The sequence below is a fragment of the Superficieibacter sp. BNK-5 genome, from assembly GCF_047456055.1.
GTDB lineage: Bacteria > Pseudomonadota > Gammaproteobacteria > Enterobacterales > Enterobacteriaceae > Superficieibacter.
In genome coordinates this window covers 4,534,281-4,591,951 of record NZ_CP179893.1, presented here as the reverse complement: position 1 = coordinate 4,591,951, position 57,671 = coordinate 4,534,281, and the positions used below count along the sequence as shown (strand labels likewise).

45 protein-coding genes (1 of these 45 only partly in view) are annotated in these 57,671 nt (G+C 55.3%); 28 read left to right on the top strand and 17 right to left on the bottom strand.

The genetic code is table 11. From position 1 onward, the window contains the following. Positions 1–119: 119 nt before the first annotated feature. On the bottom strand, positions 120–719 hold the full coding sequence (gene yfbR, locus ACMGGS_RS21950) for a 5'-deoxynucleotidase (protein WP_176920342.1): 600 nt from the start codon (positions 717–719) through the stop codon (positions 120–122). 87 nt (positions 720–806) lie between these two features. Beyond that, positions 807–2,024, bottom strand: a complete 1,218-nt coding sequence (gene alaA, locus ACMGGS_RS21945) for an alanine transaminase AlaA (protein ID WP_414164367.1) — start codon at positions 2,022–2,024, stop codon at positions 807–809. Positions 2,025–2,954: 930 nt separating this feature from the next. Here alaA and ACMGGS_RS21940 point away from each other — a divergent pair. From ACMGGS_RS21940 to nuoN, 14 genes are all read left to right on the top strand, one after another. Beyond that, positions 2,955–3,893, top strand: coding sequence for a LysR family transcriptional regulator (locus tag ACMGGS_RS21940; protein ID WP_414164366.1), 939 nt, complete (start codon positions 2,955–2,957; stop codon positions 3,891–3,893). Positions 3,894–4,520: 627 nt separating this feature from the next. Beyond that, positions 4,521–4,955 (top strand): NADH-quinone oxidoreductase subunit NuoA, encoded by a 435-nt coding sequence (gene nuoA, locus ACMGGS_RS21935; RefSeq protein ID WP_103674371.1) that lies wholly within the window; start codon positions 4,521–4,523, stop codon positions 4,953–4,955. A gap of 21 nt (positions 4,956–4,976) precedes the next feature. Further along, positions 4,977–5,651, top strand: a complete 675-nt coding sequence (gene nuoB, locus ACMGGS_RS21930; protein WP_002913178.1) for an NADH-quinone oxidoreductase subunit NuoB — start codon at positions 4,977–4,979, stop codon at positions 5,649–5,651. Positions 5,652–5,739: 88 nt separating this feature from the next. Then, positions 5,740–7,542: an NADH-quinone oxidoreductase subunit C/D gene (nuoC, locus tag ACMGGS_RS21925; RefSeq protein ID WP_414164365.1), complete on the top strand. Its 1,803-nt coding sequence runs from the start codon at positions 5,740–5,742 to the stop codon at positions 7,540–7,542. A 2-nt stretch (positions 7,543–7,544) separates the two neighbouring features. Continuing rightward, positions 7,545–8,045 carry an NADH-quinone oxidoreductase subunit NuoE gene (gene nuoE / locus ACMGGS_RS21920; RefSeq protein ID WP_103674369.1) on the top strand — a complete coding sequence of 167 codons (501 nt, stop codon included), beginning with the start codon at positions 7,545–7,547 and terminating at the stop codon, positions 8,043–8,045. After that, positions 8,042–9,379 carry an NADH-quinone oxidoreductase subunit NuoF gene (gene nuoF / locus ACMGGS_RS21915; RefSeq protein WP_414164364.1) on the top strand — a complete coding sequence of 446 codons (1,338 nt, stop codon included), beginning with the start codon at positions 8,042–8,044 and terminating at the stop codon, positions 9,377–9,379. The genes nuoE and nuoF overlap by 4 nt, the downstream gene beginning before the upstream one ends. Positions 9,380–9,409: 30 nt before the next feature. After that, positions 9,410–12,136: an NADH-quinone oxidoreductase subunit NuoG gene (nuoG, locus tag ACMGGS_RS21910; protein WP_414164363.1), complete on the top strand. Its 2,727-nt coding sequence runs from the start codon at positions 9,410–9,412 to the stop codon at positions 12,134–12,136. Then, entirely contained in the window at positions 12,133–13,110 is a 978-nt protein-coding gene (gene nuoH, locus ACMGGS_RS21905) for an NADH-quinone oxidoreductase subunit NuoH (RefSeq protein ID WP_176920348.1), read from the top strand. Before nuoG ends, nuoH begins: the two co-directional genes overlap by 4 nt. 14 nt (positions 13,111–13,124) lie before the next feature. Then, complete coding sequence (gene nuoI / locus ACMGGS_RS21900; RefSeq protein ID WP_103674365.1) at positions 13,125–13,667, top strand: NADH-quinone oxidoreductase subunit NuoI; 543 nt, start codon at positions 13,125–13,127, stop codon at positions 13,665–13,667. 11 nt (positions 13,668–13,678) lie between these two features. Continuing rightward, entirely contained in the window at positions 13,679–14,233 is a 555-nt protein-coding gene (gene nuoJ, locus ACMGGS_RS21895; protein WP_414164362.1) for an NADH-quinone oxidoreductase subunit J, read from the top strand. After that, entirely contained in the window at positions 14,230–14,532 is a 303-nt protein-coding gene (gene nuoK, locus ACMGGS_RS21890; RefSeq protein WP_049841347.1) for an NADH-quinone oxidoreductase subunit NuoK, read from the top strand. Before nuoJ ends, nuoK begins: the two co-directional genes overlap by 4 nt. Further along, positions 14,529–16,370 carry an NADH-quinone oxidoreductase subunit L gene (gene nuoL / locus ACMGGS_RS21885; protein WP_414164361.1) on the top strand — a complete coding sequence of 614 codons (1,842 nt, stop codon included), beginning with the start codon at positions 14,529–14,531 and terminating at the stop codon, positions 16,368–16,370. The genes nuoK and nuoL overlap by 4 nt, the downstream gene beginning before the upstream one ends. A 161-nt stretch (positions 16,371–16,531) precedes the next feature. After that, positions 16,532–18,061, top strand: coding sequence for an NADH-quinone oxidoreductase subunit M (gene nuoM / locus ACMGGS_RS21880; protein WP_414164360.1), 1,530 nt, complete (start codon positions 16,532–16,534; stop codon positions 18,059–18,061). Positions 18,062–18,067: 6 nt separating this feature from the next. Then, positions 18,068–19,525, top strand: a complete 1,458-nt coding sequence (gene nuoN, locus ACMGGS_RS21875; protein ID WP_176920352.1) for an NADH-quinone oxidoreductase subunit NuoN — start codon at positions 18,068–18,070, stop codon at positions 19,523–19,525. A 332-nt stretch (positions 19,526–19,857) separates the two neighbouring features. Here nuoN and ACMGGS_RS21870 read toward each other — a convergent pair whose 3' ends face one another. Next, entirely contained in the window at positions 19,858–20,850 is a 993-nt protein-coding gene (locus ACMGGS_RS21870) for a M28 family peptidase (protein ID WP_414164359.1), read from the bottom strand. Between the two features lie 260 nt (positions 20,851–21,110). Between ACMGGS_RS21870 and ACMGGS_RS21865 the strand changes: the two genes are divergently transcribed. Beyond that, positions 21,111–22,697: a vWA domain-containing protein gene (locus ACMGGS_RS21865; protein WP_414164358.1), complete on the top strand. Its 1,587-nt coding sequence runs from the start codon at positions 21,111–21,113 to the stop codon at positions 22,695–22,697. 40 nt (positions 22,698–22,737) lie between these two features. On the opposite strand, the gene ACMGGS_RS21860 is transcribed toward ACMGGS_RS21865, so the two are convergent. After that, on the bottom strand, positions 22,738–23,739 hold the full coding sequence (locus ACMGGS_RS21860) for a chemotaxis protein CheW (RefSeq protein ID WP_176920357.1): 1,002 nt from the start codon (positions 23,737–23,739) through the stop codon (positions 22,738–22,740). Positions 23,740–23,821: 82 nt separating this feature from the next. Next, a complete protein-coding gene (gene rnz, locus ACMGGS_RS21855; RefSeq protein WP_414164357.1) occupies positions 23,822–24,739 on the bottom strand; it encodes a ribonuclease Z in 918 nt (305 codons plus the stop codon). Between the two features lie 66 nt (positions 24,740–24,805). On the opposite strand from rnz, the gene ACMGGS_RS21850 reads away from it, so the two are divergent. The 7 genes from ACMGGS_RS21850 (at position 24,806) to menE (ending at position 31,503) form a co-directional block, all read left to right on the top strand. After that, positions 24,806–25,267, top strand: coding sequence for a GNAT family N-acetyltransferase (locus ACMGGS_RS21850; protein ID WP_194206319.1), 462 nt, complete (start codon positions 24,806–24,808; stop codon positions 25,265–25,267). 56 nt (positions 25,268–25,323) lie between these two features. Further along, entirely contained in the window at positions 25,324–25,626 is a 303-nt protein-coding gene (gene elaB, locus ACMGGS_RS21845) for a stress response protein ElaB (protein WP_103674351.1), read from the top strand. Positions 25,627–25,882: 256 nt separating this feature from the next. Continuing rightward, positions 25,883–27,553, top strand: a complete 1,671-nt coding sequence (gene menD / locus ACMGGS_RS21840; RefSeq protein WP_414164356.1) for a 2-succinyl-5-enolpyruvyl-6-hydroxy-3-cyclohexene-1-carboxylic-acid synthase — start codon at positions 25,883–25,885, stop codon at positions 27,551–27,553. After that, positions 27,550–28,311, top strand: a complete 762-nt coding sequence (menH, locus tag ACMGGS_RS21835; protein WP_414164355.1) for a 2-succinyl-6-hydroxy-2,4-cyclohexadiene-1-carboxylate synthase — start codon at positions 27,550–27,552, stop codon at positions 28,309–28,311. The genes menD and menH overlap by 4 nt, the downstream gene beginning before the upstream one ends. A gap of 14 nt (positions 28,312–28,325) precedes the next feature. After that, positions 28,326–29,183: a 1,4-dihydroxy-2-naphthoyl-CoA synthase gene (gene menB / locus ACMGGS_RS21830; protein ID WP_176920362.1), complete on the top strand. Its 858-nt coding sequence runs from the start codon at positions 28,326–28,328 to the stop codon at positions 29,181–29,183. Then, on the top strand, positions 29,183–30,148 hold the full coding sequence (menC, locus tag ACMGGS_RS21825; protein WP_414164354.1) for an o-succinylbenzoate synthase: 966 nt from the start codon (positions 29,183–29,185) through the stop codon (positions 30,146–30,148). The genes menB and menC overlap by 1 nt, the downstream gene beginning before the upstream one ends. Beyond that, positions 30,145–31,503 carry an o-succinylbenzoate--CoA ligase gene (menE, locus tag ACMGGS_RS21820; protein ID WP_414164353.1) on the top strand — a complete coding sequence of 453 codons (1,359 nt, stop codon included), beginning with the start codon at positions 30,145–30,147 and terminating at the stop codon, positions 31,501–31,503. Before menC ends, menE begins: the two co-directional genes overlap by 4 nt. Positions 31,504–31,731: 228 nt before the next feature. On the opposite strand, the gene ACMGGS_RS21815 is transcribed toward menE, so the two are convergent. Further along, positions 31,732–32,712: an IS110 family transposase gene (locus ACMGGS_RS21815; RefSeq protein WP_414164352.1), complete on the bottom strand. Its 981-nt coding sequence runs from the start codon at positions 32,710–32,712 to the stop codon at positions 31,732–31,734. A gap of 386 nt (positions 32,713–33,098) precedes the next feature. After that, positions 33,099–34,547: a catalase KatA gene (gene katA / locus ACMGGS_RS21810; protein ID WP_414164351.1), complete on the bottom strand. Its 1,449-nt coding sequence runs from the start codon at positions 34,545–34,547 to the stop codon at positions 33,099–33,101. Positions 34,548–34,927: 380 nt separating this feature from the next. Here katA and ACMGGS_RS21805 point away from each other — a divergent pair, with 380 nt between their 5' ends. Then, positions 34,928–35,470, top strand: coding sequence for a YfaZ family outer membrane protein (locus ACMGGS_RS21805; RefSeq protein WP_414164350.1), 543 nt, complete (start codon positions 34,928–34,930; stop codon positions 35,468–35,470). An 85-nt stretch (positions 35,471–35,555) separates the two neighbouring features. Next, positions 35,556–36,752 (top strand): nicotinamide mononucleotide deamidase-related protein YfaY, encoded by a 1,197-nt coding sequence (locus ACMGGS_RS21800; protein WP_414166334.1) that lies wholly within the window; start codon positions 35,556–35,558, stop codon positions 36,750–36,752. 23 nt (positions 36,753–36,775) lie between these two features. Here ACMGGS_RS21800 and glpC read toward each other — a convergent pair whose 3' ends face one another. The 3 genes from glpC to glpA are packed head-to-tail and all read right to left on the bottom strand — an operon-like array spanning position 36,776 to position 40,843. Continuing rightward, positions 36,776–37,969, bottom strand: a complete 1,194-nt coding sequence (gene glpC, locus ACMGGS_RS21795; protein ID WP_194206326.1) for an anaerobic glycerol-3-phosphate dehydrogenase subunit GlpC — start codon at positions 37,967–37,969, stop codon at positions 36,776–36,778. Then, positions 37,966–39,225: a glycerol-3-phosphate dehydrogenase subunit GlpB gene (gene glpB, locus ACMGGS_RS21790; protein WP_414164349.1), complete on the bottom strand. Its 1,260-nt coding sequence runs from the start codon at positions 39,223–39,225 to the stop codon at positions 37,966–37,968. The genes glpC and glpB overlap by 4 nt, the downstream gene beginning before the upstream one ends. Continuing rightward, positions 39,215–40,843, bottom strand: coding sequence for an anaerobic glycerol-3-phosphate dehydrogenase subunit A (gene glpA, locus ACMGGS_RS21785; RefSeq protein WP_414164348.1), 1,629 nt, complete (start codon positions 40,841–40,843; stop codon positions 39,215–39,217). Before glpA ends, glpB begins: the two co-directional genes overlap by 11 nt. 252 nt (positions 40,844–41,095) lie before the next feature. Between glpA and glpT the strand changes: the two genes are divergently transcribed. Next, a complete protein-coding gene (gene glpT / locus ACMGGS_RS21780) occupies positions 41,096–42,445 on the top strand; it encodes a glycerol-3-phosphate transporter (protein WP_414164347.1) in 1,350 nt (449 codons plus the stop codon). 29 nt (positions 42,446–42,474) lie between these two features. On the opposite strand, the gene ACMGGS_RS21775 is transcribed toward glpT, so the two are convergent. Next, complete coding sequence (locus tag ACMGGS_RS21775) at positions 42,475–43,347, bottom strand: LysR family transcriptional regulator (RefSeq protein ID WP_414164346.1); 873 nt, start codon at positions 43,345–43,347, stop codon at positions 42,475–42,477. Positions 43,348–43,531: 184 nt separating this feature from the next. On the opposite strand from ACMGGS_RS21775, the gene ACMGGS_RS21770 reads away from it, so the two are divergent. Further along, a complete protein-coding gene (locus ACMGGS_RS21770) occupies positions 43,532–44,722 on the top strand; it encodes an MFS transporter (protein ID WP_414164345.1) in 1,191 nt (396 codons plus the stop codon). A gap of 4 nt (positions 44,723–44,726) precedes the next feature. Here the strand turns inward: ACMGGS_RS21770 and yfaE are convergent, their stop codons facing one another. From yfaE to ubiG, 4 genes are all read right to left on the bottom strand, one after another. After that, entirely contained in the window at positions 44,727–44,981 is a 255-nt protein-coding gene (gene yfaE, locus ACMGGS_RS21765; protein WP_414164344.1) for a class I ribonucleotide reductase maintenance protein YfaE, read from the bottom strand. Then, positions 44,981–46,111, bottom strand: coding sequence for a class Ia ribonucleoside-diphosphate reductase subunit beta (gene nrdB, locus ACMGGS_RS21760; RefSeq protein ID WP_414164343.1), 1,131 nt, complete (start codon positions 46,109–46,111; stop codon positions 44,981–44,983). Before nrdB ends, yfaE begins: the two co-directional genes overlap by 1 nt. 100 nt (positions 46,112–46,211) lie before the next feature. After that, positions 46,212–48,497 (bottom strand): class 1a ribonucleoside-diphosphate reductase subunit alpha, encoded by a 2,286-nt coding sequence (nrdA, locus tag ACMGGS_RS21755; protein WP_414164342.1) that lies wholly within the window; start codon positions 48,495–48,497, stop codon positions 46,212–46,214. Positions 48,498–48,839: 342 nt separating this feature from the next. Continuing rightward, positions 48,840–49,568: a bifunctional 2-polyprenyl-6-hydroxyphenol methylase/3-demethylubiquinol 3-O-methyltransferase UbiG gene (gene ubiG, locus ACMGGS_RS21750; protein ID WP_194206335.1), complete on the bottom strand. Its 729-nt coding sequence runs from the start codon at positions 49,566–49,568 to the stop codon at positions 48,840–48,842. Between the two features lie 159 nt (positions 49,569–49,727). Between ubiG and gyrA the strand changes: the two genes are divergently transcribed. Together gyrA and rcsC are read left to right on the top strand one after the other, a co-directional pair. Beyond that, positions 49,728–52,364, top strand: a complete 2,637-nt coding sequence (gyrA, locus tag ACMGGS_RS21745; RefSeq protein WP_414164341.1) for a DNA topoisomerase (ATP-hydrolyzing) subunit A — start codon at positions 49,728–49,730, stop codon at positions 52,362–52,364. 133 nt (positions 52,365–52,497) lie between these two features. Beyond that, positions 52,498–55,344 (top strand): two-component system sensor histidine kinase RcsC, encoded by a 2,847-nt coding sequence (gene rcsC / locus ACMGGS_RS21740; protein ID WP_414164340.1) that lies wholly within the window; start codon positions 52,498–52,500, stop codon positions 55,342–55,344. Between the two features lie 41 nt (positions 55,345–55,385). On the opposite strand, the gene rcsB is transcribed toward rcsC, so the two are convergent. Then, positions 55,386–56,036: a response regulator transcription factor RcsB gene (gene rcsB / locus ACMGGS_RS21735; RefSeq protein ID WP_103674331.1), complete on the bottom strand. Its 651-nt coding sequence runs from the start codon at positions 56,034–56,036 to the stop codon at positions 55,386–55,388. Positions 56,037–56,052: 16 nt separating this feature from the next. Further along, positions 56,053–57,671 carry the 3' portion of a phosphotransferase RcsD gene (rcsD, locus tag ACMGGS_RS21730; protein ID WP_414164339.1) on the bottom strand. It continues 1,051 nt past the right edge of the window, so only the last 1,619 of its 2,670 coding nucleotides appear in the window; its start codon lies off the right edge, out of view; its stop codon occupies positions 56,053–56,055.

The window sequence follows — 57,671 nt, the reverse complement described above, 5'->3', positions numbered from 1 at the left end:
AAGGCCGCATAACGCGAGCACACCATGTAGGCCGGGTAAGCGCAGCGCCACCCGGCATCGTGTGCACCGCGTCTATGCGGTGGCCGGGTAAACACAACGTTTCCACGACGCCTGCCCTGTTACAGCGGTGAATCCTGGCTAATCTCATCCAGCGACAAATGAAAGCTCGGCACAAACACCTGCATAAAGTAATCCATCTCTTCGCTGCGGCGGGTCTCCAGCGTTTTTTCCAGCCGGCCTTTCGCCAGCAAAAATTCGTTATTACCCGCCGATAACTCTTCAAGACATTTTAAATACGCGCACAGCGCATCGGCCTGCTTGACGATGGACCGCTCTTCCTCGCTGTACTGATGCTCATCAATCAGCGGGGCAAAAATATCGCGCAGCTCCTCTGGCACCATATCCACCAGTTTTTGCTGGGCGATCTTTTCAATCGCTTTATACTCCTGGGCAATTTGCGAGTTGAAGTACTTCACTGGGGTCGGTAAATCGCCGGTCAGCACCTCGGATGCATCGTGGTACATCGCCAACAGCGCAATGCGCTCGGGGTTCAGCGTGCCGTTAAACTTGCGGTTTTTGATCGCCGCCAGCGCGTGAGCAACCATCGCAACCTGTAAACTATGCTCAGAGACGTTCTCGGTGCGCACATTGCGCATCAGCGGCCAGCGGTTGATTAACTTAAGGCGAGAGAGGTGGGCAAAGAAATGACTCTGGCTCATGGTGACCCTTTTGAACAACAACAGTAAAGGGCATTGTGCGCTGAGATGACCGCCGGATGCAAACCCCGGCGGCCAGAGAAGGCAAAATTAAAGCTGATGGTAGCCGGAAAGGAAACGGCTAAATTTGGCGAGCGACATTTCCAGTTCGTCCACGCGCGGCAGCGTCACGATACGGAAGTGATCCGGCCACGGCCAGTTAAAGGCGGAGCCTTGAACCAGCAGCACTTTTTCCTGTAACAGGAAATCGAGTACCATGCGCTGATCGTCATGAATATTAAAGCGTTTGGCATCAATTTTCGGGAACATATACAGCGCGCCTTTCGGCTTAACGCAGGAGACGCCAGGAATATCGTTAATCAGTTCCCAGGCCCGGTTGCGCTGCTCGTAAAGCCGTCCGCCTGGCAAAATAAATTCACTGATGCTTTGATAGCCGCCGAGCGCGGTCTGAATGGCGTGCTGCGCCGGAACGTTGGCGCACAGACGCATGGAGGCCAGCATCTCCAGACCTTCGATATAGCCTTTAGCGTGTTTCTTCGGTCCGTTCAACACCATCCAGCCCTGACGGAAACCCGCCACGCGGTAGGTTTTCGACAGCCCGTTAAAAGTGATGGTCAGTAGATCCGGAGCCAGCGGGGCAATAGAGTGATGCTCTGCCTCGTCGTAGAGGATCTTGTCGTAAATTTCATCAGCAAAGATAATCAAATTATGCTGACGCGCCAGTTCGACGATCTCCAGCAGCAGCTCTTTTGAATACACCGCGCCGGTTGGATTATTCGGGTTGATAATCACAATTCCGCGGGTGCGCGGGGTGATTTTGGCGCGAATGTCGTCGAGGTCCGGGAACCAGTCAGAGGATTCGTCGCAAATATAGTGCACCGCTTTACCGCTGGAGAGCGCGACAGCCGCCGTCCACAGCGGGTAATCCGGAGCCGGAACCAGCATCTCATCGCCGCTATTGAGCAGCGCCTGCATAGATTGCACAATCAGTTCAGACACACCGTTGCCGATATAAATATCCTCAACGGTGACGTCGCGCATTCCGCGCGCCTGATAGTGCTGCATAATGGCTTTACGTGCAGAATACAGCCCTTTTGAATCGCAGTAGCCCTGCGCGGTCGGCAGGTTGCGGATCACGTCGACCAGAATTTCATCGGGCGCTTCAAAACCAAAAGGGGCCGGATTACCAATGTTAAGCTTCAGAACTTTATTACCCTCTTCCTCAAGACGTTTTGCCTCTTTCAGAACCGGGCCACGAATGTCATAACAGACGTTATCTAATTTGCTGGATTTTTCAATGGGGGACATGAACCTTGACCTTTTAGCGATGAGTACCACTCCCTGCCGTGGAAGCGTCACCGAATAATGTACTCCCCATAGGGCGTTTTTTGAAGGGTCGGTAGATGAAGATTTTGCGAAATAGCGGTTTTCGCTCCGCGCATTCTTGCTGCTTTACATCACATAAACGCTATTAACCTTTAATCTAATAGCAAAGAAGGCGATTTATGCCTGAGGTTCCGCTTACGGAACTCTATTTTATGCTAAAAATGGGCAGCTAACGGGACTCATAGGCCCTCTGAGGCGAGCGCATATCTTCTGTACTGCCGGATGGTGTCATTTATTTATCCAAGCAATATATCGCTAATAAATGAAACCTCTTGTGTGAATTTGATGTTAAATATTGTTAATAAAGTATTCTCTGGATAATTAAAGGTTCTTTATTATTTATGAGTCAGCTAACCCAAATGTTAATTGAATAAAAACGAATTGATACCTTGAAAAAGATCTTTGTAAGATTATTCGTAGATGCTCTTATAACCGAAGAATTTTTCGGTTAAGATACCCGGATGAATAGTCTGGAGGCGTGCCAGTCGCGGCCATGACCTTCATGTGAAAATGCTTTATTACGTTGTTATTGCTTATGTTTCGTTTGCATTATAGTAAGGGATAACGTGCGAAATTGTCACAAACCTTATTGCACGGGAGTTTGAAGGCAGCAAGTATTTATGGCTGACGTTATCTATAAATGCTCTGCGTGAATATTCTTTCTTACTATTGCATTTCAAAATATAGCCAGGGAGCCTGCTGAGTGTTAGCAGGTATGTATTTGCAATAACGCTCGTTCAGATCCCCTGTGCAGGACAAACCTGCCGGTGGGTATAAATGGAATTGCCTGACTCTTTGAGCACAGCATCAATCCAGGCAGGTCAGTTGCGAGCAGCCTGTAAGTGGAAAAATATGATTAACGCAAATCGTCCGATAATTAATCTCGACCTCGATCTGCTGAGAACCTTTGTGGCGGTCGCCGATTGCAATACCTTTGCAGCGGCGGCTATCGCGGTTTGTCGAACTCAGTCTGCCGTCAGTCAGCAGATGCAGCGGCTCGAACAGTTGGTCGAAAAAGAGCTTTTTGTTCGTCATGGTCGTAATAAGCTGCTCACCGAACAGGGGATCCAGCTTTTAGGTTACGCACGCAAAATCCTGCGTTTTAACGATGAAGCGTGTTCCTCGCTGGTATTCAACGATTTACATGGGGAGTTGACCATCGGGGCATCCAGTGAATCTGCTGATATCCTGTTGCCGTTTTTGCTCAACCGTATTAGCTCAGCCTGGCCGCGGCTGACGCTGGATATTCGTATAAAGCACAATTCGACTCTCGTTGAAATGATGGAAGGCCAGGAAGTCGACCTGATGTTGACGACCGAGCGCCCGGCACAGTTTGCCTGCCAGATGTTACGGACCTCTCCGACGCTGTGGTATTGCGCGGCGGAATTTATGTTACAGAAATCGGAGCCGATCCCGCTGGTCATCCTCGATGAACCCAGCCCGTTTCGGGAAATGGCGATTCGCACGCTGGATGAGGCGCAAATCCCATGGCGGCTTGCCTATGTTGCCTCCACGCTGTCTGCGGTCAGGAGCGCGGTAAAAGCCGGGCTGGGCGTCACGGCGCGACCGGTTGAAATGATGGGGCCGGAGCTGCGGGTATTGGGTCGTGCCGATGGATTACCACCATTACCGGATACGGATTATCAACTGTGCTATAACCCGTACAGTACCAATGAACTGGCGCATGCTATCTTCAGAACGTTGTATGATGCTCAGCGTCCCTTGCTCAGTCCGCTAGCTACCTATGAAGGGGGAGAGAAAAACCTCGTCATTGAAGAGGATATTGACTAGCGGTTTCGCCGTTATCCAGTAACAAATTGTAAATGTAAAAATAAACCGCAGACGACAGAAAATGTCTCTGTGGTTTATTTTTTGAACAATTCTCGTCGCACACCGCAGCTGTTATTACCTGGTTTTCCCACTATTCAGGCAGTTAACTCCTTGTTTAATCATTACTGTCCAATACCCCTTCTTCTCATCAGACTATTGGCGAATGTTAAAAATTACTGCGAATTTGTTGCCTTTTTTAGGGTTGGATTAACAAAAGCGTGTCACAGATCAAGAAAATACTCCTCATTAGGGGGAGGCATTACGGCAAAATCCTGTCAAAATAGGAGGGTAATACATTTCTCTGCGCTGACGGACACGATTCAACAGCACTAAACCCTGACAATGAACCCGGTTTCTTTCAGGGGAAAAGGCACTTAATGTTAATGAAACGTGTTTGATGTGAATTAATGTGAAGAAACTTTTGTTAAAGTTGACAAAAGGTTATAGAAAGGAGTAAAAAACCACATCATTTAGCGGTTTTAATATTTTCGCAGTAAATGTATGGTTTTTTATTCCTCCCCATGAACAGATGTGGCGCTCACCTGCCGTTAAGAGCAGGGGTTTTAGTGCTACCTTTTGAGCTAAGCAATGCGTATGTCAACATCCACTGAAGTCATCGCTCATCACTGGGCATTCGCTGTATTTCTCGTCGTTGCCATCGGCCTGTGCTGCTTAATGCTGGTTGGCGGCTGGTATCTTGGCGGTCGCGCCCGTGCCAGGCACAAAAACACCCCCTTTGAATCGGGTATTGATTCGGTCGGCACCGCCCGACTGCGCCTGTCCGCCAAGTTCTACCTGGTCGCAATGTTCTTCGTTATCTTTGACGTAGAAGCCCTTTATCTCTTTGCATGGTCGACCTCAATCCGCGAAAGCGGCTGGGTAGGTTTTGCAGAAGCTGCAATTTTTATTTTAGTGCTGCTGGCTGGCCTGGTTTACCTCGTTCGTGTGCGTGCGCTGGACTGGACGCCTGTACGTTCGCGCCGTGAACTGATGAACCCGGAAACAGACCGCACTAATCGTTAACGCCAGAAGCGAGGCAATAAGATGGATTATACGCTCACCCGCATAGATCCTAACGGTGAGAACGACCGTTACCCCCTGCAAAAACAGGAGATTGTCACCGATCCCCTCGAGCAGGAAGTTAACAAAAGCGTGTACATGGGCAAGCTTGAGCATGCCCTGCATGACATGGTGAACTGGGGCCGTAAAAACTCAATCTGGCCTTACAACTTTGGCCTGTCCTGCTGCTACGTAGAAATGGTGACGTCATTCACTGCGGTGCATGACGTTGCGCGTTTTGGTGCAGAAGTTCTTCGCGCCTCGCCACGTCAGGCGGATCTCATGGTGGTGGCGGGAACCTGCTTTACCAAGATGGCCCCGGTCATTCAGCGTCTGTACGATCAGATGCTGGAGCCGAAGTGGGTCATTTCCATGGGTGCCTGTGCCAACTCTGGTGGCATGTACGATATCTACTCGGTCGTTCAGGGCGTCGATAAATTTATCCCGGTGGATGTGTATATCCCCGGCTGCCCGCCGCGTCCGGAAGCCTACATGCAGGCACTGATGCTGTTGCAGGAGTCGATTGGCAAAGAGCGTCGTCCGCTGTCATGGGTGGTCGGCGATCAGGGCGTGTACCGCGCCAACATGCAGTCGGAGCGCGAGCGTAAACGCGGCGAACGTATTGCAGTGACCAATCTGCGGACGCCTGACGAGATTTAATTTGCGCCTGTCGGCAGAGGACTACATCTTCGCATAGTAAAACAAATAGCGCGAAGCTCTGCCGGACAGTCACCACGGACCATTTGCAATGGTGAACATTATGACCGATTTAACCGCGCAAGACGCTGCATGGCAGACCCGGGACCATCTCGATGACCCGGTCATTGGCGAACTGCGCAACCGTTTTGGGCCGGATGCCTTTACCGTTCAGGCGACCCGCACCGGGATTCCCGTTGTGTGGGTTAAGCGTGAGCAGTTACTGGAAGTGGGCGATTTCTTAAAGAGACTGCCAAAACCTTACGTCATGCTGTTTGACTTACACGGCATGGACGAACGTCTTCGCACGCACCGTGACGGGTTACCCGCCGCGGATTTTTCCGTTTTCTACCACCTGATTTCCATTGAACGCAATCGCGATATCATGCTCAAGGTGGCATTGTCCGAAAACGATCTGCGCGTGCCGACGTTTACCAAACTTTTCCCTAACGCCAACTGGTACGAGCGTGAAACCTGGGAAATGTTCGGTATCGATATCGAAGGCCACCCGCACCTGACGCGCATTATGATGCCGCAGACCTGGACCGGCCACCCGCTGCGTAAAGATTATCCGGCGCGCGCCACCGAATTCGATCCGTTTGAACTGACCAAAGCCAAACAGGATCTGGAAATGGAAGCGCTGACCTTCAAGCCGGAAGACTGGGGGATGAAACGCGGTACTGAGAATGAGGACTTCATGTTCCTCAACCTCGGTCCGAACCACCCGTCCGCGCACGGTGCTTTCCGTATTATCCTTCAGCTTGATGGCGAAGAGATTGTCGACTGTGTGCCTGACATCGGCTACCACCACCGTGGCGCTGAGAAGATGGGTGAGCGTCAATCCTGGCACAGCTACATTCCGTATACCGACCGTATTGAGTACCTCGGCGGTTGCGTTAACGAAATGCCTTACGTGCTGGCGGTAGAAAAACTGGCGGGCATTAAGGTGCCGGAACGCGTTGACGTCATCCGCGTCATGCTCTCTGAGCTGTTCCGTATTAACAGCCACCTGCTGTATATCTCGACCTTTATTCAGGACGTCGGCGCGATGACGCCGGTGTTCTTTGCCTTTACCGACCGTCAGAAAATCTACGATCTGGTGGAAGCCATTACCGGCTTCCGTATGCACCCGGCATGGTTCCGCATCGGCGGCGTGGCGCACGATCTGCCGCGCGGCTGGGATCGTCTGCTGCGTGAATTCCTCGACTGGATGCCGAAACGTCTGGCGTCCTATGAGAAAGCGGCGCTGCGCAACACCATTCTCAAAGGCCGTGCTCAGGGCGTGGCCGCTTACGGTGCCAAAGAGGCGCTGGAGTGGGGCACTACTGGTGCGGGCCTGCGTGCGACCGGCATTGACTTCGACATTCGTAAGGCGCGTCCTTACTCTGGCTACGAAAACTTCGACTTTGAAGTTCCGCTCGGCGGCGGGGTTTCCGACTGCTATACCCGCGTGATGCTGAAAGTGGAAGAGCTGCGCCAGAGCCTGCGTATTCTTGAGCAGTGCCTCAATAACATGCCGGAAGGCCCGTTCAAAGCGGATCACCCGCTGACCACGCCGCCGCCGAAAGAGCGCACGCTACAACATATCGAAACCCTGATCACCCACTTCCTGCAGGTGTCGTGGGGGCCAGTCATGCCCGCCAACGAATCCTTCCAGATGATCGAGGCGACCAAGGGGATCAACAGCTACTACCTGACCAGCGACGGCAGCACCATGAGCTACCGCACCCGCGTGCGCACCCCAAGCTTTGCGCACCTGCAGCAGATCCCCTCGGCGATCCGCGGTAGCCTGGTGTCGGATCTGATCGTTTATCTGGGCAGTATCGATTTTGTTATGTCAGACGTGGACCGCTAATTATGCACGAAAATCAACAACCACAGACCGAGGCTTTTGAGCTGAGTGCGGCAGAACGTGAAGCAATTGAACATGAATTGCATCACTATGAAGATCCGCGTGCAGCGTCCATTGAAGCGCTGAAAATCGTTCAGAAGCAGCGTGGATGGGTGCCGGATGGCGCGATCTACGCCATTGCTGAAGTCTTACAAATTCCGGCCAGCGACGTGGAAGGCGTGGCGACGTTTTACAGCCAGATCTTCCGTCAGCCGGTGGGCCGTCACGTGATCCGCTACTGCGACAGCGTGGTTTGCCATATCACTGGCTATCAGGGCATTCAGGCTGCGATTGAGAAAAAACTCAATATCAAGCCGGGCCAGACCACCTTTGACGGGCGTTTCACTCTCCTGCCGACCTGCTGTCTGGGCAACTGCGACAAAGGCCCGACCATGATGATTGATGAGGACACTCACAGCCATCTGACGCCGGAGGCGATCCCCGATTTGCTGGAGCAGTATAAATGAAGAACATTATACGCACTCCCGAAACGCATCCGCTGACCTGGCGTCTGCGTGACGACAAGCAGCCGGTATGGCTGGACGAATATCAGAGCAAAAACGGCTATGAGGGCGCGCGTAAAGCGCTCTCGGGTATGGCACCTGACGATATCGTCAACGCGGTAAAAGAGTCTGGCCTGAAAGGCCGTGGCGGCGCGGGCTTTTCCACCGGCCTGAAGTGGAGCCTGATGCCGAAAGACGAATCCATGAACATCCGTTACCTGCTGTGTAACGCCGATGAAATGGAGCCGGGCACCTATAAAGACCGCCTGCTGATGGAGCAGCTGCCGCACCTGCTGGTGGAAGGCATGCTGATCTCCGCATTCGCGCTGAAAGCGTACCGCGGCTATATCTTCCTGCGCGGCGAATATATCGAAGCGGCGGAAAATTTGCGTCGCGCGATTGCCGAAGCCACCGAAGCGGGCTTGCTGGGCAAAAATATTCTCGGCACCGGTTTTGATTTCGAACTGTTCGTGCATACCGGGGCAGGGCGCTATATCTGCGGTGAAGAGACCGCGCTGATTAACTCCCTGGAAGGCCGTCGCGCCAACCCGCGTTCCAAGCCGCCGTTCCCGGCGAGCAGCGGCGTGTGGGGCAAACCGACCTGCGTGAATAACGTTGAAACCCTGTGCAATGTGCCGGCGATCCTTGCCAACGGCGTGGAGTGGTATCAGGGCATTTCAACCAGCAAAGACGCGGGCACCAAACTGATGGGCTTCTCCGGCCGGGTGAAAAATCCGGGCGTCTGGGAGCTGCCGTTTGGCACCACCGCGCGCGAAATCCTCGAAGAATATGCGGGCGGCATGCGCGACGGGTTGAAATTCAAGGCCTGGCAGCCGGGCGGCGCGGGAACCGACTTTCTCACCGAAGCACATCTTGACCTGCCGATGGAGTTTGAAAGCATCGGCAAAGCGGGCAGCCGTCTGGGTACGGCGCTGGCGATGGCGGTTGACCATGAAATTGGCATGGTGCCGCTGGTGCGCAACCTGGAAGAGTTCTTCGCCCGCGAGTCCTGCGGCTGGTGTACGCCGTGCCGCGACGGTCTGCCGTGGAGCGTAAAAATTCTGCGCGCCCTTGAGCGCGGCGAAGGCCAGCCGGGGGATATCGAGACACTTGAGCAACTGTGTCGTTTCCTCGGGCCGGGTAAAACCTTCTGTGCACATGCGCCGGGCGCGGTCGAACCGCTGCAAAGCGCGATTAAATATTTCCGCGACGAATTCGAAGCAGGCATCAAGCAGACCTTCAGCAATACCCATGTGATTGGTGGTATTCAGCCGAACCTGTTGAAAGCGCGCTGGTGAGTTAACGATTTTTAATTTGGAAGCATGCTAATGGCTACGATTCATGTAGACGGCAAAGAATATGAGGTCAACGGTGCGGACAACCTGCTACAGGCTTGTCTGTCTCACGGCCTCGATATTCCATACTTTTGCTGGCACCCGGCGCTGGGCAGCGTCGGGGCTTGCCGCCAGTGTGCGGTGAAGCAATATCAAAACGCGGAAGACACGCGTGGCCGCCTGGTCATGTCCTGTATGACGCCGGCCTCGGACGGAACGTTTATCTCCATCGATGATGAAGAAGCGAAACAGTTCCGCGAAAGCGTGGTGGAGTGGTTAATGACCAACCACCCGCACGACTGTCCGGTGTGTGAAGAGGGCGGCAACTGTCACCTTCAGGATATGACCGTAATGACGGGCCACAGCTTCCGTCGTTATCGTTTTACCAAACGTACCCACCGCAATCAGGATCTGGGGCCGTTCATTTCGCATGAAATGAACCGCTGCATCGCCTGCTACCGCTGCGTGCGTTATTACAAAGATTATGCCGACGGTCAGGATTTGGGCGTTTATGGCGCGCACGACAACGTCTACTTCGGTCGTCCGGAAGACGGCACTCTGGAAAGCGAATTCTCCGGTAACCTGGTGGAAATCTGCCCGACCGGCGTGTTCACCGATAAAACCCACTCCGAGCGTTACAACCGTAAGTGGGACATGCAGTTTGCGCCAAGCATCTGTCAGCAGTGCTCGCTGGGCTGCAATACCAGTCCGGGTGAGCGTTACGGCGAACTGCGTCGCATCGAAAACCGTTATAACGGCACCGTGAACCACTACTTCCTCTGCGACCGTGGTCGTTTTGGCTACGGTTACGTGAATCTGAAAGACCGTCCGCGTCAGCCGGTGCAGCGCCGTGGTGCGGATGTCATCACTCTCAACGCCGAACAGGCGATGCAGGGCGCGGCGGATATTCTGCGCCAGTCGAAAAAAGTGATTGGTATCGGCTCCCCACGCGCCAGCGTTGAAAGTAACTTTGCGCTGCGTGAACTGGTCGGTGCGGAAAACTTCTATACCGGCATCGCACGTGGCGAACAGCAGCGTCTGGAACTGGTACTGAAAGTGTTGCGCGAAGGCGGCATCCGTACCCCGGCGCTGCGTGAAATCGAATCTTACGATGCGGTGCTGATTCTGGGCGAAGACATCACCCAGACCGGCGCACGCGTCTCGCTGGCCGTGCGTCAGGCAGTGAAAGGTAAAGCGCGCGAAATGGCAGCGGCTCAGAAAGTCGCCGACTGGCAGATTGCTGCCATCCTCAATATCGGCCAGCGGGCGAAGCATCCGCTGTTTGTGACCAACGTCGATAACACCCGTCTGGACGACATCGCGGCATGGACCTATCGTGCTCCGGTGGAAGATCAGGCGCGCTTTGGCTTTGCTATCGCCAACGCGCTGGACAGCAACTCTCCGGCGGTAGAAGGTATCGATCGCGATCTGCAAAACAAGATTGACGTCGTGGTACAGGCCCTCGCGGGGGCGAAGAAACCGCTGATTATCTCCGGGACTAACTCGGGCAGCGCGGATGTGATCCAGGCGGCGGCCAACGTGGCGAAAGCACTCCAGGGGCGTGGCGCGGACGTGGGCATCACCATGATTGCGCGCGCGGTTAACAGCATGGGCCTCGGCATGATTGGCGGTGGCTCGCTGGACGACGCGCTGGACGAGCTGGAATCCGGCGCGGCAGACGCGGTAGTGGTACTGGAAAACGATCTGCATCGTCACGCCAGCGCTGCGCGCGTGGATGCTGCGCTTGCCAAAGCACCGCTGGTCATGGTGGTTGACCATCAGCGCACCGCCATTATGGATTATGCGCATCTGGTTCTGCCTGCGGCGAGCTTCGCCGAAAGCGACGGCACGGTCATCAACAACGAAGGCCGCGCGCAGCGCTTCTTCCAGGTTTACGATCCGGCCTATTACGACAACAGCACCATCATGCTGGAAAGCTGGCGCTGGCTGCATTCGCTGCACAGTACGGTTGAAAATCGTGAAGTGGACTGGACGCAACTTGACCATGTCATTGACGCGACCATCGCGGCGATGCCGCAACTGGCAGGCATTAAAGATGCTGCGCCGGATGCCGCGTTCCGCATTCGCGGGCAGAAACTGGCGCGTGAACCGCATCGCTACAGTGGCCGCACGGCGATGCGCGCCAACATCAACGTGCATGAACCGCGTCAGCCGCAGGATAAAGACACCATGTTCGCCTTCTCCATGGAAGGGAACAACCAGCCGTCCGCGCCGCGCTCGCAAATTCCGTTTGCGTGGGCACCGGGCTGGAACTCCCCGCAGGCGTGGAACAAATTCCAGGCCGAAGTGGGCGGACATCTGCGTCACGGCGATCCAGGCGTGCGTCTGATCGAAGCCTCCGAAACGGGTCTGGATTTCTTTGCCAGCGTACCGGAAAGCTTCCAGGCGGAAGAGGGGAAATGGCGTATCGCGCCTTACTACCATCTGTTCGGCAGCGACGAAATGTCGCAGCGTTCGCCGGTGTTCCAGCAGCGTATGCCGCAGCCTTATATTCGCCTGAATCCGGCGGATGCTGCCAAACTTGGCGTTAACGCCGGGGCCAATGTCTCCTTCAGTTATGAAGGCCAGACGGTCAGCCTGCCGGTGGTGATTGCCGAAGGATTGACGGCAGGGCAGGTGGGCTTACCGATGGGGATGCCGGGTATCGCCCCGGTACTGGCGGGCGCACGTCTTGAGGATCTGCGGGAGGCACAAGCATGAGCTGGTTAACACCGGAAGTTATTGACGTTCTGTTAAGCATCCTGAAAGCGGTTGTGATCCTGCTGGTCGTTGTGACCTGCGGCGCGTTCATGAGCTTCGGCGAACGTCGTCTGCTCGGTCTGTTCCAGAACCGTTACGGACCGAACCGCGTGGGCTGGGGCGGTTCGCTCCAGCTGGTCGCGGACATGATCAAGATGTTCTTTAAAGAAGACTGGATCCCGAAATTCTCGGACCGCGTCATCTTTACCCTGGCACCGATGATCGCCTTTACCTCGCTGCTGCTGGCCTTTGCTATTGTGCCGGTCAGCCCAAGCTGGGTGGTGGCCGACCTGAATATCGGGATTTTGTTCTTCCTGATGATGGCGGGTCTGGCGGTTTATGCGGTGCTGTTTGCCGGCTGGTCCAGTAATAACAAATACTCGCTGCTCGGTGCGATGCGTGCTTCCGCACAAACCCTGAGCTATGAAGTATTTCTGGGATTGTCGGTGATGGGCGTGGTGGCGCAGGCCGGTTCATTCAATATGACCGACATCGTTAATAACCAGGCCGACATCTGGAACGTGATCCCACAATTCTTTGGTTTTGTGACCTTTGCCATCGCGGGCGTGGCGGTCTGTCACCGTCACCCGTTTGACCAGCCGGAAGCCGAGCAGGAACTGGCCGACGGTTACCACATTGAATATTCCGGTATGAAATTCGGTCTGTTCTTTGTGGGGGAATACATCGGTATCGTTACTGTATCGGCGATGATTGTCACCCTGTTCTTCGGGGGCTGGCAGGGCCCGTTCTTACCGCCATTCATCTGGTTCGCCATCAAAACGGCGTTCTTTATGATGATGTTTATTTTGATCCGCGCATCATTACCGCGTCCACGTTATGACCAGGTAATGTCTTTCGGCTGGAAAATTTGCCTGCCGCTGACGCTGATCAACTTGCTGGTAACGGCGGCTGTCATTCTCTGGCAGGCGCAATAAGGGGCTTATAGACCATGACCTTAAAAGAATTAGTAGTGGGCTTCGGCACCCAGGTTCGCAGTATCTGGATGATCGGCCTGCACGCCTTCGCTAAACGCGAAACGCGCATGTATCCGGAAGAGCCGGTATATCTGCCGCCGCGCTACCGTGGCCGTATCGTGCTGACGCGCGATCCGGACGGTTCAGAGCGCTGCGTTGCCTGTAACCTGTGTGCGGTAGCCTGTCCGGTAGGCTGTATCTCGCTGCAAAAAGCGGAAACCAAAGATGGCCGCTGGTATCCGGAATTTTTCCGTATCAACTTCTCGCGCTGCATTTTCTGCGGACTGTGTGAAGAGGCCTGTCCGACCACGGCGATCCAGCTGACGCCGGACTTCGAGCTGGGCGAGTACAAGCGTCAGGATCTGGTGTTCGAAAAAGAGGATCTGCTGATCTCCGGTCCGGGTAAATACCCGGAATATAACTTCTACCGGATGGCAGGTATGGCAATCGACGGCAAAGATAAGGGCGAAGCGGAAAACGAAGCCAAGCCTATCGACGTCAAAGGCCTGTTACCGTAAGGAGAGGGGCAATGGAGTTCGCTTTTTATATCTGTGGCCTGGTTGCCATCCTGACGACGCTCAGAGTTGTTACGCATACCAATCCGATCCATGCGCTGCTGTATCTGATTGTGTCCCTGCTGGCGATTGCGGGGGTTTTCTTTTCCCTCGGCGCGTATTTTGCCGGGGCGCTGGAGATCATCGTTTACGCCGGCGCCATTATGGTGCTGTTCGTTTTCGTGGTGATGATGCTCAACCTGGGCGGTTCTGAAATCGAGCAGGAGCGCCAGTGGCTGAAGCCGCAAATCTGGGCAGGCCCGGCTGTGTTATCCGCGATACTGCTGGTGGTGATGATTTACGCCATTCTGCACGTTAACGATCAGGGTATCGACGGCGCGGCAATCAGCGCGAAAGCGGTCGGCATTACGCTGTTTGGCCCTTACGTTCTGGCGGTTGAACTGGCTTCTATGCTGCTGCTGGCTGGTCTGGTGGTGGCTTTCCACGTCGGGCGCGAAGATCGCGCGGGCGAGGTGCTGAGCAACCGTCCGAATGACAGCGCAAAAAGAAAAACGGAGGAGCACGCATGATCCCCTTACAACATGGGCTGATCCTTGCAGCCATTCTGTTTGTGCTGGGTTTAACCGGGCTGGTCATCCGCCGCAATCTGCTGTTTATGCTGATTGGGCTGGAGATCATGATTAACGCTTCCGCGCTGGCCTTTGTGGTGGCGGGAAGCTACTGGGGCCAGACCGATGGTCAGGTGATGTACATTCTTGCCATCAGCCTTGCGGCTGCCGAGGCGAGTATTGGCCTGGCGCTGTTGCTACAGCTCCATCGTCGCCGCCAGAATCTGAACATCGATTCAGTAAGTGAGTTGCGTGGATGAACATGCTTGCCTTAACCATTATTCTGCCATTGATTGGCTTTCTTCTGCTGGCATTCTCACGTGGACGCTGGTCTGAAAATCTCGCGGCCACGGTTGGCGTAGGGTCTATCGGCCTTGCGGCGCTGGTTACCGCGTTTGTCGGTATGGATTTCCTGAATGGCGATCGTACCCCGTTCAGCCAGCCGCTGTGGACCTGGATGTCGGTCGGTGATTTCAATATCGGTTTTAACCTCGTGCTGGACGGCCTGTCGCTGACCATGCTTTCGGTGGTAACCGGCGTCGGCTTCCTGATCCATATGTTCGCTTCCTGGTATATGCGCGGGGAAGAGGGCTACTCCCGCTTCTTCGCCTACACCAACCTGTTTATCGCCAGCATGGTCATTCTGGTGCTGTCCGATAACCTGCTGCTGATGTATCTCGGCTGGGAAGGCGTGGGCCTCTGCTCCTATCTGCTGATCGGTTTCTACTATACCGATCCGAAGAACGGCGCGGCAGCGATGAAAGCGTTCGTGGTGACGCGCGTCGGTGACGTGTTCCTCGCCTTCGCACTGTTCATTCTCTATAACGAACTGGGTACGCTGAACTTCCGCGAAATGGTCGAACTGGCACCGCAGCACTTCGCCAACGGCAGCACTACGTTGCAATGGGCGACGCTGATGCTGTTGGGCGGCGCGGTCGGTAAATCGGCACAATTGCCGTTGCAGACCTGGCTTGCTGACGCAATGGCCGGTCCGACGCCGGTCTCTGCGCTGATCCACGCCGCGACGATGGTCACTGCGGGCGTGTACCTGATCGCACGTACTCACGGCCTGTTCCTGATGACCCCGGAAATCCTGCATCTGGTTGGCATCGTTGGTGCGGTGACGCTGGTGATGGCGGGTTTTGCCGCGCTGGTACAGACCGACATCAAACGCGTGCTCGCCTACTCCACCATGAGCCAGATTGGCTACATGTTCCTGGCGTTGGGCGTTCAGGCGTGGGATGCGGCGATTTTTCACCTGATGACCCACGCGTTCTTTAAAGCGCTGCTGTTCCTGGCGTCCGGTTCGGTGATCCTGGCCTGCCACCACGAGCAGAACATCTTTAAAATGGGCGGCCTGCGTAAGTCGATTCCGCTGGTCTACCTGAGCTTCCTGATTGGTGGCGCGGCGCTGTCGGCGCTGCCGCTGATTACCGCAGGCTTCTTCAGTAAGGATGAAATCCTCGCAGGTGCGATGGCCAACGGTCATCTCAACCTGATGGTTGCCGGTCTGGTCGGGGCGTTTATGACCTCGCTCTATACCTTCCGGATGATTTTCATTGTTTTCCACGGTAAAGAACAGATCCACGCCCACGCAGGGAAGGGGATCACGCACCATCTGCCGCTGATCGTGCTGATGCTGCTGTCCACTTTCCTCGGCGCGCTGATTGTGCCGCCGTTGCAGAATGTGCTGCCGCATACCACTGAGATGGAGCACGGTCGGGTACTGACGCTGGAGATCACCTCAGGCGTGGTGGCGATTGCCGGTATTCTGATTGCTGCCTGGCTGTGGCTGGGTAAACGCACGCTGGTGACTTCAATTGCGAACAGCGCGCCGGGCCGCTTCTTCGGCACCTGGTGGTTCCATGCCTGGGGATTTGACTGGCTGTACGACAAAGTATTCGTTAAGCCGTTCCTGGGCATCGCCTGGCTTATCCGTCGCGATCCGCTGAATGCGCTGATGAACATCCCGGCTATCCTTTCCCGCTTTGCAGGTAAAGGACTGCTGTTCAGCGAGAACGGTTATCTGCGCTGGTACGTGGCGTCGATGAGCATTGGCGCAGTCGTGGTGCTGGGCCTGTTGATGGTATTGCGTTGAGTTGAGACTTTGGGATGGTCGGGCTGGGACCCGACCTGCATAGAGTAGGCCCGGTAAGCGCAGCGCCACCGGGCATCAAGTCCCACAGTCCCACGTGAGTTTTGTGAGAATTCGTTGAAATCAGGTCTCTCAGGAGACTTAAACAAGGAACAAAGATCGCCATGCTATTACCCTGGCTAATACTAATTCCCTTTATCGGCGGCTTCCTGTGCTGGCAGACCGAACGCTTCGGCGTGAAGGTGCCGCGCTGGATCGCGCTGATCACCATGGGATTGACGTTTTTGCTCTCTCTGCAACTCTGGTTGCAGGGCGGCTATTCTCTGACGCAATCCGCCGGTTTACCGCAGTGGCAGTCAGAATTTTTGCTGCCGTGGATCCCGCGTTTTGGTATCTCCATTCATCTGGCGCTGGATGGCCTGTCGCTGCTGATGGTGACCCTGACCGGTCTGCTTGGCGTACTGGCGGTGCTCTGCTCATGGCGTGAGATCGAAAAATATCAGGGCTTCTTCCATCTGAACCTGATGTGGATCCTCGGCGGCGTTATCGGCGTGTTCCTCGCCATCGACATGTTCCTGTTCTTCTTCTTCTGGGAGATGATGCTGGTGCCGATGTACTTCCTGATTGCGCTGTGGGGTCATAAAGCCTCCGACGGGAAGACGCGTATCTCCGCGGCCACCAAATTCTTCATCTATACCCAGGCCAGCGGTCTGGTCATGCTGATTGCCATTCTGGCGCTGGTATTCGTGCACTACAGCGCGACCGGCGTATGGACCTTCGATTACGAAGCGCTGCTGAAAACGCCGATGTCGCACGGTGTGGAATATCTGCTGATGCTGGGCTTCTTCATCGCCTTTGCGGTGAAAATGCCGGTGGTGCCGCTGCACGGCTGGCTGCCGGACGCGCACTCGCAGGCACCGACCGCCGGTTCTGTCGACCTCGCGGGCATCCTGCTGAAAACGGCGGCCTACGGTCTGCTGCGTTTCTCCCTGCCGCTGTTCCCGAACGCCTCGGCGGAATTTGCGCCGATTGCCATGTGGCTTGGCGTGATCGGCATTTTCTACGGCGCGTGGATGGCCTTTGCCCAGACCGATATCAAACGTCTGATTGCTTACACCTCCGTATCGCACATGGGCTTCGTGCTGATTGCGATTTACACCGGCAGCCAGCTGGCGTACCAGGGCGCGGTGATCCAGATGATTGCCCACGGGCTTTCTGCCGCCGGGATGTTCATCATCTGCGGCCAGCTTTACGAGCGTCTGCATACCCGTGACATGCGCATGATGGGCGGTCTGTGGAGCAAAATTAAATGGCTGCCAGCCATGTCGCTGTTCTTCGCGGTGGCGACGCTCGGGATGCCGGGCACCGGTAACTTCGTTGGCGAATTTATGATCCTGTTCGGCAGCTACAAGGTGGTGCCGGTCATTACGGTGATTTCGACCTTTGGACTGGTGTTTGCCTCCGTTTACTCGCTGGCGATGCTACACCGCGCATATTTCGGTAAAGCGAAAAGCGAAATCGCCGCGCAAGAACTGCCGGGAATGTCGCTGCGCGAGCTGTCTATCATTCTGCTACTGGTTGTGCTGCTGGTACTGCTGGGCCTGTGGCCTCAGCCGATTCTGGATACCTCGCATTCAGCGATGAGCAACATCCAGCAGTGGTTTGTTAATTCCGTTTCTACTACAAGGCCGTAAATCGCCATGACAATAACTCCACAACACCTGATTGCGCTGCTACCGCTGCTAATCGTCGGTCTGACGGTGGTGGTCGTGATGCTCAGCATTGCGTGGCGACGCAATCATTTTCTCAATGCCACGCTGTCGGTCATTGGGCTTAATGTCGCGTTAGTTTCGCTCTGGTTTGTTGGCCAGGCGGGCGCAATGGACGTCACGCCGCTGATGCGCGTCGATGGATATGCAATGCTTTATACCGGGCTGGTACTGCTGGCGAGCCTCGCCACCTGTACCTTTGCCTATCCGTGGCTGGAAGGCTATAACGACAATCAGGAAGAGTTCTACCTGCTGGTGCTGATCGCCGCGCTGGGCGGGATCCTGCTGGCAAACGCCAACCACCTGGCGTCGCTGTTCCTCGGTATTGAGCTGATCTCGCTGCCGCTGTTTGGCCTGGTGGGTTACGCCTTCCGTCAGAAACGCTCGCTGGAAGCCAGCATCAAATACACCATCCTCTCTGCCGCAGCCTCGTCTTTCCTGCTGTTCGGTATGGCGCTGGTGTACGCGCAGTCCGGCAACCTGTCGTTCCTCGCCATTGGTAAGAGCCTCGGCGACGGCATGCTGCACGAGCCGCTGCTGCTGGCAGGTCTTGGTCTGATGATCGTTGGCCTCGGCTTTAAACTGTCGCTGGTGCCGTTCCACCTGTGGACGCCGGATGTTTACCAGGGCGCGCCTGCGCCGGTTTCCACCTTCCTGGCGACGGCGAGCAAAATCGCTATCTTCGGCGTGGTAATGCGTCTGTTCCTCTACGCGCCGGTAGGCCATAGTGAAGCGGTACGCGTGGTGCTGGGTATTATCGCCTTTGCCTCCATCATCTTCGGTAACCTGATGGCGCTGAGCCAGACCAATATCAAACGTCTGCTCGGTTACTCTTCCATTTCCCACCTCGGCTACCTGCTGGTGGCGCTGATTGCCCTGCAAAGCGGCGAGATGTCGATGGAAGCGGTAGGCGTTTATCTGGCCGGTTATCTGTTCAGCAGCCTCGGCGCGTTTGGCGTGGTCAGCCTGATGTCCAGCCCGTACCGTGGCCCGGATGCCGATTCCCTGTTCTCCTATCGCGGTCTGTTCTGGCACCGTCCGATTCTGGCTGCGGTCATGACGGTGATGATGCTGTCGCTGGCAGGTATCCCGATGACGCTCGGCTTTATCGGTAAGTTCTACGTGCTGGCTGTCGGTGTACAGGCGCACCTATGGTGGCTGGTTGGCGCAGTGGTTGTCGGTTCCGCGATTGGTCTTTACTACTACCTGCGCGTGGCCGTGAGCCTGTACCTGAGTGCGCCGGAGAAACTGAACCGCGATGCGCCGTCGAACTGGCAGTACAGCGCGGGCGGTATCGTGGTGCTGATCTCCGCGCTGCTGGTGCTGATCCTCGGCGTCTGGCCGCAGCCGCTGATTAGTATCGTGCAGCGGGCGCTGCCGCTGATGTAAACGCGATGCAGAATAAAAAAACCGCCGAAATAGGCGGTTTTTTTATGGTCGATAACAAACCTGCCTGGCTATTGTATGCGCCGTTTTGCCGGGTGGCGGCTTCGCCTTACCCGGCCTACTAAAATGATGAATACCAACAGGTTATTCGTGATCCGTAGGCCTGTGCAAGCGCAGCGCCGCCAGTCATAATTCCACAGTATATGGATATTTCGCTTTGCGTTAAAAAGCATAAAAGCCGAAAATAAATCCATTGGTGTAATGTTTTATTCTGGATTGACCTTTTTACTAATCGCAGAGTAATAAAAATGCATCCGCCAGCAGCCGGAAAAGCTTTATTCATTTTTATCATTCATCAATAATATAAAAACCCCATCCACCACTTTTGCCATTTTCTCATAATTCAGCCGATCCGCCGTATCTCCCGGCTGGTGATATTCCGTATTGCGATAAAACGCCGTATCCGTCACCATCACCGCGCTGATGCCCTGACGCCAGTAATTCATATGATCGGAAAAGTCGATACCAGGCACCCATTCCGGGGCGTTGATGGAGTAGACGGGTAAGCCTTCGGCACCCAGCAACGCCGCTTTCATCTGGCGCACCGCGCTGATATCGTTCAGTCGTCCAATTACGGCGATGAAATCTCCGCGATCGGGATATAACGCGCTGAGTGCGGAAAAGGGATAGCGCTGACTGCCGGGCTGTGAAGCGTAATAGCCGATCATTTCCAGCGCCACCATCAGTTTTACCGGGCGCTGCACAGTGCTGGCGTGGACCGCGCTGCCCATTTCATCGCTGCGGAAAAAGGGCGGTTCCTCCGAAGCATAGGCGACCAGTTCGACGCCGGTTTTTAGCGGCGCGTGTTGCAGCAGGCGAGCCAGCTCCAGCAGACCGGCGACGCCGCTGGCATTGTCGTCCGCGCCGGGCGTGTAGTGCATAGCCTCATCATCACCTCCGGCCACGGCGTCATAATGCGCACCGATGATCATCACCGGGCCTTGCTGCGGGCCATAACGGGCGATGATATTACGGAAAGGGCCTCCCGTTATCGGCACAGCCTGTTCGCTGACCTGCGCGCCGTGTTGTTCAAACACCTGCGTAATATACTTTGCCGCGGCGTCCAGATGCTCGCGGCGATCGGCGCTGCGTGGATACAGGGTTTCGGAGAAATAGCGAACGTCTTTCTCCAGCCGTTGTGGATCGGCATGCTGCTGACTTGACGATAAGGGTGTTACCCAGGGCTGGTACAGGATAATCGCGCCGGACATGATGCTAATAAAGATAGCGAACAGGCTGAAGGATAATTTCTTTTTTAATATAGGCATTATTTATCCTGAAAATATAATTCCATTTTATATTTTTTAAAATTATGAGTTCTTCTGTTCAGGTATTATGTATTTTTTATGCAAGGGAGGGTAGGAAAATATATACTCGTCATACTTCACATTGTATATGTGAAGGCTGCGGGCTATTCGAACCATCTCAGGACTCCGTTCCGGCAGGCTGGCACAACCGCTTTTCAAAAGCACCTGAAGCGTTTTTTCCTGTAACGTGAATTAGTTGGAGTATATAAAAAGGAATTTGTATGAATAATGACAATGTATTAATAATATCTATATGTATGCTTTTACTGGGCGGCTGTAGCCAGGGCATCGTCGGCTCCGCCTCGTCAGGAGTATCAATGCAGTCGAGCGGAGGATGGCTAAGCGGTAGCGCATCCATAAAGCCGTCTCCTGTCTCCAGCGCCAGATATACCCACTACGATGAAAACCCGATCAAACAAGTAAGCCAGACACCCCTCGCCACGTTTAGCCTGGATGTAGACACTGGCAGCTACGCTAACGTGCGGCGCTTTCTGAATCAGGGGCAACTGCCGCCGCCCGACGCCGTGCGGGTAGAAGAGATGCTCAACTATTTTCCTGCCCCTCAGTTTAAAAAAGATATCAACACCTCAGAGGCCGCCAGTAAACCGATGCCATTTGCGGTCAAATACGAACTGGCTCCCTCGCCGTGGAATGCGCAGCGCACGCTGTTAAAAGTCGATGTTCAGGCAAGGGACATGAAGACCGTGGAGCTGCCGCCTGCCAATCTGGTCTTTCTCATTGACACGTCCGGCTCAATGCACTCCGCAGAACGCCTGCCGCTGATCCAGTCAGCATTAAAGCTGCTGGTTAACGACCTGCGCGCGCAGGATCACATCACCATCGTGACTTACGCGGGCGAAACTCGCGTCGCGCTTGAGTCCACGGCAGGGAATGACAAAAACGCGATTAAAGCGGCAATTGACAGCCTGAATGCTTATGGCGGTACGGGAGGAGAGGCTGGGTTACGGCTGGCTTACGAGCAGGCCGAAAAAGGGTTTATCAAAGGCGGCGTAAACCGTATTTTGCTGACTACCGACGGCGACTTTAACCTCGGTATTACCGATCCCAAAGACATCGAAGCGCTGGTGAAAAAAGAGCGCGAGAAAGGTATTACCTTATCCACGCTGGGCGTCGGCGATGACAACTTCAACGAAGCCATGATGGTAAGAATTGCTGATGTGGGTAACGGCAATTACAGCTATATAGACTCCCTCTCCGAGGCGCAAAAAGTCCTCAATGATGAAATGCATCAAACGCTGGTCACCGTTGCCAAAGATGTGAAATCGCAAATCGAATTTAATCCGCAGTGGGTGACCGAGTACCGGCAGATTGGTTATGAAAAACGTCAGCTGCGCGACGAGGATTTTAATAACGATAAAGTTGATGCTGGTGATATCGGCGCGGGTAAACACGTCACATTGTTCTTTGAACTGACGCTTAACGGGCAGAAAGCCTCTGTGGATAAACTGCGCTACGCTCAGGACAAAGCCACATCAAAACCAACAAAATCAAGCGAACTGGCGTGGATCAAACTGCGCTGGAAAGCGCCGCAGGCCAGCGAAAGTACCTTAGCCGAGTTCCCGGTCGTTATGGGAGAGATGCCAACCTTTGCTAACGCCTCAGAAGATTTTCGTTTCCGGGCTGCGGTATCGGCATACGGGCAAAAACTGCATGGTTCAGAATATCTGGCGGATACGAGCTGGCCGCAAATTATTAAATGGGGTGAACAGGCGCGCGGGGAAGATAAGCAAGGCTATCGCGCGGAGTTTAGTAAACTGGTAAAACTGGCGGAAGGCTTATCTCATTAAGCGTCAGGGGATGTCTACAGCACAGGCATCCCCTGTTACGTCAGGCGCTTTTGCGGCTGATCAGCGGTCCCTGACCGTTTGTCGCCGCGCGATCCAGCACTTCCTGAATGACCGAAGAGAGTTCGTTAATCTCAAATTTCGCCACGTAGCCGTCGGCCTGTACTTTGCGAATATGATCTTCGTTAGCGTTGCCGGACAGCGACGAGTGGATCACCACCGGAATATGTTTCAGGCGCTCATCGGTTTTGATCTTGCGGGTGAGGGTGAAGCCATCCATCTCCGGCATTTCCAGGTCGGTGAGCACCAGCGAAATTTTATCGGTCACCGGTACACCTTCATTGCGGGCTTCTTCAGCCAGCTTTTCGATTTTTTCCCATGCTTCTTTACCGGTAATATGCAGCTGCGCCGGGATTTCCATCGACTCCAGGGCTTTCGCCAGCATCATTCTCGCCACTTTTGAATCCTCCGCCACGATGGCGGTAGAGCCAGCTTTCACCTTAAATTTTTGCGTCTGTAAGTTGGTGGCGTGCAGATCGTGTTCCGCCGGAACGATGTCATACAGGATCTGTTCAACGTCGATGACCAGCGCGAGATTATTGCTGTTTTTATCCTCGTCCAGACAGGCGATGCTGGTGATATATTGACCGTTAATGGCTTTCTCGGCGGTGTGGATCTGCGTCCAGTCGAGGCGAATAATATTTTCCACCGATTCCACCGCAAAGGCCTGCACGCTGCGGGCGTACTCAGTAATCAATAAAATATTCAGACCTGTTGAGGGCTTACAGCCAGCGACGGCAGGAAGGTCGATCACCGGAATAATTTGATCGCGAATGTTGACCATTCCGAGCAGCGGCGGCTTGATCCCCGCCGGACGCGTGAAGGTCGGCATGGGGACAATCTCGCGCAGCTTAAAGACGTTAATGCCGAACAGCTCGGATTTCGCATCATGGGCGGACTCGCCAAGACGAAACAGCAGCAGTTCGAAGCGGTTCGACAGGGTCAGATTGGCCCTGTCGTCGATGTCTTTCTGAAAAGTATCCATAAAGCCCTCAGGAGGTAAGGTAAACGCGAAACCGTATTACCGGGTTATCGGCACCTTGTGGAAAAAATCGAGGGCTTTACATTCAAACCGTGACGACGACGAAATCTTCCGCCAGTTGGGTCTCAGGAAAGATGCGACGACATTCAGCCAGAAGCTCTGCGCAGCCAGCGGCATCGTAGCGGGAACTGACGTGAGTCACGACCAGCCTGCCAACCCCAGCCGCCTTTGCCAGTTCGGCGGTCTGGATCGTGGAGGAGTGACCCCGGCTATTGGCTTTTTCCGCCATAGCGTGCTCCAGCGTGGTTTCATGCACCATCAGGTCTACGCCGTCAGCGAGGCTTAACGCGGCGGGGCAGGGCGCGGTATCGCCAAAAATGGCCAGCTTTTTACCCGGCGTTGGCGCACTCAGATAATCCTGACCGTTAATCACCCGGCCATCCTCCAGGGCGACGGCAAGTCCCTGCTTGAGCTGCTGAAACAGCGGGCCGGGCGCAACGCCCTCGGCTTTCAGCGCGGCGGCATTCAGTGCGCCGGGTTTGTCGTGCTCTTCGATACGGTAGCCGTAACACTCCACCGGATGATTTAGGGCAAACGCCGTGACGGTATAGTGATCGTCGCTAAACACGTGCCCGGCGCTGATTTCTTCAATCGTCAGCGGGTAATCGGTCCACGAGCCGCTTAAGCGCAGCGCGGTTTCGACAAACTCGCGCAATCCTTTTGGTCCGTAGAGCGTGAGCGGCTGCGGGTTGCCCTGCATCGAACGGCTGCATAACAGACCGGGCAGACCGAACAGATGATCGCCGTGCAGATGGGTAATAAAGATTTTATCCAGTTTGCCAGGATGGAAAACCGTGTTAAGCAATTGATGCTGAGTAGCTTCGCCGCAGTCAAACAGCCATATGGCAGACGCGGTTGGCTGTTGCAAATTGACTAAAATCGACGTCATATTACGCGTACGGGTTGGCACCCCGGCGGACGTTCCCAAAAAAGTTAATTCCATCAATTGTTACCCTCGCCGCGTATGAAAACCTCATTATAACGCGACGATCTCAATAAGGAGCACAGCATGATTCAGTGGCAGGATCTTCATCATTCGCAGTTAACCGTTCCTCAGCTTTATGCGTTGCTCAAACTGCGCTGTGAAGTCTTTGTCGTTGAACAAAACTGTCCGTACCTGGATATTGATGATGACGATCTGGTGGGTGAGAACCGGCATCTCCTCGGCTGGCGCGATAATACGCTGGTGGCGTATGCGAGGATTCTGAAAAGTGAGAGCGAATATGACCCGGTGGTGATTGGTCGGGTGATTGTCAGCGAGGCGGTTCGCGGCGAAAAACTGGGGTATCAACTTCTCTCCAGAGCGGTGGCAAGCTGTGAGCAGCACTGGCCGCAGCATGCGTTATACCTGAGCGCGCAGGCCCATTTGCAAAATTTCTATGCCCGGTTCGGCTTCCGTCCGGTGACGGAGATTTATCTTGAGGATGATATTCCGCATATCGGCATGGCGCGTGAAGTTGACCAGGCGTAACGCAAAGTCATTGTCTATAGTTAACTGACTGGCCTTGTAAAACATGGAGAAAGCAAATGTCTTATCACTCTTATGAATCACGAATCGACGACGATCTGACTCTTCTGAGCGAGACGCTGGAGGAAGTACTGCGCTCCTCCGGGGATCCTACCGATCAGAAATACATTGAGCTGAAAGCCCGCGCCGAGCAGTCTTTGGAAGACGTTAAAAACCGCGTAAGCCAGGCGTCTGACACCTATTACTACCGGGCAAAACAAGTTGCTTACCGCGCGGATGACTATGTGCGCGAAAAACCGTGGCAGGGCGTCGGTATTGGCGCAGCGGCGGGCCTGGTACTGGGTTTGCTGCTTCGCGGCTAATTTTCTGACACTCCCTCCTCATGGGTACTGCCTTTTCCGGCAGTACCCTTTATAATTGCCGGGTTTTAAGCGGGTGGAGAAGTGCCTTTCTCTGACTGTTGAGCCTCACGATCTGCCTTACCCCTCTCTCTTAAGACCGCATGACTGGATTTATTGCCGCTTTTGTTGCAATGACTCACACAATCCCGACTCATATCAAAAATTCATCATTTTCTATTATTTATAATGTGTCGCAATATTGATAGCGGACAAATTTATGTCAGTAAGCGCATTTAACCGACGCTGGGCGACGGTCATTCTGGAAGCCTTAACGCGCCACGGCGTGCGGCATGTGTGTATCGCACCAGGCTCCCGTTCCACACCGCTGACGCTCGCGGCGGCGGCAAACCGAATGCTTATCCCGCATACCCATTTTGATGAGCGTGGGCTGGGGCATCTGGCGCTTGGGCTGGCAAAAGTCAGCGGCGAGCCGGTGGCGGTGATTGTTACCTCCGGGACGGCGGTGGCTAATCTCTATCCGGCACTCATCGAAGCGGGGCTGACCGGTGAAAAACTCATTCTTCTCACTGCCGACCGTCCACCGGAATTGATTGATTGCGGCGCAAACCAGGCAATCCGCCAGCCGGGCATGTTTGCCACTCATCCTGCACAGTCGCTATCGCTGCCTCGCCCCAGCCCGGACATTCCGGCCAGATGGCTGGTTTCCTCAATTGACAACGCGCTGGGAAACCTGCATGCAGGCGGCGTGCATATCAACTGTCCTTTTGCCGAGCCGTTATACGGCGAAATGGACGATACCGATCTGGCGTGGCAACAGGCGCTGGGCGAGTGGTGGCAGGATGAAAAGCCCTGGCTAGAGAGTACGCTAACGCTCAAGAGTGATATCCAGCGCGACTGGTTTTACTGGCGGCAGAAGCGCGGCGTTGTGATTGCCGGCCGAATGAGCGCGAGTGAGGGAAAACGGGTTGCGGAATGGGCAAACACGCTGGGCTGGCCGCTGATTGGTGATGTGCTGGCGCAAACCGGGCAGCCGCTGCCCTGCGCGGATTTGTGGCTTGGTAATTCGCAGGCGGTCAGTGAACTTCAGCAGGCGCAAATCGTGGTTCAGCTTGGCAGCAGCCTGACCGGTAAGCGGCTTTTACAGTGGCAGATGAGCTGCGAACCGGAAGAATACTGGCTGGTCGATAATCTCACCGGACGCCTGGATCCGGCGCAGCATCGCGGACGTCGACTGGTTAGCACGGTAAGCGACTGGCTGGTTAAACATCCGGCAGAAAAACGCCAGCCCTGGTGCGTGACTATTCCGCATCTGGCGCAGCAGGCATGGCAAAAAGTGCAGGCCACTCGGGAGACGTTTGGCGAAGCACAACTGGCGCACCGTATCAGCGACTATCTGCCGGAACAGGGGCAGCTTTTTGTCGGTAACAGCCTGGTGGTGCGTCTGATTGACGCGCTGGGTCAGCTTCCCGCCGGCTTCCCGGTATACAGCAATCGCGGGGCCAGCGGCATTGACGGGCTGATCGCCACCGCGGCGGGTGTCCAGCGCGCCAGCGCCAGACCGACGCTGGCGATTGTCGGCGATTTATCTGCTTTGTACGATCTCAATAGCCTGGCGCTACTGCGTCAGGTCTCAGCGCCGCTGGTGCTTATCGTGGTCAATAACAACGGCGGGCAGATATTTTCCCTGCTGCCGACCCCGGTTAACGAGCGCGAACGTTTCTACACGATGCCGCAAAACCTTCACTTTGATCATGCGGCCGCGATGTTCGGCCTCGGCTATGCGCGCGTCGATGACTGGGAAGCGCTGGAGGATGCGCTGGCGGGGGCATGGCGCACGCCTTCGGCAACCATTGTAGAGGTGGTGGTGAACAGCACCGACGGCGCGCAGACCTTGCAGCATCTTCTTGCTCAGGTAAGCCAGTTGTGAAGCTCCATGCGGTAGCGAAACGTGGGTCGGCGGCCAAGCCCTGGCTGGTTTTCCTGCACGGTTTTTCCGGGGACCACCGTGAATGGCGTGCAATCGGGGATCAGTTTCAGGATTACTCGCGCCTCTATATTGACCTGCCCGGCCATGGCGGTTCAGCGGCGCTGCGGGTTGATGATTTCGCCGACGTGGATGCGGCGCTTACCGCCACGCTAATTAGTTACAACATACTTGAAGTCTGGCTGGTGGGGTACTCGCTCGGCGGCCGCGTTGCGATGCACTGGGCTTGCCAGTCCAAATGGCCCGGATTGCGGGGCGTGGTAGTGGAGGGCGGGCATCCGGGCTTGCAGGATGACACGGCCCGTCACGATCGCTGGCTCTCAGATCAGCGCTGGGCCGGGCGCTTTCGCCACCAGCCGCTCGACGAGGTTTTTGCGCTCTGGTATCAGCAGCCCGTTTTTGCTTCACTCACCGCCACCCAGCGTGATGAACTGGTTTTACTCCGCCAGCAGAATAACGGTCCGGCGCTGGCGGACATGCTGCTGGCAACCTCGCTGGCGGTGCAGCCTGATTTACGTCCGGCGCTCCATGTCCGGGATTTTCCCTTCTGGTATCTCTGCGGCGAGCGTGATGCGAAGTTCAGGGCGATTGCTGATGAACTTAACGTGCCTTGCCACTGTATTTCTGCCGCCGGACACAATGCCCACCGGGAAGCTCCCGCTGGCGTTGCTGCCGCTCTGGCACAGTTATTGCCACTTTGATCTAAGGAAATAAGATGATTTATCCTGATGAAAACATGCTTTACGCCCCCGCTGAATGGCAGGACTGTTCGGAAGGCTACACCGATATTCGCTATCAAAAATCTGCCGATGGCATCGCCAAAATCACCATTAATCGTCCGCAGGTGCGTAATGCGTTTCGTCCGCTGACCGTTAAAGAGATGATTCAGGCGCTGGCCGATGCCCGCTACGATGACAATATCGGGGTGATCATCCTGACCGGCGAAGGCGATCAGGCTTTCTGTGCCGGTGGCGATCAGAAAGTCCGCGGTGACTACGGCGGCTATCAGGATGATTCTGGCGTTCATCATCTGAACGTACTGGATTTCCAGCGCCAGATCCGTACCTGCCCGAAACCGGTGGTGGCCATGGTGGCAGGCTATTCGATTGGCGGTGGGCACGTACTGCATATGATGTGCGATCTGACGATTGCGGCGGAAAACGCCATTTTTGGTCAGACCGGGCCGAAAGTGGGTTCTTTCGACGGCGGCTGGGGCGCATCTTACATGGCGCGTATCGTCGGGCAGAAAAAAGCGCGTGAAATCTGGTTCCTGTGTCGCCAGTACGATGCGAAACAGGCGCTGGATATGGGTCTGGTCAATACCGTGGTTCCGCTGGCGGATCTCGAAAAAGAGACCGTGCGCTGGTGTCGTGAGATGCTGCAAAACAGCCCGATGGCGCTGCGCTGCCTGAAAGCCGCGCTGAATGCTGACTGCGATGGTCAGGCCGGTTTGCAGGAGCTGGCGGGTAACGCCACTATGCTGTTCTACATGACCGAAGAAGGGCAGGAGGGACGCAACGCGTTTAATCAGAAGCGCCAGCCTGACTTCAGCAAATTCAAACGGAACCCATAATGCGTCGCGCGCAGGTCTGGCGTTGGCAGATCCCGATGGACGCGGGGGTGGTACTGCGGGAGCGGCGCTTAAAAACCCGCGACGGGCTGTTTTTATGCCTGAGTGACGGTGAGCGCGAAGGGTGGGGGGAGATCTCCCCGCTCCCCGGTTTCAGTCATGAAACGTGGGAAGAGGCGCAGGCTGAACTGCTTCAGTGGGCGCAACGCTGGCAGCAGCACGGCGATACTGACGCGCCCGTACTTCCCTCGGTAGCGTTTGGTGCCAGTTGTGCGCTGGCAGAGCTGCACGATGAACTGCCGCAGGCGGCGGACTATCGCGCTGCGCCGCTGTGCACTGGCGATCCAGATGAGCTTCTGCCGGTGCTGGCAGCGATGCCCGGTGAGAAAGTGGCGAAGGTGAAAGTCGGTTTGTATGAGGCTGTGCGTGACGGCATGGTGGTCAACCTGCTGCTGGAAGCCATTCCCGATCTGCAACTTCGACTTGACGCTAATCGCGCCTGGACGCCGCTCAAAGCGCAGCAGTTTGCTAAATACGTTAACCCTGCCTGGCGCGACCGCATTGCCTTTCTTGAGGAGCCGTGCAAAACCCGCGAAGACTCCCGTGCTTTTGCCCGCGAAACCGGCATTGGCATTGCCTGGGATGAAAGCCTGCGCGAGGCGGATTTTGTGTTCGCTGCGGAACCTGGACTGCGGGCGGTCGTCATTAAGCCGACATTAACCGGCAGTCTGCAAAAGGTGCGTGAGCAGGTCAACGCGGCGCACGCGCTGGGATTGACGGCGGTGATCAGTTCGTCGATTGAATCCAGCTTAGGGCTGACTCAGCTGGCACGCCTTGCCGCCTGGCTGACGCCGCAGACTATTCCCGGTCTCGATACCCTGAGTCTGATGCAGTCACAATTGCTTCGCCGTTGGCCCGGTAGCCCGTTACCGTGCCTGGATCAACGTGCGCTGGAGTCGCTGCTATGATCTTTACCGACTGGCCGTGGCGGCACTGGCGGCGGCTGCGGGGCGAGGCGCAGGCGCTGCGTCTCGACAACCAGATGTTAAGCTGGAACACGCTATGCATTCGTATTGACGCGCTGGCGGCAGGCTTTGCGGCGCAGGGCGTGCGCGAGGGCGATGGCGTGATGTTACGCGGGACGAATCATCCCGATGTGCTCTTGTCATGGCTGGCACTATTGCAGTGCGGTGCGAGGGTGCTGCCACTAAACCCGCAGTTACCTCAGCCGTTGCTGGAGCAACTGTTGCCCCGGCTGACGTTGCATCATGCGCTGGACGCGGAAAGCGATCGGCATTTTCCCGGTCTCACGGCGTTAATACTGAAAGAAACCGAAGGAGAATATGCCGTCGCCTGGCAGCCTCAGCGTCTGGCCTCAATGACCTTAACCTCCGGCTCAACGGGCCTGCCGAAAGCGGCGGTGCATACTTGCGAGGCGCATCTTGCCAGCGCCGAAGGCGTGCTGGCGATGATCCCCTTTACGCCTGAAGATGACTGGCTGCTTTCGCTACCCCTGTTTCACGTCTCCGGGCAGGGCATACTCTGGCGCTGGTTACGGGCGGGGGCGCGGCTGACGGTGCGCGTGAAGCAGCCGCTGGAGCAGGCGCTTGAAGGATGTACTCATGCTTCCCTGGTGCCGACGCAACTCTGGCGGCTGTTAGAGAACGATGGCCGCATCGCGCTGAAAGCCGTATTGTTAGGCGGGGCAGCGATCCCGGTTGAATTGACCCGCAAAGCGCAGCAGCGTGGCATCCGTAGCTGGTGCGGCTATGGGCTGACGGAATTCGCCTCAACGGTTTGCGCAAAAGAAGCGGACGGCCTGGCCGATGTCGGTACGCCATTGCCGGGACGAGAGATGCAACTGGTCAACGGCGAAGTCTGGCTGCGCGCTGCCAGTATGGCTAACGGCTACTGGCGTGACGGAAACGTATTGCCGCTGGTAAACGACCGGGGCTGGTTTGCCACCCGCGACCGCGGCGAGCTGCGTGACGGCAGGTTAACTATTCTCGGCAGGCTGGATAATCTCTTTTTCAGCGGCGGGGAGGGCGTTCAGCCGGAAGAGGTGGAACGGATTATCGCCGCGCACCCGCAGGTGATGCAGGTATTCGTGGTGCCTGTCGCGGACCCGGAATTTGGCCAACGCCCGGTGGCGGTGGTGGAGAGCGATACGCCGCTGAATAGCGCGCAGTTATCCCTGTGGGTTAAAGACAAACTCGCCGGTTTCCAGCAGCCGGTACGCTGGCTGCCCTTGCCTGAAACGCTTAAAACTGGCGGGATCAAAATCTCCCGGCAGGCATTGCAGGCGTGGGTAGCAGGGCAATAAGCAGACGAGGCTGAGGTTTTTGGCAGAGTGTTAAACGACGCACCAGTGCACAACATGCCCGGCGGCGCTGCGCTTGCACGGGCCTACGGGTTACGTGCAACTCGTTGATATAATGGATTTTGTAGATACTGTTATAGCCCGCAAGTTTTTTTTATCTTCCGGTTTCCCGGATTACAGGCATGACAACCACAGCGCCGTCAGGCGCTGTTTTTTCCTTTCACGACCCGGTTAAGCCGCTACCGGTGCATGCCTGGACGCGTCGAACGACTCGCCCGATTTCAGCACACCGTAGGCCACCTGCGCCAGTTTACGCATCATCGCCCCGATGATGACTTTTCCCCGTTTGCCGTTAGCCGCCAGACGGTCACGGAACGCCCGCCCCCAGGTCGTTTTGCTTACTGCCACCATCGCCGGCATGTACAGCGCCCTGCGAAGCGACACATGGCCCGCCTTACTCATCCGCCCTGCGCCGCGCACGCTGCTCCCTGATTCATGATGGCGGGGCGTCAGTCCCGCGAAGGCCGCGAACTGTCTCGCTCCGCCGAACCGGTTTTCCAGACCGATGTACGCCAGCAGCACCGCTGACGTCTTTTCCCCGATACCCGGGATACTTTCCAGCAGCTTCCTGCGGTGCTTCATATCCGGGTCATCATCCGTCAGGTCCTTTATCTGTTTTTCAAGACGTTTCAGTTCGGCATCAAGCCACAGAAGATGCGCGTCAATACTCGGCATCTGAACGTCCCGCGCTGTCTCCAGCCGGTTAAGCTCCTGGGTGTGCATGTCCGTCAGCGACTGATGGCGCAGCACCAGTGCCCGCAGCGCCCGTTCAACCGGATGAGGCGCCTGCCATGCAGCAGGCCGCTTCTGGCGGCAGAACTCTGCCAGCATCCGGGCGTCGACGGCGTCCGTTTTGCTGCGCAGTCCCTCGCTCTGTGCGAAGGCTTTACCGCGGGCGGGATTGATGACCGATACCGTGAACCCCGCATCGCTGAGATGCGCGGCGGCGTCTTCCATGTACGTACTGGTGGCTTCCATACAGATATGTGCAGGCGCAGCCTGATGGCTGTTCAGCCAGCGGACCAGCTCATCGTGGCCCTTCGGGGTGTTGGCAAACTTTTTACTGCGGTGACGGCCATCGGGCCGCAGCACATCAACATCCAGCTTCGCTTTAGAGACGTCGATACCAATAAAATGCAGTTCCTGTTCCATAGTGAGACCAACCTTGTGAATGCGGATTACCGGGAAAACCGGTCCATGATACTGTCCGGTTTGTCACCTGTGGAGAAGGGCAGTCCGCTGCATAGATCTACAAAACAGGCTTTGAGCCTGAGGCCGGGTCCGGCATGCGGACTGCATGGCAGGGAGAACTGGCCGGCTCTCTCTGCTCAGAAAGGATAATACAAGGCCGGGTAAGGCGAAGCCGCCACCCGGCAATGCGGTGAGAATGTCAGCCCATTGATATGGCAGGATCTGGTAGGCCGGGTAAGGCGAAGCCGCCACCCGGCAATGCGGTGACAATGCCAGCCCGTTGATATGGCAGGATTTTACAGGCCGGGCAAGCGCAGCGCCGCCCGGCATAAAGCCCCTTCAGGTGATTATTTTGCTTCCTTCAATGCCGCCAACGCCGCCGCCACGCCTGCGCCGTACTCCGGATGAACTTCACTGAACAACCCAATCTGCCGCTGCTGAATAAACTCCGGCACGTCTTTCATATCCCCGGCGATGCGGGCGAACATCCGCTGATGCTCCTCTTCGCTCAGCAACTCATACAGCTTACGCGGCTGGCTGAAGTAGTCGGTATCCTCACGGTGATTCCAGTGATCCGCTGCGCCTTCCAGGCTTAACGGCGGTTCGCTGTAATCCGGCTGCTCCTGGAACACGCCAAAGCTGTTCGGTTCGTAGGTTGGACCGTTGCCGCTGTTGCCATCCACGCGCATCGCGCCATCGCGATGGTAATTATGGAACGGGCAGCGCGGGGCATTCACCGGGATCTGATGGTGATTGACGCCGAGACGGTAGCGGTGTGCATCGCCATAGGAGAACAGACGACCCTGCAACATGCGGTCCGGAGAGAAACCAATGCCTGGCACCACGTTAGCGGGCGACATCGCCACCTGTTCCACCTCGGCAAAATAGTTATCCGGGTTACGGTTCAGCTCCAGCACGCCGACTTCAATCAACGGATAATCCCCATGCGGCCAGACTTTCGTCAGATCGAACGGGTTATAAGGCACTTTCGACGCCTCGGCTTCCGGCATGATCTGCACGTAAAATGTCCAGCGCGGGAAATCACCTTTCTCAATGGAGTCAAACAAATCACGCTGCGAGCTTTCCCGGTCTTCCGCCACCAGCCGTTTGGCTTCATCATCCATCAGGTTGGCAATTCCCTGCTGGGATTTCAGGTGGAACTTAACCCAGAAGCGTTCGTTGTTATCATTAATAAAACTAAACGTATGGCTACCAAAACCATGCATCGTACGATACGAGAAGGGCAGACCGCGATCGCTGAAATCGATGGTCAACTGATGCAGCGATTCCGGCAAATGCGAAAAGAAATCCCATTTATAGGTCGGATTGCGCAGGTTGGTGCGCGGCTCGCGTTTCACTACGTGATTCAGGTCCGGAAACTTCAGCGGATCGCGCAGGTAAAACACTGGGGTGTTATTACCGACCAAATCCCAGTTACCTTCCTCGGTATAAAATTTAATCGAGAAACCACGAATATCACGTTCGGCATCCGCCGCGCCGCGCTCGCCTGCGACGGTGGAGAAGCGTAAAAACAGATCGGTTTTTTTACCGACGGCGGAAAAAATGTTAGCGCGTGTGTAGTGAGTAATATCCTGGGTGACGGTAAACGTACCATACGCGCCAGAGCCTTTGGCGTGCATACGACGTTCCGGGATCACCTCACGATCAAAGTGGGCCAGCTTTTCCAGAAACCAGACGTCCTGTAACAGCATGGGACCGCGCGGACCGGCAGTGGCGACGTTATTATTATGCGCAACAGGTGCGCCAGCGGAAGTAGTTAATCCTTTTTTGCTCATCTTTATCTCCCAACATACCCGTTATATCCCGAACTGCATAAGGTCCGTTCACCCAGGTGCATTGTTAGCTATGCGCCCGAGATTTATTTACTTGCTGACTTTCTGCAATCCGAATTATTCAGGGTATAAATGTTAAAAAAATATTTAATTTCCGTTTAATTTAAGAAATTAATTTAGAGCATATTTGTAAGCAAAATATTGATCTCACGCAATTTGTCTCTCGCTATTACAGCCATACCTTTCGCCTCTCAATACACCGGCAATGCTGGCTTACATTTATTGTCGGCGATAGCGTTTTTCGTGCATTGTTTCTCTCTGATTCGGTTGTACAATCCCGGCGTTTTCGGGATGTTTACTTTGCATTTGTGGGAAGCAATAAAATGAAAAAAAGAATTCTGGTGGGAGTCTGTGGACTTCTTTTCGTTTCTGCTGCTGCCAATGCGCTCAGCATCAGTGGGCAAGCCGGTGAAGATTACATCAATATCGGCATAGGGTTGGGTACCGAGTCTACCGGCCTGGCCATGTCCGGCAACTGGGCGCATAACGACGATGACGGCGATATCGCTGGTCTCGGCTTAGGTTTAAATCTTCCGCTGGGGCCGTTTATGGCGACTGCCGGAGGAAAGGGCGTTTACCTTAGCCCGCAGCAAGGCGATGAGGGTTATGCAGCGGCGGTTGGCGGCGGCCTGCAGTGGAAAATTGGCGATCGTTTCCGCCTGTTTGGCGAGTATTACTACTCTCCTGACTCGCTCTCGAGCGGGGTGAAAGATTACCAGGAAGCCAACGCGGGTGCGCGCATGACCATCATGCGCCCGTTAAGCGTTGAAGCGGGTTATCGCTACATCAACCTGACTGGTAAAGATGGCGACCGCGACAGCGCGGTGGCTGACGGTCCTTACGTCGGCGTGAACGCCAGCTTCTGATCCCCACGGTGCGGTAAATCGCCGCACCGCTTTTTTCCCCTCCGCATGCGTTATAGTTAATCGTCCTCTTTTGCTGGAGAAAATGATGATAAATGTGGAGATGCTATCCACGGGTGACGAAGTTCTGCACGGGCAGATCGTCGATACCAACGCCGCCTGGCTTGCCGATTTTTTATTTACTCAGGGATTCCCGCTTTCTCGCCGCAATACGGTTGGTGATAATCTGCACGATTTAGTCGCCATCCTGCGCGAGCGCAGCGAACATGCAGATGTGCTGATCGTTAATGGTGGACTGGGGCCGACCAGTGACGATTTAAGCGCCTTAGCCGCCGCCACGGCGAAAGGTGAAGCACTGGTGCTGCATGAAGCGTGGCTGGCGCAAATGGAGCGCTTTTTTAGCGAACGTGGACGCGTCATGGCTCCCAGCAACCGTAAGCAGGCCGAAATTCCGGCCAGCGCCGAGCTGGTGGATAACCCCGTCGGCACCGCCTGTGGATTTGCCCTTGAGCTTAACCGCTGCCTGATTTTCTTCACCCCCGGCGTGCCGTCGGAATTTAAAGTGATGGTCGAGCAGCAGATCCTGCCGCGTTTACAGAAACGCTATGCCCACGTCGAACCACCGCTGTGCCTGCGCCTCACCACCTTTGGCCGTTCAGAAAGCGATTTAGCGCAAAGCCTCGATCCGCTGGTACTGCCACCGGGTGTGACTATGGGCTACCGTTCTTCGATGCCGATTATTGAGCTGAAGCTGACCGGTCCTGCCGCGCAGCGCGACGCGATGCTGGCCCTGTGGCCGGAGGTGAAGCGCGTCGCCGGGGAGAGTCTGATTTTTGAAGGTACCGACGGGTTGCCGACGGAGATCGCCCGCCAGCTTCAGGCGCGACAGCTCAGTCTGACCCTCAGCGAACAATTTACCGCCGGTCTGGTGGCGCTACAGCTTTCGCGCGCCGGAGCGCCGTTGCTGGCCTCGGAGGTGATCCCAGCCCAGGAAGAGACGCTGGCGCAGACCGCACGCTGGGTGAGGGAACGTCGCCGCAGCCACTTTGCCGGGCTGGCGCTGGCAGTGACCGGGCTGGAGTCCGATCACCTGAATTTTGCGCTTTCCACCCCGGATGGCACGTGGGCGCTACGCGTGAAGTTCAGTGCCACCCGTCATTCCCTCCAGGTCCGCCAGGAGGTCTCTGCGATGATGGCGCTAAATATGCTGCGCCGCTGGCTGGCGGGTAAACCGATTGCCAGCGAACACGGCTGGATTAACGTGGTGGAGTCGCTGGCGCTGTAGGCACTTCTGCTAACGTGGCGTTGTTACCCATCCAGCGCTTTCGCCAGTAACGTAATGGGATGTTCACAGCGTTTGCTGGTGGACATCTCGATTTGCCATTTGCAGGTTTCACAGTCCGTTACCACCAGATCCGCGCCGCTCTCTTCAATTTGCTGAAATAGCGGCGCGCCTATTGCCTGCGATGTTGGATAATTCTCCTTCTTGAAGCCGTAAGTGCCGGCAATGCCGCAGCACTGTGAATCCAGCACCGTTAATTCCAGCCCTGGGATCAGGCGCAGCAGTTCAAGCGTATACAGCGTCCAGCCCATTTTTTCCATATGACACGGCGTGTGATACACCACCTTCAGCGGCAGCGTTTTTAACGGCAGCCTTTGCCCCGCATCCAGTTTGCGCCATAGCCAGCGGGTAGCCAGCTCAATATGTTCGCGCAACCCGCTATTATCCACGTCCAGCACCTGCGGATACTCATCGCGCAGGGCGAAAGTGCAGGTGGAAGAGGTCGCGATAACCGGAATACCTTTCCCACTAATGGCTTCCCGTAACGACGCTACATTGCTGACCGCTTGTTTGCGCGCCTTATCGGTAAAACCGTTAGCGATTAACGGCACGCCGCAGCATTTTTCTTTACTCAGTAGTTGTACGCCGGTGCCCATCGCATTGAGCACGCGAATGAGATCTTTGCCCAACTGCGGATGGTTGTAATTCACAAAGCAACCGTGGAAGAAGGCGACCTGATCGTGGTACTGCGCCTGCTGTGCCGCCACGCTCCGGTACCAGCGGCGAAACGTGCCAAAGGAGTATTTTGGCAGCGTGCGGCGATGGTCAATTTTTAACGCGTGATCCAGCAGTTGACGCACCGGCTTCAGCGAGGTTGCGGCGTTAACCACCGGCGCAAACGGCGTGGACACGCTGCCCAGCAAATCAGTATGGCTCAGAATAATATTCCGTAACGAGGGGCGAGCGGTATCGTAGCGGGCGCGAGCCTGCTGGATAATATCGCCAATCTTCACGTCCGACGGGCAGGCCACCTCGCAGCGTTTGCAGTTGATGCAATATTTCAGCGCCTCGTCATACAGCGCGCCATCTTTCAGACGCAGCCGTTCGCCGTCCGGCCCGGCCTGTTTCGGGCCGGGATAGCGCGGGTTGACGCGGCTCACCGGGCAGGCAGTGGTACAAACCGTGCATTTTATGCAGCTTTCAAAACGCGTGTCGCTCATGACTGACCTCCGGCAAGCGCGATAATGCGCTGGGCGGCAAATAGCGCGGTAACGGCTGAGACGCCGCCGCCGCAACCCTGGGCAATCGGATCGAATCCGCCAAGTACCGCGCCGACCGCGAAAACATTGGTAAGGGTTTCACCCTCCACTTGCGGACGCAGGCGACTATCGACCTTCACGCCAAATTGTTGCCACGGTTGAGGGGCGAAAAAATCATGCGCGTACCAGTCGACGCGGGTGGCGGTTTGCCGGACCTCAAGCCCTAAAACAGGTTCACGAATGCCGTTGCGTTCGGCCACCAGGCCATTGCTGAAAAAGCTGCCGCTGGCAAGGACCACAAAACGTGGGCGCAGCGGAATATCCGCATGATGACGGGTCCAGACATCGCTCACCCTCCCTTCGCACAGCGTGACCCGCCTAACCTCGTCACCAGGCAGCCAGGTGCCGCCGGATTTGACGAACTGACGCTGTAGCTGACGATGCAGACGCAGGCCAGGGACCGACGGCGGCAATGTTGGCAATAAATGCAGCGAACAGGGGAGCCGTTGGTTTAACCACTCGCAAAGGCGATGATCTTCCAGGCCAAAGCAGGCGGGCATCAATAGCGCGTCGCAGCGCAGCGCCAGCGGCAGGAGGGCCTGATAAAGCTGCGGCCAGTGCGCTTCATCGTCCAGCACGCGGGCGATAGTGACGGCGCGAAATTCCGTGGGATTGTCGCGCAGCACATCCAGTTCGGGCAGGTCGATTTCGGCGACCTCCACCTCTGACCCGTATTCGCGCAGCGAGGCGGCTGCCAGATGGGGCTGGAAATCCATCATGCCGCTAATGCCTGTCACGCAAATTCGCCGGACAGGCAGCGGCGCAACAGGAACCTCTTGCGGGCTAAGCCAGGCGCTGCGCAGTGTGCCGAGCGGCGTCACGCGGGAGTGATTGCGGCTGAGATTTCCCTGCATTAACGCCCCGCATTCCGCCAGCAGGTGCTGCGTTTGTTGGGCCAGTGTAAGCACCGTTTCCACCCCCAGCAGCGAATATGGATGGTCGGGGGCCATCGTGCCGATCCTCTCCAGCCCCGTGCGAATGTCAGTCACTGGCGTGCCATCCGGCAGGACGCTTAACAGATCGAGCGATCCGGAGGAGAAGGCGAGGGCGCTTTGCCCCCGGCTGACAATCGCGCAGCGCAGACCTGCGTTCTGTAATCGCAGCCCGCACAACAGGCCCGCCAGACCGCCGCCGATAATCACCGCATCAAATCTCATGTTTTTGCTCCTTCTCAAGCCCGCACAGGCCCTGATAAACCCAGCGCGTGAATTCACTTTCGCGCAGCGCATCGCCCCACGCGACGGGCTGGACGCCTTTCCAGCGTTCGTTAAGAAAGTCGGAAAGCTGGCGCAATGACTGGGCTGACGTGGTGACGTTAAACCGCTGGAGCAGCCCCGCGGCGCGGCAGGCGCACAGTTCGCCCTGGCAGGTGCCCATGCCGACGCGGGTGCGACGGCGCAGATCGAGCAGGCTGTTGACCGCCAGATTTTCCACCGCATACTGGACTTCCCCGGCGGTCACAGCTTCACATTCGCACACCAGGCTGCGGTGCAGGCGGCCTTCGCCCAGCCAGGAAGGCGTGCGGTCGCCGTGACGGTACACCGCTGAGCCGCGCAGCGGTGCAGGAAGGGAGATCATGCGTTGCAGCGTGTGTTCCACCGGCCCCTGCGATCCGGGCAGCGGCGTGCTGGCGGTGGTGCAGGGCTGGTGATTTCCCAGCTTGCGGCACACGGCGTCGGTTGCCCATTCCGCCATCAGCCGGTAGGTCATCAGTTTGCCGCCGGTGATCGTAATAAAGCCTTCCATGCCGTCGCGGCTGGCGTGATCGAAGAGAACAATGCCCCGGCTGACGTTACGCCCGCTCGGATCGTCATCGCTGGCGACCAGCGGACGCACCCCGGCATAGGCGCGTAAAATACGGGTCTGCGCCATAATCGGCGACAGCTTTTCCCCCTCGCGCAGCAGAATATCCACTTCCTCTGCCGTCACCCGATTCTGGTCAATCTCAGCGTAATCAATATGCAGGGAGGTGGTGCCAATCAGCGAAATGGTATCGCCAGGAACCAGAATATCGGCGTCGGAGGGTTTGCGGCAGCGGTTGATCACGTGCTGATTAATACGATGATCGAGGATCAGCAGCGATCCTTTGGCCGGAAACATGCGAATGCTCAGGTCGGCATACTCCGCGATGCGCTGGCCCCAAATCCCTGCCGCGTTGACCACCACCGGGGCATGAAGCGTCTGCGCTTCGCCGGTCAGATGGTTAATGACATGCACGCCGCACACCGTTGCGCCGTTGCGCACCAGCCCGGTGACTTCGTGGGCGGTAAGAATGGTGGCACCGTGCTCGCGGGCATCCAGCATATTGGCGGCGGTCAGGCGGAAGGGATCGAGGGTGCCGTCCGGCACTCTGACTGCGCCTGTTAAGTGTGGGTTAACCGCGGGTTCAATCCGCCGGGCCAGGGCTGGGTCGATAATCTCCGCGCGAATGCCGGCAGTTGCGCAGGCGCTGACAAAGGTTGCCTGAAATGACAACTCATCCTCCGGCAGGGTAATAAACAGGCCATCGGTAGGTTCAACGCAGTGGCGGGCGATGCGTTTGAGGATCTGATTTTCACTGATGCATTCGCGCGCCGATTCGCCATCGGTCACCGCATAACGTGCCCCGCTGTGCAGCAATCCATGATTGCGCCCCGTGGCACCCGTCGCGATATCATGACGTTCCACAAGCGTAACCCGCAGCCCGCGCAGGGCGCAGTCGCGCGCGATACCGGCACCCGTGGCTCCGCCACCAATGACAATCACATCACTTTCCTGCGCTAACGGTGCCTTCATCGTGTTCCCCTTACTGTTCGTTTATTAACATTTAGCCATATAAAACGCAGGGAATGTTTGATTTCGAGCACATTCGCGCATTTTACGAAGATGAAATGTGACGCCATGCGCCTTTCTGAACATTTGTTATAAAAATGTAACAATCTGTGCTTTACTTCAGCGTGTGGTTTCCCATTTTTTAACTTGCTGAACACACCTGAAGCAGACCTTCTGCTTTTTACCTCTGAATATGACATGGCCACGGAGGCTATTATGCTGAGTATTTTTAAACCTGCTCCTCATCGGGCGCGCCTGCCGGAGGCGGAAATTGACCCGGCGTATCGTCGACTGCGCTGGCAAATTTTCCTGGGGATCTTCTTCGGTTATGCCGCCTATTATCTGGTGCGGAAAAACTTTGCCCTCGCTATGCCATATCTGGTCGAGCAGGGATTTTCACGCGGCGACCTGGGTTTTGCGCTGTCGGGGATTTCCATCGCTTACGGCTTCTCCAAATTTATTATGGGTTCGGTTTCTGACCGGTCGAACCCGCGGGTTTTCCTCCCGGCGGGCCTGATTCTGGCGGCGGTGATGCTGTTTATGGGCTTTGTGCCCTGGGCCACCTCCAGCATCGCCATCATGTTTGTGCTGCTGTTTATCTGCGGCTGGTTTCAGGGCATGGGCTGGCCGCCGTGCGGACGCACGATGGTTCACTGGTGGTCGCAAAAAGAGCGTGGCGGGATCGTCTCGGTCTGGAACTGCGCGCATAACGTCGGTGGCGGTATCCCTCCGCTGCTATTTCTGATGGGGATGGCGTGGTTTAACGACTGGAAAGCGGCGCTCTATATGCCGGCGTTTGCCGCGATTGTGGTGGCAGTGATTGCCTTTTCCCTGATGCGCGATACCCCGCAGTCATGCGGCTTGCCGCCTATTGAGGAATACAAAAACGACTATCCGGACGACTACAACGAAAAAGCGGAAGAGGAGCTGACCGCGAAGCAAATCTTTATGCAGTACGTGCTGCCCAACAAACTGTTGTGGTATATCGCGATTGCTAACGTATTTGTTTACCTGTTGCGCTACGGCATTCTCGACTGGTCACCGACCTATCTGAAAGAAGTGAAGCATTTTGCGCTGGATAAATCCTCCTGGGCATACTTCTTATATGAGTATGCCGGGATCCCCGGTACGCTGCTGTGCGGCTGGATGTCGGACAAAGTCTTCCGCGGCAATCGTGGTGCGACCGGCGTCTTCTTTATGACGCTGGTGACCATTGCCACCGTGGTCTACTGGCTTAACCCGCCGGGCAACACGACGGTCGATATGATCTGCATGATTACCATCGGCTTTTTGATTTACGGGCCGGTGATGTTGATTGGCCTGCACGCCCTGGAGCTGGCACCGAAAAAAGCAGCGGGTACGGCGGCGGGCTTTACCGGGCTGTTTGGTTATCTCGGCGGATCGGTAGCAGCCAGTGCGATTGTCGGTTATACCGTCGATTTCTTTGGCTGGGACGGCGGATTTATTGTGATGATTGGCGGCAGCGTGCTGGCCGTGCTCCTGCTGATTGTGGTGATGATCGGCGAGAAGCGTCATCATGCCGCGCTTGCGCAGAAGCGACGTTAAGCCTGGTCGGGCGGCGCAATGCCGCCCGACTACTTCACATTAATGGAATGTTGCAGGCAGGCATTGAGCAACGCGAGCGGGCTACCGCTGATGGGTTCTTCTTTACTGACCAGCGAAATAGTGCGGTAAAAGGTCGGCTCCAGCGGTACAGAGCAGAGATTATGCTCCACGCTTTCCAGCGTCAGCTCAGGTAACAGGGCGATTCCCAGACCCTGACGAATAAAACTGATGGCTGTTGCCGGATGATTAAATTCATATTTAATCCTGGGCGTGATGTTATGCTCTTTAAACAAACTCATAATACTTAATTCATAGCGCCCTTTGCTAATAATCAGCGGTTCGTTAAATAACGCCTCAAGAGAGACGCTGTTACGCTGCGCAAAAGGATGCTGTTCAGGCACTACCACGCAAAATTTATCGGTATAGACCGGGACAGAATACATGCCATTTATTGGAAAATGGACAAAGCCAGCATCGATATCTTCTTTTTGCAGCGAATCTATTATTTCCGCGCTGTTGGCTTCATAGGGAATAATTTTAATATGCGGATGGTGGGTTTCAAAATAGCGCACGATACGCGGCAAAATACAGGCGCAGACGCTGGGAAAGCAGCCAATGCGGATTTGCCGGGCGGGAGTATGTTTCTCCTGCTCGGCGATTTCGCGGATGGCGTTCACCTCATGCATGATAGCGCGTACCCGCGCCACAATCCGTTCGCCGGCCGCCGTGAGGTGTAGCGCTTTGCGCCGCTCGCGGATCAGGATCTTGATACCAAGTTCTTCCTCAATGGCAAAAATTGCCTGACTCACGGCGGACTGGCTCATATACAGGCGTTTGCCCGCTTCCGTAAAGCCGCCGTATTCCAGCACCGCCAGAAGAGCATTCATTTGAATAATGGTCATAAGTGTTTTCTAATTAATATCATTAAAACGATTAATTTTACTAATCCTGCGCGTAAACTTATACTTTTTCTGTCGATTAACTCACAAAATGACGCACAGTATTTATAAGTCTGGTGAATGTATTCCAGTGAACTATTTTCAGGACATTGCAGACCTGCGCGCCGTCTGAACAGGTTTATTTTCTATGAAAGAAAAGCTCTGGACAAAGGATTTTTGGGCCATAACCATTATCAGCTTTATTATATTTTTTGTGTTTTATGTGCTCCTGACCTTACTGCCTATTTATATCGCCGATAATTTGCACGCCACCGCCGATAAAGCCGGACTTCTGGTGACGTTCTTCCTCGGCGCGGCAATTATTATCCGGCCTTTTGCCGGGCAGTGGGTGGGTAAATATTCGAATAAAACGGTTCTGGTGCTTTCTTCTCTGGCTTTTTTGGTCATCACTGCGCTATATCCTTTCTGTCATTCGATTGAAGTCTTGCTGTTAATTCGCGTGCTTCATGGTGTCGCCTTTGGGGTGATTACGACAGTGAAAGGAACGATTTCCGCGCGGTTGATACCGGCCTCCCGACGTGGAGAGGGCATCAGTTTTTTCTCTTTAGCCATGGGCCTGGCCATGGTGGTAGGGCCGTGGGTGGGGCTTAATATGGCGCGGCACGCGCTGTATATTCCCGCCTTCTGGCTCTGTACCGCTGTGGCGGTGCTGGGGATCCTGCTCTCCTTTATCGTTGCCGTTCCGCCGGTAATCCGCCATGCGGATGGCTCGGCACCGAAGCTGGGCTTCGCCGCGATGTTCGACCGCGCCGCGTTACCGTTCGCGCTGGTCACTTTCTTTATGACCTTTGCCTATGCGGGAGTATCTGCTTTTCTATCGCTTTACGCCCGCGAGCTGGATTTAATGGCGGCGGCCAGTAACTTCCTGCTCTGTTACGCCGTGTTCCTGATGATATGCCGTACTTTCACGGGCAATGTCTGCGACAAAAAAGGGCCGAAGTATGTGGTGTATCCCTGCCTGCTGGCCTTTACTGTCGGGCTGGTGGTGCTGGGCTATACCCACGGTAGCGTGACCATGATCCTGGCCGGTGCGCTGATTGGTATTGGCTATGGTTCGGTGACGCCGGTATTCCAGACGCAAATTATTAGCTCGGTCGAACCGCATAAAATCGGTGTTGCCAACTCGCTGTTTTTTAACGCGATGGATGCTGGTCTGGCGATTGGTGCCTTCATCATGGGCTTAATGGTCGAGGGAATAGGGTACAGAGCGATTTATCTGGTAGGGGCGGTGGTGGTAGTGCTTGCTGGCGCGCTGTATATCGTGCAGATGAAAATGCGCGGCAACGTCAAACTGGTTTCCACCAAAGAACTGCATTAGTCACTCAGATCTCGATTTCAATATCCCCTTTTGCCCTGCAACAGCAGGGCAAAATTTCACCGGGCTGAATGAACGCCAGCGGTTGCGTCAGCCATTCTACCTGACCTGCCACCAGCCGGGTGCGACAGGAGCCGCAATACCCTTCACGACACTGATATTCCACCGTCACCTGATGAAATTCCAGCGCGGCCAGCAGCGACGGGTGTTCATCCTGGCACAGCAAATGTGTGCCAGTGAGGCAGAGCGTCACCCGACTCATCAGAGCTGGAAATCGCTCAGGTCGTCGGTATTGACTTCAGAGTCAATCTGACCGACCAGGTAAGAGCTGACTTCCACTTCCTGCGGTGCAACCTGTACGTTATCGGACACCAGCCAGGTATTGATCCACGGGATTGGGTTCGAGCGGGTCTGGAACGGCAAATCCAGACCCACGGCCTGCATGCGGATATTGGTGATGTACTCAATGTACTGGCACAGAATGTCTTTATTCAGGCCAATCATGGAGCCGTCACGGAACAGATAGCCTGCCCAATCTTTCTCCTGCAACGCCGCCTGTACGAACAGGTCATAGCATTCCTGTTTGCACTCTTCAGCAATCACCGCCATTTCCGGATCGTCGCTACCGGAGCGCAGCAGGTTCAGCATATGCTGAGTACCGGTCAGGTGCAGCGCTTCGTCGCGGGCGATTAAACGGATGATTTTGGCGTTGCCTTCCATCAGTTCACGCTCGGCGAAGGCGAAAGAACAGGCGAAGCTGACGTAGAAACGGATGGCTTCCAGCGCGTTCACGCTCATCAGGCACAAATAGAGTTTTTTCTTCAGTTCATGCAGATTAACCGTAACGGTTTTACCATTCACCTGGTGAGTGCCTTCCCCCAGCAGATGCCAGTAGCTGGTCATCTCGATCAACTCATCGTAATAGCTGGAAATACCGTCCGCACGCTTCTGGATCTGCTCGTTGGTAACAATATCGTCAAACACAATCGCCGGATCGTTAACGATATTACGGATGATATGCGTATAGGAGCGTGAGTGGATCGTTTCGGAGAAGGCCCAGGTCTCTACCCAGGTTTCCAGTTCCGGGATCGAAATCAGCGGCAACAGCGCCACGTTCGGGCTGCGTCCCTGAATAGAGTCCAGCAGGGTCTGGTATTTCAGGTTGCTGATAAAAATATGCTTTTCGTGCTCCGGTAGCGCCTGGTAGTCGATGCGGTCGCGGGAGACGTCGACTTCTTCGGGACGCCAGAAGAAGGAGAGTTGCTTTTCAATCAGCTTTTCGAAGATGTCATATTTTTGCTGATCGTAGCGCGCCACGTTCACCGGCTGGCCGAAAAACATCGGTTCCAGCAGCTGATCATTTTTCGTCTGTGAAAAGGTGGTATATGCCATGAAAGTGAGTCCTTTGTGGGATGCGTGCCGGATAGCGGATCCGGCCTGCAAACCGTGCAATCGTAGGCCGGGTAAGCGTAGCGCCACCCGGCATTATTGATCAAATCTTACACGCGCCGCTTTCGCAGCCATCGTCCTGAATAGACGGTGCCAGGTCATCCTGAGCATCTTCCGCGCCGTCGCGGGTGTTCTGATAGTACAGGGTTTTCACGCCAAATTTGTAGGCGGTGAGCAGGTCTTTCAGCAATTGCTGCATCGGCACTTTACCTGACGGGAAACGTGTCGGATCGTAGTTGGTGTTTGCAGAGATCGACTGGTCGATAAACTTCTGCATAATCCCCACCAGTTGCAGATAACCGTCGTTATTCGGCATTTCCCACAGCAGTTCGTAATTGTCTTTCAGCAGTTCATAATCCGGCACCACCTGGCGCAGAATGCCGTCTTTCGACGCTTTGATGCTTACGTGACCGCGCGGCGGCTCGATGCCGTTGGTGGCGTTTGAAATCTGCGACGAGGTTTCAGACGGCATCAGCGCGGACAGGGTGGAGTTACGCAGACCGTGCGTTTTGACGGATTCGCGCAGCGTTTCCCAGTCATAATGCAGCGGCTCATTGGTAATGCCGTCGAGATCTTTCTTATAGGTATCGATCGGCAGGATACCCTGCGCATAGGTGGTTTCGTTGAACCACGGGCAGGCACCTTGCTCTTTCGCCAGCTCGTTCGAGGCCTTCAACAGATAATATTGAATCGCTTCAAACGTCTGGTGGGTAAGATTGTTGGCGCTGCCGTCAGAATAACGCTTGCCGTTTTTCGCCAGCCAGTAGGCAAAGTTAATCACACCAATACCCAGGGTACGACGACCCATTGCGCCACGTTTGGCGGCCGGGATCGGGTAATCCTGATAATCGAGCAGGGCATCCAGCGCGCGAACGGCCAGCACTGCCAGATCTTCCAGTTCATCCAGATTTTTAATTACGCCCAGGTTAAACGCGGACAGCGTACACAGCGCGATTTCACCGTTTTCATCGTTAACATCAAGCAGCGGTTTGGTCGGCAGAGCAATTTCCAGGCACAGGTTCGACTGACGAACCGGCGCAACCTGCGGGTCAAACGGGCTGTGGGTGTTGCAGTGGTCGACGTTCTGAATGTAGATACGACCGGTAGAGGCACGTTCCTGCATCATCAGCGAGAACAGCTCAACCGCTTTGATCCGCTGCTTACGGATGCTGTCATCTTGTTCGTATTTCGTGTACAGGCGCTCAAATTCATCCTGATCGGCAAAGAAAGCGTCGTACAGGCCGGGGACATCAGACGGGCTGAACAGCGTGATGTCGCCGCCTTTCAGCAGACGGGTGTACATCAGTTTGTTGATCTGCACGCCGTAGTCCATGTGGCGCACGCGGTTGCCTTCCACGCCACGGTTGTTTTTCAGCACCAGCAGGCTTTCGACTTCCAGATGCCACATCGGATAGAACAGCGTCGCCGCACCGCCGCGCACGCCACCCTGTGAACAGGATTTCACTGCGGTCTGGAAGTGCTTGTAGAACGGAATACAGCCGGTGTGGAACGCTTCACCGCCACGAATCGGGCTACCCAGCGCACGGATGCGTCCGGCGTTAATACCGATACCGGCACGCTGGGAAACGTATTTTACGATCGCGCTGGAGGTGGCGTTAATGGAGTCAAGGCTGTCGCCGCACTCGATCAGCACGCAGGAGCTGAACTGGCGGGTCGGGGTACGCACGCCGGACATGATCGGCGTCGGAAGAGAGATCTTGAAGGTAGACACCGCATCATAAAAACGTTTTACGTAGTCAAGGCGGGTTTCGCGCGGATAGTTCGAGAACAGGCACGCGGCAACCAGAATATACAGGAACTGGGCGCTCTCGTAGATTTCACCGCTGACGCGGTTCTGCACCAGATATTTGCCTTCCAGCTGCTTAACGGCGGCGTAGGAGAAGGTCATATCGCGGTCATGCTGAATGAACGCGTCCATCTGCGCAAACTCTTCCTGGCTATAATCTTCGAGCAAATGGGTATCGTATTTACCCAGTTCAACCATGTTGCGCACATGGTCATACAGGGCTGGCGGTTCAAACTGACCGTAGGCTTTTTTACGCAGATGGAAAATCGCGAGACGGGCAGCCAGATACTGATAATCCGGCGCTTCGCGGGAGATCAAATCCGCCGCAGCTTTGATAATCGTCTCATGGATATCGGACGTTTTGATACCGTCATAAAACTGAATATGCGATCGCAGTTCTACCTGCGAAATAGAGACGTTACTCAGCCCATCTGCTGCCCAATCCAGCACACGATGGATTTTGTCGAGATTGATACGCTCGGTACGGCCGTCGCGCTTTGTCACCAGCAGACTCTGATTCATGTGGTTTTTACCTGTCCGTGAAAAAATATCCCCCGCTTATCCACAAAACGTCGCTGTGACTAACTCTGTGGATAAATACTATATGTAGGGGGTGATGAATAAAATGAACGCTATATGGTGAGTATTCTAGTAAGGATTCTTTTCAGTACAAGAGTTGATTTTGAGGTTAAATTGAGGTTGCGAAAGCGTAAGAAAGGCAAAATCCACGTCACATAAGGGCTGCAGGGCATGTCAATATTCTGGAAAAAAAATAGAATTTTTGATCGAGCGCTGATTTCTTCGACGACCTGAAAGATTGCGCCGTTTGATACCGCGCAATCTTCAGCAATAATTTTGCTAAGGTCAGTCGTTTTTGGCGGTTGTGTGCAACATATAGTTTACATCAACCCCAGGCGCGAGCTTAAACGTATTGCTCAGCGGATTGTAATGCAGACCGGTCATATGGATTTCTTTAAGCGACGTCTGGTCCACCCAGCCCAGCAGTTCCGAAGGGCGAATAAATTTCTTCGCATCGTGCGTGCCCTTCGGCACCATACGCAGGACATATTCTGCGCCGACCACCGCCATCAGCCAGGCTTTACCGTTGCGATTAATCGTCGAGAAGAAAACGTGACCGCCGGGTTTGACCAGTTGCGCACAGGCGTTAACGACGGACTGCGGGTCCGGTACGTGCTCGAGCATTTCCATACAGGTGACGACATCATATTGCTGCGCATGTTTAGCCGCATGTTCTTCGACCGTTTCCTGCACATACTCCACGGTGACGCCGCTTTCCAGGGCGTGCAGACGGGCGACCTGTAATGGTTCAGCGCCCATGTCCAGCCCGGTGACCGTCGCGCCTTCGCGCGCCATGCTCTCGGCAAGAATGCCGCCGCCGCAGCCGACATCCAGCACCGATTTACCAAACAGGCCGCCTGAGCGCTCAGCGATATAACCCAGACGCAGCGGGTTAATGCGGTGCAGGGGCTTGAATTCACCTTCCAGATCCCACCAGCGCGACGCAACCGCTTCAAATTTAGCGATCTCTTGCTGGTCAACATTCGGGGCCACCGCGGCTTTTTCGGCATTCATTGGCGCTTTTACTCCTTATTTGGCAATTCGTCTGAGTATATCAGCACCGTGAGATGAATAAAGCCTTCCCGGAGCGGCATTCACTTTACCTGTCTCATGACGATTGTGTTATAATTTGCGACCTTTGAATCCGGGATACAGTAGAGGGATAGCGGTTAGATGAGCGACCTTGCGAGAGAAATAACACCGGTTAACATCGAGGAAGAGCTTAAAAGCTCGTATCTGGATTATGCGATGTCGGTCATTGTTGGCCGTGCGCTGCCGGACGTCCGCGATGGCCTGAAGCCGGTTCACCGTCGCGTACTATACGCCATGAACGTATTGGGCAATGACTGGAACAAAGCCTATAAAAAATCTGCCCGTGTGGTGGGTGACGTTATCGGTAAATATCACCCCCACGGTGATACCGCCGTGTATGACACCATCGTTCGTATGGCGCAGCCATTCTCCTTGCGTTACATGCTGGTGGATGGCCAGGGTAACTTCGGTTCTGTCGACGGCGACTCCGCCGCAGCGATGCGTTATACGGAAATCCGTATGTCGAAAATCGCCCACGAACTGATGGCCGACCTGGAAAAAGAGACGGTGGATTTCGTCGATAACTACGACGGCACCGAACGCATTCCAGATGTCATGCCTACCAAGATCCCGAACCTGTTAGTCAACGGTTCCTCAGGCATCGCGGTCGGGATGGCGACCAACATTCCGCCACATAACCTGACGGAAGTGATCAACGGCTGTCTGGCGTATGTTGATAATGAAGACATCAGCATTGAAGGGCTGATGGAACATATCCCCGGCCCGGACTTCCCGACCGCCGCGATCATCAACGGTCGCCGTGGCATCGAAGAAGCCTATCGTACCGGTCGCGGCAAAGTATACATTCGCGCCCGCGCGGAAGTGGAAGCTGACGCGAAAACCGGACGTGAAACCATCATCGTTCACGAAATCCCGTATCAGGTAAACAAAGCGCGCCTGATCGAGAAAATCGCCGAGCTGGTGAAAGACAAACGCGTGGAAGGCATCAGCGCGCTGCGTGACGAGTCTGATAAAGACGGTATGCGCATCGTGATTGAAGTAAAACGCGACGCGGTGGGTGAAGTGGTTCTCAACAACCTTTACTCACAGACTCAGCTCCAGGTTTCCTTCGGTATCAACATGGTGGCATTGCACCATGGTCAGCCGAAGATCATGAACCTGAAAGACATTATCGCTGCCTTCGTGCGCCACCGCCGTGAAGTGGTGACTCGCCGTACCATTTTCGAACTGCGCAAAGCGCGCGATCGTGCGCATATCCTTGAAGCGCTGGCGATTGCGCTGGCGAACATCGATCCGATTATCGAACTGATTCGCCGTGCGCCGACGCCGGCTGAAGCGAAAGCGGGCTTAATCGCGCGCTCATGGGATCTGGGTAACGTTTCCGCGATGCTGGAACGCGCCGGTGATGACGCCGCACGTCCGGAATGGCTGGAGCCAGAATTCGGCGTGCGTGACGGCCAGTATTATCTGACCGAACAGCAGGCACAGGCGATTCTGGATCTGCGTTTGCAGAAACTGACCGGCCTTGAGCATGAAAAACTGCTCGACGAGTACAAAGAGCTGCTGGAACAGATCGCTGAACTGCTGCACATTCTGGGCAGCGCTGAGCGTCTGATGGAAGTGATCCGCGAAGAGCTTGAACTGGTACGCGAGCAGTTTGGTGATGCGCGCCGCACTGAAATCACCGCCAACAGCGCTGATATCAATATCGAAGATCTGATCAGCCAGGAAGATGTGGTCGTTACCCTTTCTCACCAGGGTTACGTGAAATATCAACCGCTGACCGATTACGAAGCCCAGCGTCGTGGCGGTAAAGGCAAGTCAGCTGCGCGTATTAAAGAAGAAGACTTTATCGACCGCCTGCTGGTGGCCAACACCCATGACACCATCCTCTGCTTCTCCAGCCGTGGCCGTCTGTACTGGATGAAGGTTTATCAGTTGCCGGAAGCGAGCCGTGGTGCGCGTGGGCGTCCTATCGTCAACCTGCTGCCGCTGGAAGCGAACGAACGTATTACCGCTATTCTGCCGGTACGCGAGTACGAAGAGGGCGTGAACGTCTTTATGGCAACCGCCAGCGGTACGGTGAAGAAAACGGCGCTGACCGAGTTCAGCCGTCCGCGCTCTGCCGGTATTATCGCGGTGAACCTCAACGACGGCGACGAGCTGATTGGCGTTGACCTGACCTCCGGGCAGGACGAAGTCATGCTGTTCTCAGCCGCCGGTAAAGTGGTGCGCTTTAAAGACAGCGCGGTGCGCGCCATGGGTCGTACCGCGACCGGCGTGCGTGGCATCAGGCTGGCCGGAGAGGATAAGGTCGTTTCGCTGATCGTACCGCGCGGTGAAGGGGCCATTCTGACCGTCACGCAAAACGGCTACGGTAAGCGTACCGCGGAAAGCGAGTACCCGACCAAGTCTCGCGGCACCCAGGGCGTTATCTCCATCAAAGTCACCGAGCGTAACGGCTCCGTAGTGGGCGCAGTGCAGGTCACTGACACTGACCAGATCATGATGATCACCGATGCCGGAACGCTGGTGCGTACCCGCGTATCGGAAATCAGCGTAGTCGGGCGTAACACTCAGGGCGTGATCCTCATCCGCACGGCGGAAGATGAAAACGTGGTGGGCTTGCAGCGTGTCGCTGAACCGGTTGATGATGAAGAACTGGATTCAATCGACGGTAGCGTAGCGGAAGGGGATGAAGACATCGCCCCGGAAACCGATACCGATGACGACGTTGCTGACGACGCCGACGAATAACGATTACTACTTATCGTTAATACAGAACGCGTAAAAAAAGGGCTGGATCATCCGGCCCTTTTTATTACCGTTGCGGGTAGCGTGTTTTACCGCTACTTTATTTCCATCCCGATGGTTCTGATGGCTGCTTCCTTTGAAATACCTTGCCTCCTTTCGTAATACGCTCAAAATCTCGCGTTATATGTTTCGCGCACTGGCGCTGCTGCTATGGCTGCTTACCGCGCTGGCCTCTGTCTTTTACATCGTCAATGCGCTTCATGACCGGGAAGCTGAAATTCATCAGGAATTCACCTTAAACGCCGATCAGGCGCAGCGTTATATACAGCGCACGTCGGACGTGATGAAAGAGCTTAAATATATCGCTGAGAATCGTCTTACGGCTGAAAATGGCGTGATGGCGGGGCGCAACCGCCTTAGTGATATGAATGTTCCTGAGTTTGCGCCGCTATTTCCTGATTCTGATTGTTCCGCTATGGGGAACACCTGGCGCGGGTCGCTGGAATCGATGGCGTGGTTTATGCGCTACTGGCGGGATAACTTCTCAGCGGCCTACGATCTGAACCGCGTTTTTCTGATCGGCGGCGAAAATCTGTGTATGGCGAACTTTGGCCTGCGCGATATTCCGGTAGAACGCGATGAAGCGTTAAGCGCGTTACATGAGCGGATCATGAAATACCGCAGCGCGCCGCAGGAAGAGCGGGGCGATAACCTGTTCTGGATCAGCCGTGGCCCGCGCCCCGGCGTCGGCTATTTTTATGCCTTAACGCCCGTCTATCTGGCAAACCGTTTGCAGGCGTTGATGGGCGTTGAGCAGACCATCCGCATGGAAAACTTTTTCACTCCCGGCAACCTGCCCATGGGCGTGACGATTCTGGATGAAAACGGACATTCGCTAATTGCGCTGACCGGGCCGGAAAACACCCTGCAAATCGATTCCCGCTGGATGCAGGATCGGATGTGGTTTGGCTATACCTCCGGCTACCGTGAGCTGGTATTGAAGAAAAACCTGCTGCCCTCTTCCCTGAGTATCGTTTATTCGGTGCCGATAGACGTGGTTCTGGAACGGATCCGGATGCTGATGATGAATGCAGCACTGCTGAATATTCTGGTCGGTATCGGGCTGATTTGGCTGGCCCGGGTGTATGAGCGCAAGCTGTTTATTCCGGCGGAAACCGACGCGCAGCGGCTGGAGGAGCATGAGCAGTTCAACCGCAAAATTGTCGCCTCTGCGCCGGTGGGGATCTGTATTTTACGCACCCTTGACGGCACGAACATCCTGAGTAACGAACTGGCGCACGACTACCTCAACATGCTTACCCACGAGGACCGCCAGCGGCTGACGCAGATTATCTGCGGCCAGCAGGTTAACTTTGTTGACGTGCTGACCAGTAATAATACCAACCTGCAAATCAGCTTCGTTCACTCGCGCTACCGTAACGAAAACGTGGCGATTTGCGTACTGGTGGATGTCTCTTCGCGCGTCAAAATGGAAGAATCGCTTCAGGAAATGGCGCATGCCGCCGAGCAGGCCAGCCAGTCGAAATCCATGTTCCTGGCCACCGTCAGCCATGAACTGCGCACCCCGCTGTATGGCATTATCGGTAACCTCGATTTGCTGCAAACCAAAGCGTTACCGAAAAGTGTCGACCGGCTGGTCACGGCGATGAACAACTCGTCGGGGCTGCTGCTGAAAATTATTAGCGACATTCTCGACTTCTCGAAAATTGAGTCTGAGCAGTTGAAAATTGAGCCGCGGGAGTTCTCTCCGCGTGAGGTGATGAGCCACATTACGGCCAACTATCTGCCGCTGGTGGTCAGAAAACAGCTCGGCCTGTACTGCTTTGTGGAGCCTGACGTGCCGTTGCAGATGAAAGGCGATCCGATGCGTCTGCAACAGGTGATCTCTAACCTGCTGAGCAACGCCATCAAATTCACCGATACCGGCTGCATTATCCTGCATATTCAGCGCAGCGCAGAATACCTCTCGATTCGCGTGCGCGATACCGGGGTGGGTATCCCGGCGAAAGAGGTGGTGCGCCTGTTTGATCCGTTCTTCCAGGTCGGGACGGGCGTTCAGCGTAACTTCCAGGGAACCGGGCTGGGGCTGGCGATCTGCGAGAAGCTGATCGGCATGATGGATGGCGATATTTCTGTCGATACTGAGCCGGGCATGGGCAGCCAGTTCACGATCCGCATTCCGCTGTACGGCGTAGAAGATATGCCGCAACTCTCGTTGCAGGGCCTGAGTAATAAGCGCTGCTGGCTGGCGGTGAATAATGCATCGTTGTATCTGTTCCTCGAAAACCTGCTGCAACGCCACGGTGTGCGCGTCGAACGGTATGAGGGACAATATCCCGACCATGAAGATACACTCATTACCGATGGCACCCCGCCGGAGGGGTGGAGTGGCCGGGCGACGATTACCTTCTGCCGCCGCCACATCGGCATTCCACAGGAGCGAACGCCGGGAGAGTGGGTTCACAGCGTGGCCTCCCCGCATGAGCTGATGGCGTTGATGGCGAGAATTTACAGCCTTGATGTTGAAAGTACCGACAGCGGTACATCGCTGCCTGCGGGTGAAGGCGCCATTGCCGCCAATGACGATATGATGATCCTGGTGGTTGACGATCATCCGATTAACCGACGTCTGCTCGCCGATCAGTTAGGATCGCTGGGCTATCAGTGTAAAACGGCGAATGACGGCGTGGATGCGCTCAATGTATTAAGCAAAAACCACATCGATATCATTCTGAGCGACGTGAACATGCCGAATATGGATGGTTATCGCCTGACGCAGCGTATTCGTCAGCTCGGGCTGACCCTGCCGGTGGTGGGCGTGACGGCCAACGCGCTGGCGGAAGAACGGCAGCGTTGTCTGGAATCAGGAATGGATAGCTGTTTATCGAAGCCGGTAACGCTGGATGTGCTTAAGCAGACGTTAACCATTTACGCCAATCGCGTCAGAAAAGCCAGGGAATAGGGGAGTTTCACCCCGGCCGCTGGCCGGGGTGAAAAGGGGGATTACTCTTTATCCGCTGAGGACAGCGTGACGGAAGAAAGATAATTAAGCAGCGCGATATCGTTCTCAACACCCAGTTTCATCATCGCTGATTTTTTCTGGCTGCTGATAGTCTTAATACTGCGGTTGAGTTTTTTGGCGATTTCCGTGACCAGGAAACCTTCCGCAAACAGACGCAGCACTTCACTCTCTTTTGGCGATAAACGCTTGTCGCCATAACCACCGGCACTGATTTTTTCCAGCAGGCGCGACACGCTTTCCGGCGTAAACTTCTTCCCTTTTTGCAGCGCCGCCAGCGCTTTTGGCAGGTCGGTTGGCGCACCCTGCTTCAGGACGATCCCTTCGATATCCAGTTCCAGTACCGCGCTGAGGATCGCCGGGTTGTTATTCATTGTCAGGACAATGATGGAAATGCCGGGAAAATGGCGCTTGATATACTTGATCAAAGTGATCCCGTCGCCATATTTGTCGCCTGGCATGGAAAGATCGGTGATCAGCACATGAGCGTCCAGCTTCGGCAGGTTATTTATCAACGCTGTGGAGTCTTCAAATTCGCCGACAACGTTCACCCATTCGATCTGTTCCAGTGATTTACGGATACCAAACAGGACGATGGGATGATCATCGGCAATAATTACGTTCATGTTGTTCATCTATAAGGCTACCTTGCTACAGTAAGCTCTTGACGTAAGCGTCAATGTCGCTGATGTATTTTTTTATGCCTGGAGAGTCTTTCTCACGAATGACATGTTCCAGAGTTTCACATAGCTGCTTGCCGGGTACCAGATTAAGCATGGCAAATACTCCCTTCAGGCGGTGAGCCGTCTGCGCCAGCGCAGCGTAATCATCCGTTGCCGCTTCAGTATACAACTTCTTAACATCATCCGGTACTGTGTCAACAAACAGCGCATAATAGCCGCTGGCGTGAAGCTCGGCGTTTTCATTGTTTGCGCCGGGAGACTCCACACTCTCTTCCTGAGCCAGTTGCTCTTCAATCAGTTGCAGTACAGCATCCTGCATAGCGTTGCTCATATTAAAATTGACCCGTAGCTGACCAGGGCCAATTTTTCGCACGCCAGGCTCATCATCGCTTAAAAGCAAGCCCGCGGCTGTAAGATTAGACGGATTATCCGTTAAAAAGAGATCAAATTCTTGACTCCCGCCTCTTTCATCCGGGGAAATGCATGCGGCTCCCCAGTTTTCAAGCTGTCTGACGACGATACTGCGAATTTCACTGGAGGTAATGTCGATCATCGCCACCACGTCATCCAGCAGACGTTCGTCTGATTCTGTCTCCGGCGCACTGGCCGCCATTTTCACATGCAGTAAATAGCGCGTGCCCAGTTCATCGTGAGATTTAATATTAAGGTGGCCGCCCAGTTTACGCGCCAGCTGGTCGCAAAGCCAGAAGGTAAGGGCATTAGCCTTACCGTAGAGATCGGCCTGCGTATCGTTAAGGAACGGGAAATGCAGATTGTCGATTTCACGCGAAGAGACGCCGTTGCCGGTATCGAGGATGCGGAACGTCAGGCGGTCTTCCGCCGACTCGTCTGCGCTCACTTCCAGCGTGATTTTGCCAATTTGGGTGGCAGTAACCGCATACTGGATCAACAGCAGCAGGATCCGCCGCAGGGCATCCCGGTCACCGTAACGCTGTTCGCTGGCGGGCAGGTTATTGTTGATCAACAGCTGCAAACCTTTACGTTTTACCACCGGCAGCACGTCCGGCACCACTTCGTTGATCAGTTCCTGAATCGAAAACTCACGGGAGGCGCTTTGCCAACTGCCGTCTTCCAGCATATTTGCCAGTTGGATTTCATCAACCAGCCGCACCAGAATATCAGCATGGTGGGCGAGTTTTTTACTTTCGTCAGTCGCCAGCATCGCGGCTTCAGAAGCTAATATTCTGGCCGGCTGTTTCAGCGCTTCGCCAATATGCTGCATAAAGGCGATGCGGCCCTGCTGATTTTTTTCATACAGCCGCTGGGCCTGTTTCAGTTTTTTACTGACCAGCACTTCCCGGTCCTGATCGCGGATGATAAATATCTGCGTGCGCGGCACAGCCTGACTGCGGAACTGACGAATTTCGTAAAGTTCATTATTGATTGTCGCCTGGATCACGCCCTGATGCTGATCCGCCATGCTGGTAATATTCTGCAAATTGAGATGCGGCAGCAAATGGTCAGCGATCTTGTTACTCATCACCGTGCGGTTGGACTCCAGATCGTGTACCAGCAAACCCAGCGGGAGCAGGGACACTATCTCCTCATTAATCGCACGCAGTAACC

Coding starts and splice junctions, on each gene's coding strand:
- yfbR (WP_176920342.1), bottom strand. CDS start 719: ATGAGCCAGAGTCATTTCTTTGCCCACCTCTCTCGCCTTAAGTTAATC.
- alaA (WP_414164367.1), bottom strand. CDS start 2,024: ATGTCCCCCATTGAAAAATCCAGCAAATTAGATAACGTCTGTTATGAC.
- ACMGGS_RS21940 (WP_414164366.1), top strand. CDS start 2,955: ATGATTAACGCAAATCGTCCGATAATTAATCTCGACCTCGATCTGCTG.
- nuoA (WP_103674371.1), top strand. CDS start 4,521: ATGCGTATGTCAACATCCACTGAAGTCATCGCTCATCACTGGGCATTC.
- nuoB (WP_002913178.1), top strand. CDS start 4,977: ATGGATTATACGCTCACCCGCATAGATCCTAACGGTGAGAACGACCGT.
- nuoC (WP_414164365.1), top strand. CDS start 5,740: ATGGTGAACATTATGACCGATTTAACCGCGCAAGACGCTGCATGGCAG.
- nuoE (WP_103674369.1), top strand. CDS start 7,545: ATGCACGAAAATCAACAACCACAGACCGAGGCTTTTGAGCTGAGTGCG.
- nuoF (WP_414164364.1), top strand. CDS start 8,042: ATGAAGAACATTATACGCACTCCCGAAACGCATCCGCTGACCTGGCGT.
- nuoG (WP_414164363.1), top strand. CDS start 9,410: ATGGCTACGATTCATGTAGACGGCAAAGAATATGAGGTCAACGGTGCG.
- nuoH (WP_176920348.1), top strand. CDS start 12,133: ATGAGCTGGTTAACACCGGAAGTTATTGACGTTCTGTTAAGCATCCTG.
- nuoI (WP_103674365.1), top strand. CDS start 13,125: ATGACCTTAAAAGAATTAGTAGTGGGCTTCGGCACCCAGGTTCGCAGT.
- nuoJ (WP_414164362.1), top strand. CDS start 13,679: ATGGAGTTCGCTTTTTATATCTGTGGCCTGGTTGCCATCCTGACGACG.
- nuoK (WP_049841347.1), top strand. CDS start 14,230: ATGATCCCCTTACAACATGGGCTGATCCTTGCAGCCATTCTGTTTGTG.
- nuoL (WP_414164361.1), top strand. CDS start 14,529: ATGAACATGCTTGCCTTAACCATTATTCTGCCATTGATTGGCTTTCTT.
- nuoM (WP_414164360.1), top strand. CDS start 16,532: ATGCTATTACCCTGGCTAATACTAATTCCCTTTATCGGCGGCTTCCTG.
- nuoN (WP_176920352.1), top strand. CDS start 18,068: ATGACAATAACTCCACAACACCTGATTGCGCTGCTACCGCTGCTAATC.
- ACMGGS_RS21870 (WP_414164359.1), bottom strand. CDS start 20,850: ATGCCTATATTAAAAAAGAAATTATCCTTCAGCCTGTTCGCTATCTTT.
- ACMGGS_RS21865 (WP_414164358.1), top strand. CDS start 21,111: ATGAATAATGACAATGTATTAATAATATCTATATGTATGCTTTTACTG.
- ACMGGS_RS21860 (WP_176920357.1), bottom strand. CDS start 23,739: ATGGATACTTTTCAGAAAGACATCGACGACAGGGCCAATCTGACCCTG.
- rnz (WP_414164357.1), bottom strand. CDS start 24,739: ATGGAATTAACTTTTTTGGGAACGTCCGCCGGGGTGCCAACCCGTACG.
- ACMGGS_RS21850 (WP_194206319.1), top strand. CDS start 24,806: ATGATTCAGTGGCAGGATCTTCATCATTCGCAGTTAACCGTTCCTCAG.
- elaB (WP_103674351.1), top strand. CDS start 25,324: ATGTCTTATCACTCTTATGAATCACGAATCGACGACGATCTGACTCTT.
- menD (WP_414164356.1), top strand. CDS start 25,883: ATGTCAGTAAGCGCATTTAACCGACGCTGGGCGACGGTCATTCTGGAA.
- menB (WP_176920362.1), top strand. CDS start 28,326: ATGATTTATCCTGATGAAAACATGCTTTACGCCCCCGCTGAATGGCAG.
- menC (WP_414164354.1), top strand. CDS start 29,183: ATGCGTCGCGCGCAGGTCTGGCGTTGGCAGATCCCGATGGACGCGGGG.
- menE (WP_414164353.1), top strand. CDS start 30,145: ATGATCTTTACCGACTGGCCGTGGCGGCACTGGCGGCGGCTGCGGGGC.
- ACMGGS_RS21815 (WP_414164352.1), bottom strand. CDS start 32,712: ATGGAACAGGAACTGCATTTTATTGGTATCGACGTCTCTAAAGCGAAG.
- katA (WP_414164351.1), bottom strand. CDS start 34,547: ATGAGCAAAAAAGGATTAACTACTTCCGCTGGCGCACCTGTTGCGCAT.
- ACMGGS_RS21805 (WP_414164350.1), top strand. CDS start 34,928: ATGAAAAAAAGAATTCTGGTGGGAGTCTGTGGACTTCTTTTCGTTTCT.
- ACMGGS_RS21800 (WP_414166334.1), top strand. CDS start 35,556: ATGATAAATGTGGAGATGCTATCCACGGGTGACGAAGTTCTGCACGGG.
- glpC (WP_194206326.1), bottom strand. CDS start 37,969: ATGAGCGACACGCGTTTTGAAAGCTGCATAAAATGCACGGTTTGTACC.
- glpB (WP_414164349.1), bottom strand. CDS start 39,225: ATGAGATTTGATGCGGTGATTATCGGCGGCGGTCTGGCGGGCCTGTTG.
- glpA (WP_414164348.1), bottom strand. CDS start 40,843: ATGAAGGCACCGTTAGCGCAGGAAAGTGATGTGATTGTCATTGGTGGC.
- glpT (WP_414164347.1), top strand. CDS start 41,096: ATGCTGAGTATTTTTAAACCTGCTCCTCATCGGGCGCGCCTGCCGGAG.
- ACMGGS_RS21775 (WP_414164346.1), bottom strand. CDS start 43,347: ATGACCATTATTCAAATGAATGCTCTTCTGGCGGTGCTGGAATACGGC.
- ACMGGS_RS21770 (WP_414164345.1), top strand. CDS start 43,532: ATGAAAGAAAAGCTCTGGACAAAGGATTTTTGGGCCATAACCATTATC.
- yfaE (WP_414164344.1), bottom strand. CDS start 44,981: ATGAGTCGGGTGACGCTCTGCCTCACTGGCACACATTTGCTGTGCCAG.
- nrdB (WP_414164343.1), bottom strand. CDS start 46,111: ATGGCATATACCACCTTTTCACAGACGAAAAATGATCAGCTGCTGGAA.
- nrdA (WP_414164342.1), bottom strand. CDS start 48,497: ATGAATCAGAGTCTGCTGGTGACAAAGCGCGACGGCCGTACCGAGCGT.
- ubiG (WP_194206335.1), bottom strand. CDS start 49,568: ATGAATGCCGAAAAAGCCGCGGTGGCCCCGAATGTTGACCAGCAAGAG.
- gyrA (WP_414164341.1), top strand. CDS start 49,728: ATGAGCGACCTTGCGAGAGAAATAACACCGGTTAACATCGAGGAAGAG.
- rcsB (WP_103674331.1), bottom strand. CDS start 56,036: ATGAACAACATGAACGTAATTATTGCCGATGATCATCCCATCGTCCTG.